Raw genomic sequence first — 55,989 nt, forward strand, 5'->3', positions numbered from 1 at the left:
TTTTATCCCAAATACCCCAATAAGCTCCTACTTCACCCTCTGCTCCTACTTTCCAGGATTCATCAAATGAAGAGAAATAGAAAATATCTATATCTTCCTGTTGAGACCAAAGTTGGGTATTTATAAAATATTTTATTGCATTTTCTTTGGAAGGATGTGAGTCTTTAAAACTTTCGCCTTTACTGGGCCATCCTGTTTCGGTTATAATTACTTTTTTACCATTTCCTGCCTCTAAGGCCTGATGGTACATTTGCTTCATATGTCCTAATGAATATTCGAGGTTGCAGCCTTCCCAAAATGGATAGCAATTGGTTAAAATAAGATCGCAAGCTTCTGTAATTCTTGGTTTAATAGTAAACTCGTAATACGCATCGACATAACTTACAGGAATAGTATCCGGAATGGCTTTTTTTACCCTGCCGATAAATTCCAGAAGTTCGTCTTCGGTTAAATCTTTTCTATACATAACCTCGTTTCCAACGGCGGCGATATCTACAAAGCCTTCGTTAGAAAGTTTTATGAGTCCTTCAATTTCTTTTTCATTGATTTCCGGATCATCACCTAACCAAGCCCCTACTAATGTTTTAATGCCATATTCTTTTGCAATAATTGGTATAAACTCATTGCCTTCAGTGCATGAAAATGACCGTACCCATTTAGTATAAGGAGCAATTATTTTCATTCTTCGTCGCACTTGTTCCTCGGTTATAATGTCGCCTGGTTTTTGTCCGTCTTCATAAAGGCTAAAACAAAGTCCATGCATTCCTTTTTTTAAAACTTCACCAAAAAGGTTTATTAATTCTTTTGGTGATTTATTTGAATAATTAATCCCATTATAATTAATCTCATTAACATTATCATACTTGATTTGATAAAGCGAATCTTCTTTTCTACTATATGACATGATTCCTAATTTTTAAAATTTCAATTTTTCGTATTTATCCCAAATACCCCATCCTGCGCCAACTTCTCCTTCTTGTTTTACTTTCCAGGATTCATCAAATGATGAAAAATAGAATAGATCAATGTTTTCATTTTTAGTCCATTCCTGAACAGAAATAAAGTATTTCATGGCATTTAATTTGGAAGGTTCTGCCGCTTCTACATTTTCTCCTAAACTTGGCCAACCCGTTTCTGTTATAATTATTTTTTTACCTTTAGCAATCTGTTGTGTTAATTCAACCATTCCATCTAAATAAGATACTGCATACTTATTATCTGCTCCTTCCCAAAAAGGATAACAGTTTACTAATATAACATCACAAGTGTCTACTAGAGCAGGTTTATCCAGGAACTGATAATAGGCATCTACATATCCCACAGAAATAGAAGCTGGCAATGCTTCCCTTACTCTTTTAATATATCCTAATAGCTCTTGCTCTGAAATTTCTTCACGATGTAACACCTCATTTCCTACGGCAGCAATATTTACTAAACCTGCTTTAGCCAATGCAATAAGCGACTGGATTTCTTTTTCATTTTTTTCTCTATCGTCACTTATCCAGGCTCCTACTAAAGTTTTCAATCCTTTTTTGTGTGCTATTTCTGGTATCAATTCATTTCCTTCTGTACATGAGAAGGATCTAATCCATTTGGCATGTGGCGTAATTATTTCTAGTCTTCTACGAATTTGATTTTCTGATAAAATATCGCCGGTTTCCTGTCCTTCAACATAAGGACTAAAGCATAAACCATGCAAACCATTATTTAAAATTTCTGAAAACTGTGTTCTAATTTGTTTTTCTGTTTTAGAACTTAAATCTACCCCTATTATGGTGTCTAAAGAGCTTCCACTTTTTTCTAAAGAAAGTAGTTTTCCAGAAAGATAGGCCGAAGATTGTTTTTTTACCGGTCTTTTTCTCGCATCTAATTCTTTTTTTATTTCTCTGGCTTTTTCTTCTGTCAAGTCATAATTCCTCATTACCCACATCGCTATCAATGTCCCTAAAATCGGGACTCCTGAGAAGAAAAGTCTTAAACCGGTAATTGCACCCTCAGTCTGAGTTGCTGAACTAGTATCAAAACCAACTGTTGACATAATAACTCCTGTTAATAATCCTGCGATGGCAAAACCAAATTTTACCATCCACCAATATATGGCACCAAAGATTCCTTCTCTTCGTTTACCTGAAGTCAACTCATCCATATCGCAAACATCTGCTGTCATTGACATCATTAAAGTAAACAAACTTCCGATACCAAAAGAAAAGAAAGGTAAAGCGAAGATAAACATATAGGGTTTACCAGGAATGAAAAGAAACCAAAGCAATATATATCCAAAAACAGATATTCCTTGAGAAGCTAAAAAAGCATTCTTTTTGCCCATTTTTCTGGACAAGCTAGCAACAATTGGAATTACAACAAAAGTAGTAGCCAAAGCACCTATACTTCCAAAAAGTGTAGGCCAAATACCCGCAGCCTCTGTATTTCCATTAAAAAGGTAATACACAACAATAAAAAAAGTAAAACCAGCAACGGTATTAAAAGCATTAAAGATTAAAAAAGTAGCGATACAAAGCTTTGTGAAGGGACCGTTTCTAAAAGCCTCTTTGAAACTTTCGAAAATTTCCTTCAAACTACCTCCAATTGTTCTAAATGTTAATGGCGAAAAATTCTCTTCATCTTTAGTAGATTTACTTTTAATAAAAATTGCAGGAATCATCGCTAATAGCATACAAGAAATTCCTACCCAAACAGCCAATGTTCTTGTTGCTGTATCGGCATTAGGAAACCATTTAGGGTCATACATAACAACCCAAAACCAAGGTGCTATTACCCAAGCCCATTGCCCAATCCATTGTGATATTGCCATGATACTTGTGCGTTCGTGAAAATCATCGCTCATTTCATAGCCCATAGCTACATAAGGAACGCTAAAAATAGAGAGCCCCAAATAAAACACGAACGACCACAAAAGAAAGTATATAAAATTATATTCTACACCACTTTCTCTATACAATTGCCACATTACAACAAATGAAACCCCCATTATAATAGCTCCTAAAAACACATAATGTCTTCGCCTTCCCCATTTAGACCTCGTATTGTCTGAAATGAAACCCATAATTGGATCAACGAAAGCATCAAAAATCCTAGGTAAGAAAAATAAAATGCCCCACATCCAAGCTGGAAATTTTAAATCTTGTACCAAAACAACCATAAAAATACCTAAAGCTGCAGGAAACATTTGGTTCGCTAACATTCCTAATCCAAAGGCTATTTTTTGACCCATTGGAACCAATCCTTTTGGGTTAGAATTCTGATTTGACATATTATAAGTGGTTTTAGTTATAAATTTTTTTCTATTATCAAGGTTTAATAATTACGGTTTGCAATGCTTTAGCACTAATGGAAATGCTTTTTTTTATGTTATTGAGATTTATTTCAATTGTGTGAGCATCTTCTGTTGGGTTAAAAACAGCTATTGCAATTGTACCGTCAGGATTTTTTACAGCTGTAGCCATCAAGTTATCATTGCTTATTTTACATCCAATTTTTATAGCTCCTGGTCGCATGAATTTGCTAAAATGCTCCATAACATAATACAAAGGTGTAAAATAGACTTCATCCTTTTCAGGATCTACAATTACAGGTGCCGTACACCAATTTTTAAACCAATTTGGTCCACCCTGCTTGTCCAGAACCATATTCCAATCTATCCAACCATCTACCCAATTATTCAAACATCCAATAATATCAGTAGCATAGCGATTCACTGGTGCATATTTTGGGTGCAAATATTTATCTTTTTCAGGTGCCCAATCCCAACCCCAATCAGTGGCCTCTTTACTCCAATACCAAGCATTGTCATTCCAATGTGGAACTTCAGAATCCACACAAGCTTCTGTTTGAATTAAATATTTATTTGGCGATTTATTGTGAGCATATTGTAAAGCGTCCGGTAAAAAATCATAAGTGCTTTCATACCAATGAATAGCTGTCCCAGAATAGTATTTTGACGTTTTTTCATCTTTATACATAGCGTCTACCCATTCTTTTAAGCCACCTCTGTTTTGATCGTACCCTAATATTTTGACATTGAATTTACCATTGGCCTCTAGGGTTGGCCCTAAATGATTTTGAACAAAATTCGTCATTTCTTCTGGAGAAAAAAGCATGCTTTCCCAGTTATTTCCGTTGCCATTAGGCTCATTTATTACAGTAAGCCCCCAAATATCAATACCTTCATTCTTGTATGCATCAATATATTTAGAATAATACAAAGCCCATGTATCGTTATATTCAGGTAATAATTTTCCGCCTATCCATTTTTTATTGTCTTTCATCCATGGCGGCGCAGTCCAAGGCGAAGCAATGATTTTAAATCCTTCTTTTGAAATCGATTTTGCTTCCAATATCATTGGGATAAGATTGTTTTTTTTATCTTCTTCAATCGAAAAATGGTCTAAATTTTTATCGCCATCTTGTATTGCATAGGCATATTGTTTCAATGAAAAATCACAAGAATTAATATGGGTACGGGTTAATGAATAGTTCGCTCCTTCTTCACTAAAATAAGCATCCATGATTTTTTTACGATTTGTAGCGCTTAATTTATTTAACAAATAAGCAGAAGATTCTGTAAAAGAACCTCCAAATCCTGTTATGGTTTGAAATTTTTCTTCTTGATTTAAAGTAATTACCACAGGGTTTTCACTTTTTGAAAATTCAGTGATTTTTTTTAATGAATTTCCTTTGGCAGAAGTTTCATAAACTTCAGTTTTCAATTCTTTTGTTGCTTTACAACTATTTAACGAAAATGCCATAATAAAAGTTATTACCAAAAATTTATAATGATTTATACGAAATTTTAATTTTTCCATTACTAATTATTAATGAATGAAGAAGTAGTTTTAATATAAGCCTAATGTTACTTTCTTTGATTTTAAGTCTTGCTTCACAACTAAACATGATCATATCACCTTATCTTAGTGGAAATAATTATTTAGTGAATAACTCAAAAAATAAAAAAAACAATACTAAATTTATCTATAAAAAGTAGAGCCTTTTTTAATTACAATTCAACTCTTTAATTTTAACTATTGATATACTTTAACATAATCAATCATCATTTTTTGTGGAAAAGGCGTTTGAGCGGTTGGAAATCCAACAAAGTTTCCACCAACAGCAATATTTAAAATTAAATAAAATGGATGGTCAAATACCCATTCTCCTTTGCTATTTACATCGCTCTTTTTAACTCTTTCATATAAATAGTTATCAACAAAAAAATCAATCTTATCGGCATCCCATTCCACGGCAAAAATGTGATAGTCGTTATCAAAACGATCGTTTAATAAGGCATAAATATCAGTTATTGCATTTCCACCCGAGTAACCAGGTCCATGGAGTGAACCATGATTAATATTAGGTTGGTGACCTTTAAGTTCCATTATGTCAATTTCGCCAATTTGAGGCCAAACAGCAGTTTGATTATTAGCTCCTAACATCCAAAAAGCTGGCCATATTCCTGGTCCATATGGTGTTTTTATTCTGGCTTCGAAACGTCCATATGCTTGTGTAAACAAACCTTCTGTTTTGATTCTGGCAGAACTAAACGATGATCCGCCAAAACTTTCACTTTTAGCAGTAATTACTAAATTTCCAGTTCCATCCAAAGAAACATTTTCAGGACGATTAGTATAATATTGTAATTCTTGATTACCCCAACCTCCATTTCCTATATCAAAGGTCCATTTAGTTGCATCCGGTAAAACCCCAGCTGCTCCTTCAAAATCATCACTCCAAGTTAATTGCCAATTGCGTTGTTCTACTTTTTGAACGGCTTCAGGATTACAGCTAACCATTGATAGCATCAGAACAAATACCAAAGTAACAAGAAGGGCATATCTTTTATTCAACAAATAATTTTTCATATTTTATATTTTATTAATTACGGAAATAAATATTATCGAGATAGATATTGCCATTTCCATCAAATTTTAATTGGATGATATTACTTAAATTAACAGGAGAAAAAGCTGTTAATGGGATATCAATACTTCTCCATCCGTTAACTGATGGAGAAGGACCAGTAGGAACTGTTAAAACATATGGTTTTTCAACCGGTCCCGGACTTATTAGATATACTTTTAAACTGGTAGAGTTTGAAGTATAATAATCTAAATGTAAATAGGTTTTAGAAGTTACATTTTGAGCACTTCCAAGTACTATTCCTTGGTAATTGAGTCCTGAATATTTTAGTGTATTATTTCCAGCAATAAGAACTTGAGAAGCAACAGTAGCTTGCCCCCAACTTGGATTCAAATCTGTTCCTGCAACATTTGTATAGGCATCGCTGAAAACTGAGAGCACATTAGCGGAAAGGGCGGTTGGTGTTGGTGCCACAGTTGTAGGAACTGAAGGAATTATGCTGCCGTCGTTATAGAAATAAATATTATCAGCATAAAAGTTTGTAATATTTGTACCTTCAAAAATTATTTGACCTATGTGAGTTTTACTTGTCAATCCTGAAAAATTAGATAATGGAATATTTAATCCTATCCAACTTTTTGTAACTAAAGTGGGACTAGCAAAAGTAACAGTAGAACTTTTATCATCACTGCCTCCGGCAACACCGTCTGCTCCGAAATCTACCAATTGAACTTTAAAGCTTGAACCCGCAGCTATTGCATTTGGCATAAAAATATCAATATGCAAATGGGAAGTGACCGAAGCATCAACTGTTGGTGCACTAAATTGAATTCCAACAAAATTGAAATTTGTATAATTTAATACATTGTCTCCATTAACTGTAAAATCAGCTGATTTTGTAGTTTGATAAGGAGCCCAATATCCGTTGTAATAATCAACCGGAACATTTGGATATTTTTCGGTATAAATAGAAATTACTTTTGAGGCATCTTGAGTTGGTGTAGGAGCGTTTACAAATGTACCCGCAGAATTAATTGTTAATGACCCTTTTGCCAAAACATCACCTAGTTTAGCGGTGATAACTGCAGTTCCAGATCCAATGGTAGTTACTTTTCCTAGCTCATCAACTGTAGCAACAGCAGGATTAGAAGAAGTGAAAACAAAATAAGCCGGTGTTACATTTACAGATTGATTAACTCCATTTGGCAAATTAAACGTAGAAATTAAACCATCAATAGTTTTAGTTACCCCAATAAAAGAAGTTTCCACTTTATCTGTACCATTTAAAATGGAACTTTGTCCATGAGAAACTGTCCCTAATTTTTCGAATTTAACCTCATCCAACCAAAAGGTATAACCTTTACCATTTTCTGGACCTTCTGATAAAAACAACATTCCTTTTTCTATTTTCAATTTTGAAGGATCTGGAATTGGAATAATGTATTTTTTCCATACAGTGCTTAAAGCTAAACCAGAAATAGAAGCTTGATACTTATTTGCTCCAAAATCATTTCCAAAACCAATAACATCAATTGTTGATGATTGGGAAGATTTTGCCCAAAATGTTAAAGCATCATAACCTGACAAATCTCTTCCAACTGAAGTGAAATACGATCCACCAACATAAGCTCCTTCAGGATCATTAACATTTGGAACATCAAAACGCATCGAAGCTGGAGATTTATTATACGAGACATTACCATCTACTTGAAAACCAGTAACAACTGTACCACCAAAAGCCGCAAAATTTAAACCTGGACTAAAGGTGTCAATAAAAACATCCGGGTTAACAGAATATTTAGCTTCTTGTAAATCAGAAAAGTCATTCTGACATCCTAAAATGAGTAGTAAACTCATAATAGCAAAGCCTATTTTTTTTGAACTATAAATTGAGTATGTTTTCATATCTATTATTTTTATTAATTACCAATGTTTATAAGTACGTAGGTTCTAATTTCCCATTCTTGTCCATTAGAAAATCCTAATGCTGTTGGATCAGGAATCAAATTTCCTGTGCTGTCTAAGGTTTGAGTTGGGTTATATCGCGGTGAATATTGATCAAGTGAACGCCAAGTTCCACGAATACCAATACTAGTATTTGGAAGTATAAACCAATCGCGTTTTCCAATTCCAAAAGAAAGATCAGCCATTAACTGTAAAGGATAAGTTAAATTAAAATCCTTATGGTAATCATATGGCCCCCAATCGTTTACTTTTACAAATGAAGTTAATTTCACTTTTTTATAAATCATTTTTAAATCGATTCCAAAGCGATTAATAGTTCTTCCATCGCTACCATTAGCCTGGGCAGGGCCACCGTAAATTGTAGTTATGAAACCAAAATCAGGCGAAATTTTCGATACAATTCTTGCATTAGTTTCCCATAAATCTTTAGCTGGAGGCGCTCCATTAAAAGCAAAAGTGGTTCTGTTAGCTAAGAAACCTATAGCTGCATCTTGTGAGGTAGGCAAATGACGAAATACGAATCCAGCACTTACAGCAAACTTAGAGTCTTCTGAACGGTCATTTTCCCAATCATACAACCAGGTACCAGGAGTGGGGTCATAAGTAAATAATATTTCACTTGCAACCTGCTCTCTATTGGCTCTAACGACAAATGGGTCATCTAATATATTTCTTGGTCTTCCTGGAGCAGGAACACTAGTTGATATTGGACCTTCTAATGGCTTTTGCCATAAAAAATTAGGTGCTATTTGTAATTTACCTAAAGTGTAAGTTAAACCAGTTAAAAAATTGTATTGATTGCCGCTTCCACTATCTTTAAGTCTCCAACCTGTAAAAGTTTGAGTAAGATCCGTACCACCACCTGCAACTAAACCTTGGGCAGCTGCTTGCGCATACCAATTAATTTTTCCCCCAGTATAGGTAATTTTGATTTTTCCACCTAAGTTATCTTTGGTTTCAATTTGATTGATATAAACTTGCTGATTTGCTCCTTCACCCCTTACAACTTGATAATCTCTTCCTTGAAGTGGTTGTCCAGCCCAAATACCTCCTATATCAAAACCTAAATTACCAAATTTTCTATTTAAATGCAATGTAAATCTTCTTGTTTTGGGTTGAGGAATTGCATAAGATGATTGGGTAGTAGTTCGTTGGGTTAAATCTTCATGAAAAATACCTGTAAAATTAAATTTTCCTATTGTATTAGAATATTTAAGTAAAACAGCTGGATTGGCACCCCACCAAAGTTCCGGCCCCATAGCCAACTTAAATCCTTTAAACAATTTCTTTCCCTCAATTTCAAATCCATAAGGAGCTTTGCCTTGATAAATATCTATGTTAGGACCATAATTGGCTTCTGGATATAAGCCAAAGAAATCACCTTCGTAACCCCAATGATAATGACCCGTACGATAAAAACCATCTAATTTAAATAATTTTTCGTCCCATTTGTAACTTGCTTTATATAATTGAACACGATTATTATCTTCTAAAGTTACATTCCCATCAGGACCACTTACAGTTACTGGACGTCCTCTGTTTTCATAAAATATTTCATCAATTGGATTAAGTGCTACATTTCCTAAAATATTGAATTCAACATTTGCAGTCATATTTGATGTTGGATTTCCTTCTACACCTACAAAAAAAGATTGCATATTATCAAAACCTAGTTTGTTTGGATAAGTCGTACCATTCGTAACAGCTTCTTTAGGGGTTGTAATTAAATTACCTCCTGTGCTGAAAGTAGTAAATTCAGCCGATAATCTCGAAAATCTTATTTTACCGCTTTTTTGACTCTCTAATGCGGCTTTATCTCCCCTAGCCTTTAGAGTTGCTCCTATGATTTGAATTTTGTCAAAATGATTTTCTATTTCATTCAATGATTTTCCATTGGTATATGGATTAAGCTGATGAACTTCCTGTAAAACGTAGTATGCTGATCGAGGATATAATTGATACATTCCATTTACATCAGTTGGCCCTTTTGCGCAAATCCCAAACCATTCTTCATTCATATTGTTTTCACCTTTTACATAGTCAAAACTATAACCGCCATTGGACCAAGAAGCATTCGTATCGTGAACGTCTAAATATTTTGTTTGCTCATATTTCCACCAGCCATCACTAAATTGAAAAGTAAATCCACCCAAACAATTCCCACTTTTACCAACACCTGCAGCATTTTCATAAATTTCTTTCCAGTTGCTTTTTAAAATAGATGCTTGATCATTTTGAGCTTCTTCACTTGTAACCGCATTAAAAGCATCTGATCCAAATTCTGAGAAGAACATAGGCTTACCATATTCTTTTTTAACTCTTTCAAAAATATCTCCAAATGAAATTCCACGATAAGCATTTACGCCTAAAATATCTACATCCGGGCAATCTACCTTAATTAAATCAAGGAAAAGTAAATCACCGTTACAAATCGCAATTGGATGTGAATTATCAATAGCCTTCATAGCCAAAGCGGCTTCATTAAATAACTTGTACAAATACTGGGCTCGTGCAGTAGATTTTCTGTCTTTTACGGGAATATCTTCCGTTTCTGCTCCATCCCAAAACAAACCATAATTGTTTTCATTACCCAGTAAAAACAAAAGTAACCCTTTAGTGTCTTTATAGGTTGAGGCCAATTCTTTTACTTCTTTTAAAAGTAATTGACGGGTGTTAGCGTCAGAATATTCAGTATTAACTACCCAAGCTCCATTTAAAGTCAAACCATAACGACCAAATGTATGATTGAGCATAGTGTAAATACCATAATTAGTATAAATATATTCAATCCATTTTTTTGGAATACCTGTATATACTCGTATTGTATTTACACCCATATTCTTTAAAAGTGGCATTTCATCATCTAAAGCACCCTTAATAATATTATCAGGCTGTTTCCATAAGCTATAGTTGAAATTTGTTCCAATTGGCGAATAATCCCAGTTCATCCCATTAATGATGAAATCTTGACCATTTACTTTAAGCTTTATCCCATCAGTATCTTTGTCAATTTGTATTTTATTAGTTTGGGAATAAATCGCCACTGAAGAACTCAAAAAGATCAGTAAAACAATAATTTTTTTCATAATGAATGCATGGTTTAAAAGTTATATAAAATTATAATGAGGGCTAAAATAGTGCTGTTTCAAAAACAACATAAAAATATTAATATCAAAAATTGTTTGTAGCGCGTATTGAAAATATTTATTTAAGTTAAATCAGAAGGTAAATATATCTGAAACAACTAATAATTTGACAAAAACAACCACAACAAAAAGCATACAATGCAAAAAAAGGAGGTTTTATCAAAGATCCTTTAAAAAACAAAGTGTTTGTTAATGATTTACTAATGATTACAGCCAAAAAAATAAAAAACAAGAAACAAAAAACGTTAATGTTGTGGTATTGTATAGTTATTAACACTTCGAAAAACATCGAAGTTATCAAGCTATACAGACAAAATATACTCTACTAAACCCTGTTCATGCAACAAATCCATTTTTTTACGCAAACGATATCTTTTTATTTCTACACTTCTTACAGAAATATTGAGCAAAGGAGCTACTTCTTTTGAAGAAAGATTGAGTCTCAAGTAAGCACATAGTCTTAAATCATTCGGTGTTAATGTTGAATGAGCTTGTTTTATTTTTTTTAAAAAATCTTTATCCGCGCTGTCAAAAGCTTCTTTAAAAACTTTCCAAGAATCTTCCTCTGAAATATTTTTATTTATTGTCTTTATAACAGATTTGATTTTTGATGTACCGTTTTCATAAGTTTTCTTCAGGTCTTCTTGTATAAAAGCCAATAACTCATTCTTACTATTTAAACTCATAGAACTAACGGCCAACTCGTGATTTTTAGCATATACATCTTGAGAAAGTTGTTCATTTTCTAACTTCATAAGTTGCTGCTCCATTTCGAGTTCTTTAATCTCAAGTAATCGATTGTTTTCTTCAATTAATTTCTCTCTCTGTTTATGATAATAGTTTTTGTATGCTTTATGTATATAATAAGACATAAACAGCAATAAAATCATATAGACAAAAACAGCAAAGTTTGTTGCATAAAAAGGCTTAAGAATTGTAAAAGAATATACGGCAGTATTTCCAATATAAGAATTAGCAAATTTTGCTCTTACCTTAAAAACATAATCTCCAGAAGAAAGATTTTTAAAATTTACTGAGGATTTTACACTCCATGGGCTCCATTCATCCTGAAATCCTTCTAACGAATACTGATATTCTGCTTTAATATATTTATTATATTCTGGTACGGTGTAACTAAAAGCTATATTGTTTTCATTATATTTAAAATTACCTTCTTTTTGAATTGAGTTATTTATAAAACTACCATTCAGTTTATTTGATGTAATTGCGGTAATGTATACTATATGATTATTGTAAATTAAATTGTTTAAATTCAATATTAAATAGCCATCTGCGATGCCAATTAAATATTCTGAAGTTCCAATTTGTGTGATATTTTCATAGCCCAACATAGCATTTAAAGATGAAGCCGGAATAGGGATAACATTCTGTTTGAGTTGATTACTCAATTTACTGGTAGAAAAATTATAAATATGGTTTTTAAAAAAGAACCAAATCCTATTGGAATTATCAACAATCATTTTCCCTGAAGAATATTCATCTTTATCAAAAACAGAACTTAATACTTTATCTTTTTCAAATTGTTTTGTCTTTATATTTAATTTAAAGACTCCATCTTTATAGGCATAATAGATGGTATTATTAAACTTAACTAAACTTGAGTTTCTTCCTTTTTTTGGAGAAGGATAAGAAGTAAATGTGCTCGTTTTAAGCAAATTATTATCTAATTGTAATCTAAAAACACCCTGACTTTCATGGCTTACATATACTTCGAACTCATCATCAATTTCAAAATATCGTGTAGAGTAATCAAAACCTTTAATTTTATTTCTAAAAACCCATTGATTATTTATTTTTGTCAAAACAGAAATTCCATAATAATTTCCTTGAAGTAAAAGTGATTTCTGATTCGGAACGGGCACAAATTTCCAAGTTCCTGACATTGAAAAAATATTTTTAGCTGAATTTTCTTCAATAATAAAAGTTCCTGAATCATGACCACAAAACAATGTTCCGTCATATTCAAATAAAGACCAAACCTGACCTTTTGTTCCGCTTATTAATTTAAATTCTCCATTGCTGTTATAATTCCTGTAAAATAATCCGTGATTTGTTCCTATGTAAAGATTTCCGTGATACAATTTAGAAGCATAAACAGTTCCTAAAACCCCTGTGTTATCTGTATAACTATGAATCGGTGCTAGAAGATTAATACAATTAATTCCATTATCAGATCCCACCCAAATATTTTTATCCAAATCTTCAAATAATGATAAAGCAGTATTATCAGTCAGCCCCTTAATTTGTGTAAGGTTATATATAACTTTACCTTCTTCTGTTAAAATAAAAATACCGTTTGAAACTGTCCCTATTGCAAAATTTCCGTTTGAAAGCCTCTGGCTGCTATAAATTCTGGTAGTGGCTAATTCTGAATCAGCTTCTGTAGTATATTTAGACAAAATATTATCTACTAATTTATAAAATCCATTAAATTCTGTCTGTATCAAAAGCCCATCATTAAGTGTAAATACGTTAACAATTCTATACTTTTTTAGAATCTCAGAATCCGAAACTAATTTACTCTTTCCGCTTTCAATTTCATAAAGTCCTTCATTTAAAGATTGAAAATAGATAGAATTATTTGTTCTATAAGATTTTGTAATACCGCTTTTTGAAGAAATAATTTTAAAACTACCAGTTTGGGAATCATATATGTAAATCCTGTTTAAGGACTGAAAAATAACCCATTGATCAAAATTTATTATATTCCAAAAATTTTCATCATTGAGAATTTTACTCTTTATAGTTTTACTTAAGGAAGTATATTTAAGCTGGCCATTATCTTGTCTTTTCCAAAAACCAAATTCCATGTAACTACCTGTATAAATCTTATCATTAATGACTTTTACGGAACGAATTACTGTTTCGTTAGGCGAAGGATATAACAACCAACTGGAACCATTGAATTCTAAAAGTCCTTCATTATTTGCAAAGTAGAGGTAATGGTTTTTATCCTGCGAAATCATCCAGTTTTGATTTCCGGCTTCATAATTTGCTGGAGTATACTTGATTATTGGCGGTAATTCCTGGGAGTAACTCAATAAAAAATTAAGCATCAGGGTATAAAAAAAATATTTTGTAAGTTTATTTATTTGCATAGGAAACCAAGGTTATTACAACGATATAAATATATAAATATATAGATAACTATTAAAAAAAAAGCACGCTTTTTTCAAAGCGTGCTTTACAAAAAATCTATTTAATCTAAAAACTATTCTTTTATAACCTTTGAAGTACTCACTTTTCCATCAATTTCTGTTGTTACCATATAAACTCCTTTTTGAAGTTCATTTGTTTGCAAAGTAACAGAGTTGCTTTTTGGACTTGCTTTCATAACTTCTTGTCCTAATATATTGTATACCGATACTTTATTAATGCTACTGTTTGCATCAATAGTCAAGGTATTTTTAACAGGATTAGGATACATTTTTACACTTGAAGTTTGAAATTTATTTGTTCCTAGTGCAGTTCCTTTGTATGCATATAAATTATCATACCAAAGTTTGTTATTAAGATTAGACGTGATCCCAAACTCTTTAAAACCAGTAAAAGCAGTTAAGTTTACTGGAACATCAATTTGCAGCCAACTTCCAGCGACTAAAGCAGGAGTTGAAGCAACATTAAGATTAATTTCTAATGCCGCCCCACCAGGTTGCTGTACAAATTTCAAATTAAAAACAGAAGAAGTTAAATCCGTTCCAGCTTCAATATAAACATCAACGTGTAGTTTAGTAAATGATGAAGCATCTATTCCAGAATCCAATACTATACCTTGACAATTATTACTTTTAAAAGCCATAGTTGGATTACTTGCAATTGTAACTTCTTGCACAGAACTACCTCCACACCAGCCAGCATCAAAATTACTAGCAACGTTAGTATAAGCACCACTATAAAGAGAAATTACATCACTAGGATTTCTATTAGGCGGGGTTGGCGCGGCAACTGATGGAGGTGTTGCAGGTGGTGGTGGACAAGGAGCACATGAACCTCCACAATCAACTCCAGTTTCATCACCGTCTTTAATACCATTATTACAGGTAGTAATAGTTGTAGATACTAACGTAACATCGTCAATATAGACAGCCGCTGTTGTATTTGTCCCCATATTAGCCATATGGAAATTAAGCTGGGCATTACTATTAGTAGATGTGGCAACAAAAGTATACGAATAATCTGTCATAGTAGTAGTAAGGGCAACAGCATTATTTCTAAACTGATCATTCCAAATACCTGTATTTTGAATGTTAACGGATATGTTTCTGTTTGCCGCTGCACGAGCTCTAAAAGTAAGAGTGTATGTATTGCCCCCTATAAATGTCTTTCCTGTCTGTTTCAGCTCTGTATCCCAAGGATTTCCTCCTGCATTTGCAGTGCTGTAATAAGCTTCTCCATCAAGGACTACACCAGGAGGGCCAAATGTCCAATCAGTGGTGCCGTTTGCAAAATCTCCATTGGTGATTAAGTTTTGCGCAAAACCTAATGAAGTAATCATTAGTGCAATAAAAATCGTAATTTTTTTCATAATTTTTTTTATTTTAAGTTAATATTCAAATATAAAAAACACTTCTTGAAAAATTAATAAAATTAACTATATATAAACTATACAAAAAAATATTACACGATATCGTTTGAAATGACAGCAATTATAGGGATTTTAGCAGTAAATTACACGTCAAATACTCAATCATAAATTATGTATTGTTGTGGTAATGTTGAGTTGAAAAAATATTTTTTTACAAATTACAGAACGCTTTAAAATAAATAATATAAAAAAAACAGGTTTAAATTAATGTTTTCATATAAAAAAACATAAAAAAACATTAATTTAAAAATTCAAAAACAACTTCCAAAATAGAAATTTGCGATTCCTTCAATACCAATTCTCATTTTAAAATTGATTACTTTTGTAAAAAATCGGTTTTCAAATGCAAATTGACCTTTCTACATTAGATCCAAAGAAGAATATTATCATCAAAGGAGCACAAGTTCACAATCTAAAGAATGTGGATGTCGCAATTCCAAGGAATAAATTAGTGGTGATTACGGGACTTTCGGGTTCCGGAAAATCAAGCTTAGCTTTCGATACTTTGTATGCCGAAGGACAACGTCGTTATGTGGAAAGCTTGTCTTCTTATGCACGGCAATTTTTAGGTAGATTAGATAAACCAAAAGTGGAATACATCAAGGGAATTGCGCCGGCAATCGCCATTGAACAAAAAGTAAACACAACGAATGCCCGTTCTACGGTGGGAACTTCGACTGAAATTTACGATTATATTAAATTATTATTCGCTCGTGTTGGAAGAACTTTTTCGCCAATTTCAGGACAACAAGTCAAAAAAAATACAGTTTCGGACGTTATCATTGACGTGAAAAATTTTGGAATCGACAGTAAATGGCTGCTCCTTGCTCCTATTCATTTAGAACACGGTAGAGCTTTGGAAGACAAATTGAAAGCTTTGCTCAATCAAGGATTTTCCAGAATATTAGTCAATAATGAAACCATCCGTTTGGATGAGATTGACGGACACACTTTGGACAATAAAGATATTCTTCTGATTATTGACCGAATCGTGGTCAAGGATGAAGAGGAATTCTATAATCGACTTTCGGATGCGGTTCAAACTGCTTTTTATGAAGGAAAAGGGATTTGCCATCTGCAGGAATTAAATACCCACAAACGCTATTCGTATAGTAATAATTTCGAACTGGACGGCATTACTTTCTTGGAACCCAATGTCCATTTGTTTAGTTTTAACAATCCTTATGGCGCTTGTCCGGTTTGCGAAGGCTACGGAAATATCATAGGAATTGACGAAGAATTAGTAATTCCCAATACTTCCTTATCCGTATATGAAAATGCTATTTTTCCTTGGCGAGGCGACAGTATGGGCTGGTTTCGGGATGAATTAGTAAACAATGCTTACAAGTTTGATTTCCCGATTCATAAACCATTTTTCGGACTTTCGGAAGCGCAAAAAGAGTTGATTTGGACAGGAAATAGCTATTTTCAGGGTTTGAATGCTTTCTTCAAAGAATTGGAAGACAAAAATTATAAAATCCAAAATCGGGTTATGCTTTCGCGTTATCGTGGCAAAACCAAATGTCATTCCTGCAAAGGAAAACGTTTAAGAATCGAAGCTTCTTACGTAAAAATCAATTCAAAAACCGTATCGGATTTGGTTGATTTGCCCATCAAACATTTGGTTACTTTTTTTAATAATATTGATTTAGATTCATACGAAAAGCAAATTGCCAAACGATTATTACTGGAAATCAACAACCGTTTGTCGTTTTTGACCGAAGTTGGTTTAGATTATTTGACGTTAAACAGAAACTCTGCTACACTTTCCGGTGGCGAATCTCAACGAATCAATTTGGCGACTTCGCTCGGAAGCAGTTTAGTGGGTTCGATGTATATTCTCGACGAACCAAGCATTGGTTTACACCCAAAAGACACTGAAAGATTAATCAAAGTTTTGCTCTCGCTTCGTGATTTAGGCAACACCGTTATCGTGGTCGAACATGATGAAGACATTATGAAAGCTGCCGATATGATTATTGATATTGGTCCAGAAGCCGGAACTTTTGGTGGCGAATTAGTCGCTCAAGGAACTTTTGACGAAATCTTGAAGTCGACTTCCTTGACAGCGAAATATTTGAATGGTGAATTAGAAATTAAAACGCCTCGAATTCGCCGGAAATGGAACAATTATATTGAAATTCTTGGCGCACGCGAAAACAATTTACAAAATATAGATGTTAAATTCCCTTTGGAATGTTTGACGGTAATTACTGGTGTATCCGGAAGCGGAAAAAGTACCTTAGTTAAGAAAATCTTATTTCCGGCGATGCAGAAAAAACTGGATGGTGTTGGCGAAAAAGCCGGGCAATTTACCGAAATGCGTGGTTATTATCACAAAATTCAACATATAGAATACGTAGACCAAAACCCGATTGGACGAAGTTCCCGTTCGAATCCTGTGACTTATATCAAGGCCTATGATGATATTCGGGAATTGTTTGCCAAAGAGAAACTGTCGAAAATTCGGGGATATCAAGCCAAACATTTTTCGTTTAATGTGGACGGCGGTCGCTGCGAGACCTGCAAAGGCGAAGGGACTATCAATGTTGAAATGGTATTTATGGCAGACGTTCAATTGCATTGCGAAACATGCAACGGTAAACGATTCAAGAAAGAAGTCCTGGAAGTGACTTTTGACGGCAAGAACATTCATGACATACTGACGATGACTGTTGATGATTCTATTTCTTTTTTTACCGCCAACAAACAAAATAAAATTATCCAAAAATTACAACCGTTACAAGATGTTGGTTTAGGCTATGTCCAATTGGGGCAATCCTCATCTACCCTTTCCGGTGGTGAAGCACAACGTATTAAACTGGCTTCGTTCTTAGTCAAAGGGGCTACCAAAGAGAAAGCACTTTTTGTATTTGATGAACCTACAACAGGATTACATTTTCACGACATCAAAAAACTCTTGGCTTCGTTTGATGCTTTAATTGATAAAGGACATTCGATATTGGTAATCGAACACAATTTAGATTTAATAAAATGCGCCGACTGGGTTATAGATTTAGGTCCAGAAGGTGGCGAAAATGGAGGACAATTGCTAGCCGAAGGAACTCCCGAAGATATTATAAAAAACAAAAAATCAATTACTGGTAAATATTTGAAGGAGAAATTATGATTTTTATAGTGTTCAATAATCCGTTTTACAGAACACTTTTTACTTCGATTTATCCCCAACAAAATAATCGTTCGAGTTTTTGAACAGCACGTTAAAAGTGGTCAAACTCCCATAAATTCTGGTGATGTATTGTTGCAAATCAATTTTCTCGGCTTCGTCAAGATTGCTCGCATTAATCTTTTGTTCCATAACTCTTATTCTATCGCGAACCATCGTAATTTTATGAAAAAAAGTATCAATTGGCACTTCTTTATTTTGAGTATTCGTTCCTGGTTCAAGAATAATTTTACCGCCTTTCCACTTATCGGCAATGGGAACTATTTGAGAAACATCGCTCCATTTTTGCAGCAAATTCTTTAAGGATTTTTCTATATCACGAAAACTAACCGAATCCACTTCGTCCTCAACCGCTTCGATAATTTCAAAATCGCTGTCCAATTCAATGGTTTCCAATCCGTTTTCTATAAAAGTAACCCAATAATGTTTCGAAGTTACATTGGTTACTACTCCAAGTCCAAATTCTGGATGTTTTATCCTTGAGCCAATTCCTAGTATATTCATCTTTTAATTTTTATCCAAATATAAAAAAATATTTTTTCCCCATAGTGAAAAGATTAAATTTCGGGCAAGGGATAATTATTAAATCGAATTCTATTGTTGTAACTTTGCGTTTTGCCAAAATTCTATGCTAGAAAACGATAACAACATTGAAGTATTGGGTGCGCGAGTGCACAATCTAAAAAATATAGACGTCCGCATTCCAAGGGAAAAATTGGTGGTGATTACGGGACTTTCGGGTTCCGGAAAATCATCTCTGGCTTTCGACACCATTTATGCCGAAGGACAACGCCGTTACGTGGAAACTTTTTCGGCTTATGCTAGACAGTTTTTGGGTGGTTTAGAACGTCCCGATGTGGACAAAATTGATGGGCTTTCCCCCGTTATTGCCATCGAACAGAAAACCACCAGTAAAAGTCCACGCTCTACCGTTGGAACCATTACAGAGATTTATGATTTCCTACGGTTGCTGTATGCCCGCGCCGCCGATGCGTATAGTTACAACACGGGCGAAAAAATGGTTTCCTATGACGATGACCAAATCAAGGAATTGATTACCCAAGATTTTGCAGGGAAACGCATCAATATTCTCGCACCAATTATTCGTGCCAGAAAAGGACATTACGCCGAATTATTCCAGCAAATTGCCAAACAAGGTTTCTTAAAAGTCCGTATTAATGGCGAAATAAAAGACATTACTACAGGAATGAAACTCGACCGTTACAAAACCCACGACATCGAAATCGTGATTGACAGAATGGTTATTGAAGATTCCGCAGATAACGAAAAACGCCTGAGCGAAAGCATCAAAACAGCGATGTATCACGGCGAAAATGTGCTGATGATTTTAGACCAAGATTCGAATGAAATTCGGTTTTTTAGTCGGAATTTAATGTGTCCCACAACCGGAATTTCCTATCAAAATCCGGAACCAAATTTATTTTCGTTCAACTCACCAAAAGGTGCTTGCGACCATTGCAAAGGATTGGGAACGGTGAATGAAATTAACATTAAAAAGATAATTCCCAATCCGAAATTATCCATAAACAAAGGTGGTTTTGCCCCCTTGGGCGAATACAAAAGCAGTTGGATGTTCAAACAATTGGAAATCATCGGCGAGAAATATGGTTTCAAATTAACTGATCCCATTTCGGCGATTTCCGAGGAAGCAATGGAAATGATTTTGAATGGTGGCAAAGAAAAATTCTCGGTCGAATCGAAAGTTTTGGGAGTGACTAAAGAATACAAAATTGAATTTGAAGGGATTTCGCATTTTATCAAAAACCAACACGACGAAAGTGGCTCTACCACCATAAAACGTTGGGCTAAAGAATTTATGGACGAGGTAAAATGCCCGGTTTGCGAAGGTTCACGATTAAAAAAAGAAGCTTTATTTTTTAAAATCAATGAGAAAAGCATAACCGAATTATGTGATATGGATATTTCGGATGTAACGGCCTGGTTTCTGGATTTGAACGCTCATTTATCCGATAAACAAAAAACAATAGCCACGGAAGTCATCAAGGAAATCAAGGATCGATTGGCTTTTTTGATGAACGTGGGCTTGGATTATCTGGCTTTAAGCCGAAGCTCGAAATCACTTTCCGGCGGCGAAGCGCAACGCATCCGATTGGCGACACAAATTGGATCGCAGCTGGTGGGCGTTTTGTATATCTTGGATGAACCGAGCATTGGTTTGCACCAAAGAGACAACGACAAATTGATTCATTCTTTGGAACAATTGCGCGATATTGGCAACTCGATCATTGTGGTCGAACATGATAAAGATATGATTCTTCGTGCCGATTACGTGATTGATATTGGTCCAAAAGCAGGAAAACACGGTGGCGAAATTATTAGTAAAGGAACGCCTGCGGAAATTTTGAAAGACCACACTTTGACGGCTTCATACTTGAATGGAGAAATGGAAATTGAGGTTCCCAAAAAACGTCGGGAAGGCAATGGAAATTTCCTAAAACTGACTGGAGCGACAGGAAACAATTTGAAAAACGTATCGATAGAATTGCCTTTGGGCAAAATGATTTGCGTGACAGGCGTTTCGGGAAGCGGGAAATCGACATTGATTAACGAAACCCTTTACCCTATTTTGAACGCCTATTATTTTAACGGTGTCAAAAAAGCGAAACCGTACAAAAAAATCGAAGGCTTGGAACATATCGACAAAGTGATTGACATTGACCAAAGTCCGATTGGGCGAACGCCTCGCTCGAATCCTGCGACGTACACCGAAGTTTTTACGGAAATTAGAAACCTGTTTACGATGACTTCGGAAAGTATGATTCGCGGTTATAAAGCGGGGCGTTTTAGTTTTAATGTCAAAGGCGGACGCTGCGAAACCTGTGAAGGCTCTGGCGTGAGAACGATTGAAATGAACTTCTTGCCCGATGTCTACGTGGAATGCGAAACCTGTCAGGGCAAACGTTTCAACAGGGAAACTTTGGAAATTCGGTACAAGGGAAAATCCATTTCGGATGTATTGAATATGACGGTGGATGAAGCCGTTCCTTTCTTTGAGATGATTCCGAAGATATACCGAAAAGTAAAAACCATCCAGGATGTTGGTTTGGGTTATATTACACTTGGTCAACAAAGTACAACACTTTCGGGTGGAGAAGCGCAACGCATTAAATTGGCTGGAGAATTATCGAAAAAAGATACCGGAAATACGTTTTACATTCTGGACGAACCCACGACCGGTTTGCATTTTGAGGACATTCGGGTGTTGATGGAAGTGATTAATAAACTGGTCGATAAAGGGAATACGATTTTGATTATCGAACACAATATGGACGTGATAAAACTGGCCGATTACATCATAGACATTGGTCCAGAAGGTGGAAAAGGTGGCGGAATGGTCGTTGCCAAAGGAACTCCGGAAGAAGTCGCTAAAAATAAGAAAAGTTATACAGCTCAGTTTTTAAAAAAAGAGTTACTTTAGCTAAAGCTTCCTGCCTTTTGAAGGCTGGAAGCTTTATTAAAAAATACAAAAAAATGAGATTACAAGATTTTGACAATGACGAAGAAAAAGTAATACAGGATAAATTTAAAAGAAAAACCTGGAACGAGATTCGGACTAATGATAGCTGGGCAATTTTCAAGATTATGGCCGAGTTTGTAAGTGGCTATGAAAATATGGCAAGAATAGGTCCTTGTGTTACCATTTTTGGTTCAGCAAGAAAAAAACCAGAGGATAAATATTATTTATTGGCCGAAAAAATAGCTTATAAAATTAGCAAAGCCGGCTACGGAATCATTACTGGCGGTGGCCCAGGAATCATGGAAGCGGGTAATAAAGGGGCTCATCTGGGCGGAGGAACTTCAGTGGGATTGAATATTGAATTGCCCTTTGAGCAACATTTTAATCCCTATATTGACCGAGACAAGAACCTAAATTTTGATTATTTCTTTGTAAGAAAAGTGATGTTCGTGAAATATTCACAGGGGTTTGTAGTTATGCCGGGAGGTTTTGGAACTATGGACGAATTGTTTGAAGCTTTAACTTTAATCCAGACGAAAAAAATTGGAAAATTCCCAATAATATTGGTTGGAACCGCATTTTGGTCAGGACTTATGGAATGGATACGAACGGTTTTGGTAGAACAGGAACAAACTGTAAATGCCGTCGATTTAAATTTATTAAAAATTGTGGATACAGAAGACGAAGTGGTTGAAGTTTTAGATAAATTTTATAAAAAATACGATTTAACACCTAATTTTTAGAAAAAATTAAATTTTCATTTTTCAATTTTAAAAAAAATTAATTGAAATCACTCCCTAAAAATATTATTTTCCTACTTGTTTTGTTAACTTCATTGAAGCAATACGCACAGCACCATTCCCAAATGGATGTTGAAGTGAATTTGGGAAAAAAAGCCTTAACTATTCAGCAGGAAATTATTTTTTATAATCAATCTGAAGACACTTTGACGACGATTGTTTTGAATGATTGGAATAATGCATATTCCTCTAAAACAACGCCCTTAGCTAAACGATTTTCTGACGAATTTTATAGAGGCTTTTATTTAGCACCCGAAAATGAAAGAGGAAGCACGAATATCATAAATATTTCAGCGACTGATAAAACGAACTTTTCTTGGGAAAGAACCGAAAATAACCCCGATTTTATAATTGTAAAATTGGGCACTAAATTAGCTCCAAATCATAAAATTACATTGCATCTTACTTATGTTGTAAAGGTTCCCACTGATAAATTTACACATTACGGTTATACCGATAATGGCGGAATGTACCTGAGAAACTGGTTCCTTACTCCCGCACGTTATGAAAATCATGCTTTTATTAAATACAACAATTATAATCTGGATGATATTGCTAATGCCGTTTCAGATTTTGATATTGTGTTCAGGATTCCTAGCCCGTCAGGCAGGCAGACAAAAAACATAGAACTGACAACAGATTTGGACAGTGAGAAAACAACTCAGGTTGAAAATTATTCAATTTACAGACTAAAGGGAAGTAACAAAACCGATTTCAGTATTTATGTAGAGCCAAAATTAAGTTTTCTCAGCTACAAAAACAGTTCAGTTGAAGTCCTAACAAATCTAAAAGGGTACAAGGCTGACGAAATCCAAAAAGCGATTGTAATAGACAGAATTGTAAACTTTACAAACCAATTAATTGGGAAATCCCCTCATGAAAAAATCACTGTATCTCAAGCTGATTATGATCGAAATCCTTTCTATGGACTGAACCAGATGCCCACTTTTTTAGTTCCGTTTCCAGATAACTTCCTTTTTGAAATTAAATTTTTAAAAACCTATTTAAACAATTATCTAAAAAACAATTTGAAGCTTGACCCGAGAAAAGACAGTTGGATTTATGACGGAATTCAAATATATACAATGGTAAGATATGTTGAAGAAAATTATCCAAATTGTAAGATGACAGGTAGCATTTCGAATCGTAAGTTATTCAAAGGAATTCACTTATTGAATTTAGATTTTAACGAGCAATACAGTTATTTTTATTTGCTGATGGCCCGAAAAAATTTAGATCAGCCTCTTTCATACCCAAAAAACAAATTAATAAAATTCAACGAACAAATAGCGAGTAAATATAGGGCAGGTTTGAGTTTAATTTATTTGGATGATTTTCTTGGACAACCTTTTATGTCCAATAGTATAACGCAATTTCATACTCTGAACCATAAAAGTCAAACTACAGGAAATGATTTTGAAAACCTGTTAAAATCGAATACAAATAAAGACATTAACTGGTTTTTTAATATCATTATAAATTCACGTGAAATCATTGATTACTCGTTTTCGAAAGTATCAAAAACCAAAGACAGTGTTTCGTTTTCTTTAAAAAATAATACTAGAGTTTTAGTTCCAATTCCAATTTATGGAATAAAAAATGACACTATCGTTTTTAAGAAATGGATAGAACCCATAAAAGAAGACAGCGTTTATACATTGGAAAGAAAAGAGGCCAAGAAAATTGTTATAAACTTTAAAAATGAAGTTCCTGAATTCAATTTAAGAAATAACTGGAAAAAAATTGAAGGTTTTTTTCCGAATAATCGCCCCATAAAATTTGCCTTTATGAAGGATTTAGAAGATCCTTTTTACAATCAGGTAATTTATGCTCCATTATTAACATTCAACGCTTATGATGGTCTTTCGCCTGGTATTAGATTCCACAACAGAGCTATTTTAAACAGACCATTTGTTTATGACATTAACCCTACTTATTCCTTAAAATCAAAGACAATAACTGGTGCTGCTGTTTTTGTTTTTAATCAGGATTTCAGAAACAGTAATTTGTACAACTTAAAATATACTGTTGGCACTTCCTATTTTCATTATGCACCAGATGCCACTTATTTTAAAATAAACCCAATGATTTTAATGCAATTTCGCCAAGATGACTATAGAGATAATCGAAAACAAATATTACTTTTTAGACAAGTAATTATTAATCGGGAAAAGAGTGCCATAGTTATTGATAGCTCACTTCAGAATTATTCAGTTTTTGATGCAAAATACATAAACTCAAGGACGGAACTTACGAATCATATTAGCTTTGTGGAAGACATTCAGTTTTCGGGTGAATTTGGTAAAATATCGACCGAAATTCAATATAGAAAACTCTTTGAAAATAATCATAAAATTGACTTACGGATGTATGCCGGAAGCTTTTTATACAATAATTCAAATTCCGACTTTTTTAGCTTTGCCTTAGACCGACCTACAGATTATCTTTTTGACTATCCCTACCTTGGAAGATCTTCCAGCGCAGGGATTGTAAGTCAGGAATTTATCATGGCTGAAGGCGGATTCAAATCTAAACTTGGCATACCTTATGCTAACCAATGGATTACCACTTTAAATGGCAGTTATTCACTTTGGAACTGGATAGAAGCTTATGGAGATGTGGGTTTTGTTAAAAATAAAATACAAAATACAAAATTTTTCTATGACAGTGGTATTCGACTCAATTTACTAACTGATTATTTTGAGTTATATTTCCCGCTATATTCCAGTAAAGGATGGGAAATAGCACAGCCTCATTATAGCGAGACTATACGATTTGTAGTGACACTCTATCCCGAAAAACTAATATCGCTATTTACACGAAAATGGTTTTAATTGAATCCTATCCTGTAATGCCACAGGTTATTTTAAATTATTATCAATAATATTTAATTTTACATAAATATTACACAACAAAAAAGTCATATATTAAAAATAAATTATTAAAAATTAAATTCTATTTCTTTCAATGAATTATGAAAATAGCTAGTTTTTAATTAAATTTGCCCTCAAAGTTATACTTTCTAATTATGATAAAAGAAGAAACCAATACTACATTGACATTTGAAGACTTCAAAACCGAAGTGTTGAAAGATTACAAAATAGCAATCACAAGTAGAGAATGTAGCCTGTTGGGACGTAAGGAAGTATTGACCGGAAAGGCTAAATTTGGAATTTTTGGCGACGGAAAAGAAGTTCCCCAGTTAGCAATGGCTAAATTTTTTAAAAACGGCGACTTCCGCTCGGGGTATTATCGCGATCAGACTTTTATGATGGCAATTGGTGAATTAACAATTCAGGAATTCTTTGCCGGATTATACGGTCACACCGATATTAATCAAGAACCTATGTCAGCCGGAAGGCAAATGGGTGGTCATTTTATGACGCATAGCTTAAATGAGGATGGCAGTTGGAAAGATTTAACCAAACAAAAAAATTCCAGTGCCGATATTTCTCCCACAGCCTCTCAAATGCCTAGAATGTTGGGATTGGCACAAGCATCAAATATATACCGAAGCATCCCTGAGCTTGCCGATAAATCGAATTTCTCGGTAAATGGAAATGAAATTTCTTGGGGGACCATTGGAAATGCAAGTACTTCTGAAGGCTTATTTTTTGAAACCATAAATGCAGCAGGAGTTCTTCAAGTTCCAATAATTTTAAGTGTTTGGGACGATGAATACGGTATCTCCGTTCACGCAAAATACCAAACCACAAAAGAAAGTATTTCCGAAATTTTAAAAGGATATCAACGTGATGAAAATAACAATGGTTTTGAAATTTTAAAAGTAAAAGGTTGGGATTATCCAAGTTTGATAGAAACTTATGAGAAAGCTGCTGATTTAGCCCGTGAACAACACGTTCCTGTGCTTATTCACGTTAATCAATTGACACAACCACAAGGACATTCCAGTTCCGGCTCGCACGAGAGATATAAAGACTCCACAAGACTGGATTGGGAAAAAGATTTTGATTGTATCAGACAAATGAAATTATGGATGATAGCTATCAATATTGCATCTCCTGAAGAAATCGAAGAAATAGATTCAAAAATAAAAAAAGAAGTCCTCGAAGGAAAAAAAGCTGCTTGGGATGCATACATAGACCCTATTATTGATAACCAAAGAGAACTAGTTGCATTGTTGGAAAAAATAGCTCCGGCAAGCCAAAATAAAGATAGCATTCTAAAACTTACCGCTAATTTAAGTAAAATAAAAATTCCTCTAAAAAAGGAGATTCTTGTAACGGCTCGCAAAGTTTTGCGAATGATCATCAATGAAAACAGCAAACCTGAATTATCAGCTTGGATTACTTCATACATCAAGAAAAGTCAGCCAAAATTCAGCAGTCATTTGTATTCAGAATCCCGTTCGAATGTGTTTTCCGTGAAAGAAGTTTTACCTGAATACGCAGATGATGCCAAAGAAGAGACAGATGGCCGAATGATTTTACGTGATAATTTTGATGTTCTTTTTACAAATTATCCAGAAGTATTAATTTTTGGCGAAGATGCCGGTAGCATTGGTGATGTGAATCAGGGTCTAGTAGGACTACAAGATAAATTTGGGGAAACCCGTGTTGCTGATGTTGGAATCAGAGAAGCCTCCATTATTGGTCAGGGAATAGGAATGGCACTGCGCGGACTACGTCCAATTGCTGAAATTCAGTATTTAGATTATTTATTATATGGTGTTCAGATTCTGAGCGATGATTTGGCCACTTTACAATATCGAACTTCCGGAAAACAAAAAGCACCTCTTATCATCAGGACTCGTGGACATCGATTAGAAGGTATCTGGCATTCTGGCTCGCCTATGGGAATGCTAGTCAATGCTTTAAGAGGAATTCATATTTTAGTTCCAAGAAATATGACTAAAGCGGCAGGTTTTTATAACACATTGTTAGAATGTGACGAACCTGCTCTTGTTGTCGAATGCCTGAATGGTTACCGTCTAAAAGAAAAAACACCACTCAATTATGGCGAATTCAGAACACCAATTGGCGTAGTTGAAACCATAAAAAAAGGAACTGATATTACTTTGGTTTCTTATGGTTCTACACTTAGATTAGTGGAAGAAGCCGCAAAAGAGCTCATCGAAGTAGGTATTGATTGTGAAATAATCGACATTCAATCTTTGCTTCCGTTTGATGTGAATCACGATATTGTAAAAAGTATTGCCAATACGAATCGACTCTTAGTAATCGACGAAGATGTTCCCGGCGGAGCTTCAGCTTACATTTTACAACAAATTATAGAAAATCAGGATGGCTATAATCAGCTGGACAGTAAACCGCAAACCTTGACGTCAAAAGCGCACAGACCTGCTTATGGCACTGATGGCGACTATTTTTCAAAACCTTCTATCGAAGACATTTTTGAAAAAGTATATGCGATGATGAATGAAGTAAACCCGGAGAAGTATCCAGTTTTATATTAGAGAATAATTCTACAAAAAATTAAAACCATTAAGAAATTAAGTTATTGCACTTAATCTTAATGGTTTTCTTTTTGGTGTAAAGTCGTCGAAATGACAATACAACTCACACTATTTTACTTTAGTATTTTCAGTTTTTTCAGGGTTTTATCAATAACCTGGTTTATTTCGATAGAAATTACAAATCTATAGTTGAGATAAACATAGGCAATCGTCAACAATATTGATTTCAAAACTATTGAAATAATTGGATTAAATGGGAACTCCCAAAAGTAAAACACAAGAAACAAAAATAATGTAAGTGCTATAGAATATAAGGTTTGATTGGTAAAAGGATATAGATCCAATTTTTTAACCACAAAAAGCAATTTGGCCAAACTGTATAAAGTAATAGACAATAAAGTGGCAAAAGCCGAACCAATAATACCAAAAATTGGAATGAAAATCATATTTAACACTACCGTTAAAATAACCAAGACCACTCCCAAAAACAACACAGTTCGATAGTATTTTGTATTGAAAATAATAGCATTATTATTCCCCAAAATCAAGTCAAAATATTTAGAGAGACCAATCATAAAAACAACCAAAATTCCTCCTGCATATTCCGGTGGAACCATTTCATAAAGCTTATTGATATTCACAAAAATGCCCAACATTACATATCCACCCACCATTTGGAGATTTATTGAGGTCTTTTTGTACAAGATATTCATTTCATCGTGTTTGTTTTCGTGCATCAGTTTGGCCGTAATTGGATATACAATTTGATGCATAGCACGACTTGGAACGGAAATAACCAAAGCAATATAAGTTGCCACCGAATAAAAGGCAATATTTTCGATATTCATATATTGATTCAATATCATTTTATCACCATCCAAAAGTAAATTAGCTACACTTCCTGACAAAATAATATAAAAAGTGTAGGTTAAGATATCTTTAGTGTTTTTTGGAATTGTGAATTGAAAATTTGGTTTTTGAATACTAAATGCATAGAACATTGTGACCAATAATGCCAAAAAGTACAGTCCTGCCGTAGCATATACAAAACCTTCGACAGAAAGCAATTTATAATAAACTCCAATTAATAAGAAAAGTGAAAACGTTCGCAAACCTACCTCTTTGATAAAATTTCCAAAAACAGAATGCATATGAACCCGCAACCAAGCATAAAAAATTTCGAAATACGCCATACACAAAGCAATGAACGGAATAAGCCAAATATACTCTTTGACCACTGCATTCTTTTTGGACAAGAAGAATAAAATCTCGTCATAAAAGACAAACCCAATCAATACTAATGGAATTATTAATAACAAGGGAAACAAAACCGTAAAGGATAAAAACCGGGATCGTTCTGCATCCGTTTCATATTGTGAATAAAATTTAACCAATGTGTTTTGCATTCCAATAGCAAACAAAGGCATAATTACATTGGCACTGGAAGTGATGTAATTCGTTAAACCATAAAAAGTTGCTCCAAGAAAAACCGGGTACAAATAAATGGTGTTGATACCTCCAATCGCAAAACCGATGTATGTTATTATGGTATTTTTAAACGACTGATTTAATACTATTCCCATTGTTTGTTATTGCGAGACTAAGTAACCTCTTTATATTATTTATTTAAGATTTCGACCAATTTTACTGTCAGACTCTTTCTGGAATATTGCTGTAAACCCACAGCGTTTGATTGTAGTTTTCCTTCCAAAAATTGATTGTAATAGCCCAAAAGTACACTTTTTAGTTTCATCTTTTCGAAATAGTCAAAAAATACGCCCGTGTTGGTATTGGTAATGATTTCGGCAAAGTCAGAACCGCGTGGGCCAATGGCAATAATCGGTCTGCCCGAAACCATATATTCGAATAATTTTCCTGGAATAATACTTTTGGTGTCTTCTGAATTGATTTCAATAAGCAACAACACCTGAGATTTCCGTTGATGGGCAATCGCTTCGGAATGCGAAACATATCCCAAGTTGTTCAAATACGGATTCAATCCAAATTGATCAATGGTTTCCAATACTTCCTGACTCACCGCTCCTATTAATTTTATTTCCAAATAGTATTTAAAATCAGGAATTTCACTAATTAATTCTACCAAACTTTCCCATAACATTTTAGGATTTCTCTCGGAAAGAAAAGAACCAATATGTGCCAAAGAAAATTTAGCATCTAATGCTTGTTTCACGACATTTTCAGTGTCATAACCATTGGTAATTACTTCGATTGGCTTAGTTGTAATGGCTTGAAATTCGGTTTTTGTGGTATTGCTGGTCACAATAATAGTGTCGGCAGCATTCAGCACTAGATGTTCCAATAATTTGTGTTTTCTGGCAGCATAATTCGACAATCGCAAGGATTTGTGATAGCCAATGGTTGTCCACGGATCACGAAAATCAGCAAACCATTTAACGCCCAATTTTTGTTTTAATTCCAGTCCAATAAGGTGCAAACTGTGAGGCGGTCCCGAAGTGACAATCGTATCAATTTCATTTTCGACAATGTATTTTTCCAAAAATGCAACCGAAGGTTTTACCCAAAATACTCGTGCATCGGGAATAAACAAATTCCCCCGAATCCAAAGAAATACTTTATCCAAAAAGGATTGTTTTTTTTGGTTTGGAATAATTCCAGAACTGATTTTTTTGGTTTTATTCTTCGAAAGAAATGAAGCCAGTTGATAAGGCTCAAAAATTTTATGTTTTAAAATAATCGCTTTATCTGAAACTTCATTTACCAAGTTCTCATCAACAATAGGATACGTTGGATTTTCAGGAATATAAACGATTGGTTGAATACCAAAATCCGGTAAATATTTCACAAACTTCAACCAACGCTGAACTCCTGGCCCGCCAGCTGGTGGCCAATAATAGGTGATGATGAGAAGTTTTTCTGGTTTCAAGTTTATGGTTTTGAGCTAGGTATTCCTATTTTTATTCTTTTTTGTCATTAAGTTTACTCAACTCTTCAATATCTAATTGATCTTTTAATCTGTTACAAGCTTTTTTTGTTTTAATCAAACTAGTATAATCTAAAAAATAAACAGGAATTTCTTGTAAAATAACAATTGTGGCATCTTGAAATAAGTTGTCGAAATTTTCATTCTCTAAACCTTTAACCGAAGTCATCACATCCAATCTCAAATCATACGAAATAGTAAAATCTGTGAATCCTGCAACAAATTGCATTGTTTCAATTTGAGGAAAATCACCTATTCCAATGGAAGCAAAAGCCAAACGCAAATTTTTTCTATTCTCTAATGTATCTTCTAATAAAATATCAATATCCCCAGTATTTCTAGTATAACCATAAATATTTACAGCTAAACCACCAATGGTCAAATAACGAACATTATTTTCGTTGAATACTTTCCAAATATTTAAAATTTCTTGAAGCATTATTTTTTCTGAATAATTCTTGGAGCAGTTTTCAGGGCATAAGAAAGTTCGACCAATGCCATAAATCTTTCAATCCTTTCAGAATACAACTTTTGCAAATCAGAAGATTTGTTAGAGGCTTGTTTCCTTTGAGTTATGCTTTTTATTTTGTTTTGAGATTTCATATTCAAATGTACAATTTTAGAAAGTCATTTAATCTATTCTCTTTACTCTTGTTTCTTTTTTCTTTGCTCAAAATAAACACCACCTATCAACAAAAACAACATTCCTATGGAACTTATTAGTGTAATCGTGCTTCCGGTTTTTATTACTTGAGGTTCAAACTTGAATTCTATGACGTGTTTTCCTGCAGGAACTTCCATTGCTCGTAAAACATAATCTACAAGAAAATGATCCGTTTTTTTGCCATCAATATAGGCATTCCAACCTTTTTCATAATAAATTTCGGAGAAAACAGCCAATCCTTTTCCAGAGTTTTCAGAAGTATATTTTAAGTAATTCGGTTTATAGATATCCAATTTTATGGTTCCGTTTGTATCCCAATTCTCATGTAAACGAACGCTCTCTAATTTTGAACCAAAATGATGAACATTGAAAACTGCAACTTTTTTGGTATCCAAATGACCCAATGCTTTCATTACATCATCTGGCTTATTTACCAATTTTAAATCCTCCACAAACCAAGCATTTCCATTGGCATTCGGATTTTGAACCGGGAACGAATTGCCAGTAGAATCGGTTTGAATAATATATTTCACATTCAACATATTGAGAATCCCGATATTATTTTTTGCAATTTGATAATCGAATAATTGTTGCATTCTTCTTGGTTTCACTGCACTGTAACCTCCAATCGATTTATGAAAATAAGAGGCTCTGGCACTTGATAAGTTACCCGAAACTTCAAATACTCTATAGTGAGTAGTATCCTGCAAAATTTGCGCGTCAGCAGGGGTTTCTTGAAAAGGAACCTCAACTTCTCTTTTACTCACAAAATCTTTGCCTGAAACATATTTTTTATCCACAAAAAACAAATCGAAAATTATCAATAATCCCACTAAAATAATTGTCGTATTTTGGGCTAATTTATTTTTGATAAACAACCAAAAAACTCCTGCCACAAGCAACATAAAGAAACCCGAGCGCAATAAATCGGCGGAGTAAAGTGTCATTCTATCCGCTTTAAGCGCATCTACAAAACCTGGCCCATAGCTTTCTCTGAAATAACTGTCGTTTGTTCCCGCAAAACTGAAACTGCCTTTGAGTAAAAACAATCCAATAATAATTCCAAAACCTACCGCAGCAGATTGCCACAATGCTTTAAACTGAGACACTTTTTCCAATTTAAAAAAGGATTGCAAGCCCATAATAGCCAAAACTGGAAAACACAATTCCAAGATAACCTGTATCGATGAAACGGCTCTGAACTTGTTGAACATTGGCACACTATCAATGAAAAAATTAGTCAAAATCGGGAAATTTTTCCCCCAAGAAAGCACTAAAGCAAAGATGGCTCCGGAGAGGAATACATATTTAATTTTTCGCTTATCTGTAAATAATGCCAAAATTCCCAAAAAGAAAACCACAATCCCAATATAAGCAGGCGCAGCAACAATGGGCTGATCTCCCCAATACGTTGGCATTCCCGAAACAAAATCATTGGCTTGTGCTTCTGGAACTCCCTGACCCATCATAAATGAATACATATTACTGTCTTTACCCAATGCTTCACTATTTGAACCTCCAAAAAGTCTTGGCGCAATCAAATTAAAACTTTCGGCAATTCCATAACTGTATTCCGTAATATAATCACGAGACAAGGCACTATTGCTAACATTTTTTGTACCATCGGCATTAAAAGTCAATTCGCTTTTTCCGCGTGTGCTGAAATTGGCATATTCGGCTGTAGCCAATAAATTCGTAGCATTGGCTCCAATGGCAAAAATTCCGGCTATTGCCAAAACTCCAAATGAAGTCAGAAGCGATTTATACTGCTTTTCTTTTACCGCCTGATACATAAAATAACCCGATAATAGCAGCAAGAAAATTAATAAATAATAGGTCATTTGAAAGTGATTGGCATTGATTTCCAATGCTACGGCAAACATGGTCAACAATCCGCCCCAAATATATTTCCTTTGAAAAACCATTATAAAACCCGCAATAACCAACGGCATATACCCAATGGCATGGGCTTTGGCATTATGCCCGACACCCAGAATAATGATCAAATAAGTTGAAAAACCAAAAGCAAGTGCCCCAAAAAAGGCTTTGAGCGGATCAACTTTTAAAACCAATAATAAACCATAAAATCCAAGAAAATACAAAAATAAATAATCCGCTGGGCGAGGCAAAAATCGAATAGCATCATCAATCATTCCAATGTAATCGTGGGGATATTTCGCCCCTAATTGATACGTTGGCATTCCGCCAAAAGCTGAATTTGTCCAATACGGTTCTTGATGTTCCGAAGCCCTGAAGTCATTTTGCTCCTTTGCCATTCCGGTATATTGCGAAATATCCGATTGTAAAATTTGTTTTCCCTGCAAAACGGGATAAAAATAAATGAGGGAAATAAATACGAATCCAAGTAGGACTAAGGCGTGCGGATATAACTTTTGAAGTTGCTTCATTAAATGGATTTTGGGTTTTGGTTTGGGTAAATTTAATCTATTTCTTCGTAATCGACATAATCACCTACTTTTTTGGTTTCGCGAGATTTTTTAGCATTAGCAGTATTGATGATGATTTCGTCGTTATTTGGCGTTTTCTGCCAAGAATTACCCTGTGCATTTTGTTGCTGTTTTTGAAAATTTTCACTCGCTTTTTCCACTACTTTTTTCACAACAATAGGAAAAAATAATTTCGCAAAAAATTTAAATACGTAATAAAAGATCATTATATAAAATATATCTCTTATTAAACCTGAAAAAGATGCTTCTTGCATAATCAAATAATTTTTGCAAAATTAACAATTCCAACGTTCAAAATTAAAATATCATTCTTAAATAAATAATAAAATATAGTACATTTGATAAGCGTTATCCTTTTTTAACCTATAAAGACACTATGTACAAAATCAAAACCTTAGTTACTACAGTTTTTTTTATGATTCCGTTGATCCATTATGGCCAACACACCGACCAAATCAACTCGAACAGACCTGGCGAAACAATGTCCGCTTATGCTGTGGGAAAATCCGTTATTCAGGTAGAATCAGGCATTTATGGCATTCAGGAAAATCATAGCATATTAAATTATGACGCCAATGGTTTTGGAATTGATATGACTTTGAGATGGGGATTATTTATGGAAAGACTGGAATTAATTGGTGATTTTCAATACCAATACGAAAAAATTAATTCACCAATTAGCAGCATTGATAAATCAGCGTTTAAACAAACCGTTTTTGGTGCGAAATATTTGATTTATGATCCTTTCAAAAATTACGAAAAACAAATCAATGTGTACAGCTGGAAGGCTAATCATTCTTTTAATTGGCATCAATTGATTCCTGCCATTTCTGTTTTTGCCGGTGCTAATTTTACTTTCTCTGGTAATCCCTATTATTTTTCTCCAGATGCAGCTATTTCTCCAAAAATTATAGCGATTTTCCAAAACCATTTGGGTGACGGAAGCTGGGTTTTTGTGACCAATATTATAGGCGATTACATTGGAACCGATTATCCAAGCTATGGTTATGGAATTACCCTGACCAAAGGTTTCAATCAACATTGGTCTGGTTTCATAGAAAACCAAGGTTATAAAAGTGATTTTTACAGTGATGCCATTGTTCGTGGCGGTGCCGCTTATTTGATTCACGATGACATGCAAATTGATGCTTCCATAAGTTCTAGTTTAAAAACAACACCTTCGATACTGTATGGAGGCATTGGATTTTCTTGGCGTTACGATGCTAATTACAAAGAAATCCGAATGAAAGTAGATACTGGAGATTCGGATAAAAAAGCCAAAAGAAGAGCTAAGAAAACTAAAAAAGGATAAACTCACAACATAAAAATAAATGACAGACATAAAAGAAGCCATCACAAAAAAGGAAATGACCGAATTTGTAAAATTTCCTTTCTCTTTATATAAAGACAACAAATATTGGGTTCCGCCAATCATTGCTGATGAATTGGAATCCTTCGATAAAACCAAGAATCCCGTTTTCGAAAATGCGGAAGCCTATTTTTATTTAGCTTACAAAAACAACGAAATTGTGGGACGAATTGCTGCCATCATCAACTGGGGCGAAGTCAATGACCAGCAAAAGAAAAAAGTTCGTTTTGGTTGGTTTGATGTCATTGATGATATTGAAGTGACAAAAGCTTTATTGGAAAAAGTATACGAGCTAGGTCGGAAAAAAAAATTGGATCACGTTGAAGGCCCAATGGGTTTTTCTAATCTGGACAAAGTGGGCGTTCTCACTGAAGGATTTGACCAAATGGGAACAATGATAACTTGGTACAATCATCCCTATTTTGCTACTCATTTAGAACAATTGGGATTTGTAAAGGAGAAAGAATACATCGAAAATATTTTCCCTTTTTCGAATGTAAAACCAGAATTCTTTGTAAAAGCACAAGCATTAATCAAAAAACGGTATGAACTGACTAGCTTAACCTTTACCAAAACAAAAGACATTATGCCTTATGTAGACAAAATGTTTGATTTGTTTAATGATTCATATGCTAGTTTATCCTCGTTTGTCGCCATTTCTGACATCCAAAAAGAATATTTCAAGAAGAAATACATCAGTTTTATCAATCCGGAATATATTAAATTTGTGATGGACAAGAACAATGATATCGTAGCTTTCAGCATCGTGATGCCGAGTTTTTCGGAAGCGTTACAGAAAGCAAAAGGTAAACTTTTTCCTTTTGGATTTTATCATTTGCTCAAAGCCAGAAAAGATAGTAAAGACGTTGTCTTTTACTTAATAGGAGTTCATCCTGAATACCAAAATAAAGGTGTAACAGCGATTATTTTTGATGAATATTTTAAAACTTTTTCCGAAAAAGGAATTATCAACTGTATCAGAACTCCTGAATTGGAAGAGAATCTGGCCATCTATAATTTATGGAAAAATTTTGATCCAAAAATACATTGCCGAAGGAAAACGTTTATCAAAAACTTATAATTTCAGATTTCACAAATGTAAGAAACAAAAAATCCATTCAAATGGTTTTTTTTTACATTATTTTTCAGTGTTTCCCTTCAATTGAACTGCTTTTGAAAATTATTTGTTTATCAAAATACAAATCCTCTTTACTTACAGGGAAAAGTGATAATTATCCTGATTGTTAACCAATTTAATAATTTTTTTATATTCCCTCACTGCATATACTTATTTTAGTATTTTAAAATTTTTTGGGCTAAACAACAACTTAGAAAAACACATACTCAATATTTGGGGTTCGATAATTTTTTTAAATAAAGAGACAATTATTGTCTCTTTATTTTTTACTTATTTTAAAAGAAAGCTTCTAAAAAAGACTTTGAATTTTCAGCCTGAACTAAATTTATAGTTAATTATTTTTGTAAAAAAATCAATTTATTTAAAACTTGTTATTTGATAATTTTGGAAAAATAGTTAACTCATCGGGAAAACTTGTCTATAATGGTCACTATTTACTGTCGCACCTTTGTACCGTCGATAATGACAAATATAAATTAATAATTATAAAATTTAAAAAATTATGGCACGTATAAATGCTTTAAGTCCGGATGCGACTACAGGAAAATCAAAAGAAATGTTTGATGCAATTCAAGGTAAATTAGGAATGGTTCCTAATATGATGAGAACAATGGGAAATTCTCCTGCCGTTCTTAATGGTTATTTGTCTTTAAGTGGAGCACTTAATGAAAGTTCTATTGGGGGTAAGTTGAATGAACTAATAGCACTTACCGTTGCAAATGCTAACGGTTGTGATTATTGTAATGCAGCCCACACCTATATTGGTGAAAAATTAGTAGGAATTGATGTTGTGTCTATCGATGCTGCCCGTTTTGGACAATCTAAAGATGCTAAAATTGAAGCCGCTTTAATCTTTGCAAAGGAAGTTGTAGCCACCAGAGGTCAAGTAGCTTCTTCTGATATTGAAGATGTAAAAGCAGCTGGTTATGATGATGCCCAGGTTGCTGAAATTGTTGCTGCGGTAGCTTTGAATATTTTTACTAACTACTTTAACAATGTTGCTGAGACAGTTGTTGATTTTCCTAAAGTAACATTGGTTAATCAAATTTAATCTTTAAGCGTGTGAAAAATATAACACCGTTCTATTCTAAAGATGTTAACAGAGTTGTTATATTTTATAGGGAGGTGGGCAAAAAAATTAACCAACTTTAGTTTTATTGCATGGTTATCCCACTTCTTCATACATGTACAGAAATTTGATTAACAACTTGTCTGATTAATATTATTTAATAGCTTCATATTAAACAGTTTATTAAAAGAGTAAGCAACTGGATATGTCTGATTTTGAATGCACTTTTGAAATTACGCCAAAATTGTTTGTCAATGATTAAGCAATTTAAACATTCAAAAGTATAGTTTAAATTTAATGGACTACCGGAAACCTGTTTGATCCAGAATCGCAAGTTCATATCCTGGAAAAGTGCAATCGCTTATTATTTAAAATGGTTGCGCATATGATTGCTTTAGAAAGTTTTGGAGACGAGATAAGTAAAATTATCTAAAAATTTCTTTCAAGAAAAGTAAGTAGATAATATAGAACGTTTTATAATTTGGTTAATTGTTAATCTACAATGTGATTCAAAAGCATTGTAGATTAAATTTTAAATTAAGGTCCAAATTTCTATAGTAATGTATTGATTGAACAAATATAAAGTAAGCAAAAAAAATGAGTATTTTAAGTGATGATATACCGGCGTTGATTTTAATTGATATTCAAAAAGGGTTTGAAGATATTTCCAGTTGGGGAACTGAAAGAAATAATCCTGAAGCTGAAGAGAACGCAAGGATTCTTTTAAATCTTTGGAGGTCAAAAGACTTTCCAATATTTCACATTCAACATTGTTCTTCGGAGCCAGAATCATTATTAAATGAGTCTAACCATGGAAATGACTTTAAAGATATAGTTAGTCCATTAGTGGGTGAAACTATTGTTAAAAAAAATGTCAATAGTGCGTTCATTGGTACGAATCTAAGGAAACTATTGGATACTGAAAATATATCGAAAGTTGTGATTGTGGGGCTAACAACTGATCATTGTGTGTCAACTACAGCCAGAATGGCCGGAAATTATGGATATGAAACCTATGTGGTTTCTGATGCTACAGCCACTTTTGATAAAGTTGGAGTTGATGGGCAATTATTTTCAGCTCAATTAATGCACGAGACAGCGCTTGCAAGCATACACGAAGAATTTGGTCTAGTCGTGAGCACAAAAGAAATTGCTCAACAAATAAATTAAAAAACACGAATAATATTTTTTAACTATATAAATAAACATAAAAAAATGGAACAAAGACACCCATTGCCTCCTTTCACACTTGAAACGGCAAAACAAAAAATTCAAATGGCAGAGGACGCTTGGAATAGTACAGACGCTGAGCGAGTATCAAAGGCCTATACAATTGACAGCGAATGGAGAAACAGAGCAGAATTCGTTAACGGTAGAGAAGAAATTGTAGCTTTCTTGACGAAAAAGTGGCAAAATGAAAGTAACTACAAACTAGTAAAAGAGTATTGGGCACATGCTGAAAATAGAATTGCCGTGCGTTTTGAATATGAATTCCAAAATACCGATGGTAAGTGGTTTAGGGCTTATGGAAATGAAAACTGGGAGTTTGATGAAAATGGCTTGATGAGAAAGCGATATGCCAGCATCAATGATTTAGAAATTGATGAAACAGAACGAAAATTTAAGTAATCAAAAGAAAAACCCGATACGAATAGTTCGTTTAACAATTAAATTTTTAACTACGGGAATAATAACTTTTATGATTACCTCGGTTAATTATGGCTGGCATCAAAGCTTTTTGGGAACCTGGCTGCAGTCATGGTCAATAGCGTTTTTAATGATGTTGTTACTATCACGATGGCTAGTTCCCTCCGTATTTTCACTTGCAAAACGTATATATAGATTTTAAATTTATAACACAATAAGACTAAAATACGTTCGGATTGTTTTTCTTAGATCAATTCCTTTTAGGTCGCAAAGGAAATAAATCAATACATTGGAACGTACAGAAATGTGATTCCGCTATTTTGTAAAGCATCTACGGCAGTTATTTTGGCACTGGATTAGGGATGGTAATTTTAAGATTGTTTACCCTTAAAAGGATGAATAAGTTAAAGGTTTAAAATTACTAATGGTTTTAGTCAATATCGGCATTGCCGCAATTGCTTTTATTATATCGGGGATTATAGTTTGGAATTTTGCCTTTGTAATGTTTTTTGGCGTCATAATTAGGAGGTTATTATTGGGCTTCTTTGACTGGAGTGGTGTCTCAATCCTTGGTTAAATGGCCATAATAATTAGAGGTATTATAAATCTAAATTTTTTAAATAAATAATTTAAAAGAAACAAAAATGAAAAAAATTGCAGTTAATGGTTTTGGTAGAATCGGCAGATCTTCTTTAAAAGTTATTTTAGAAACTCCCGATTTAGAAGTTGTGGGAATCAACGATTTAATGAGTATAGAAAATGCCGTTTATTTACTTAAATATGACAGTATTTATGGCAAATTTGATAAAAAAGTCTCTTTCGATGGTGAATACATTGTAATTGATGAAAAACGAATTCGTTTTACGTCAATAAAAGACCCTTTAGACTTGCCTTGGAAAGAATTGGCTGTCGATGTAGTTATTGAAAGTACCGGTTTTTTTACCAATAAAATTGATGCTGAAAAACACTTGACTGCAGGTTCTAAATTTGTTGTTATATCCGGCCCGACTAAAGACACACCTACGGTTGTTCATGGTGTAAATACAGAAGACGGTAAAGTAAGCGTTTTCTCTTGTGCAAGTTGTACCACTAACAATATCAGTCCAATTATTGAAATTCTAGGACGAAGAATTGGGATTAAAAAAGCAATTTTAAATACTACTCACGCATACACCGCTTCGCAAACATTAGTGGATGCACCTTCAAAAAAAGAACCTAGAATGGGGAGAACAGCTGGTAATAATTTAGCTCCTGCCGCTACTGGCGCCGCTATTGCCACCACTAAAGCTTTGCCACAATATTTAGGTAAATTTGATGGAGTTGCAGTTAGAGTTCCTGTAGCAGTTGGTTCCATTTCTGATATTACTTTTGTTACTGAAAGACCAACAAGCGTTGAAGAAATTAATGCTATTTTAATTGAGGAAGCTCAAACTCCTAGATACAACAAAGTAGTTGCGGTAACGGATGAACCATTGGTGTCAACCGATATTATTAAAAGCCCTTTTGCCTCTACAGTTGACCTTGAAATGACTAGAGTTGTTGATGGCGATTTGGTTAAAGTAATGGCTTGGTATGACAATGAATGGGGATTTACTAATCAAATGATAAGACAGATACAAGAGTTGTAAAAAAAAAAAGATTTAGATACTACAATGAGCACATTTAAAGACAATTTTTCAAAACAGGCAGAAGTTTATGTAAAATATAGACCTACTTACCCAACAGAGTTGTTTGAATTTTTGAAGAGTATAACGGCTGAACATAAATTGGCATGGGACTGCGGAACAGGCAATGGACAATCTGCAGTTCAATTGGCGCAATTTTTCGATAAAATTTATGCTACTGACCCAAGCCAAGAACAGATTAAAAATGCTATTCCTGATGTTAGAATAGAATACAAAGTTGAAAATGCGGAAACCCCCAGTTCATTAAATGACAAGTCGGTTGATTTAATTACAGTTGCACAAGCAGTTCACTGGTTTGACTTTAGTGCATTTAATAATCAAGTAAAAAGAGTTTTAAAACCTAATGGAGTGATTGCAGTTTGGGCATATGGAGTTCCTTCTATAAACGAAAAATTAGACATTATTGTTAAAGATTTTCACGACAATGTCATTGGTGAATTTTGGCTTCCAGAAAATAAATTGATAGACATAGAATATTCAACAATACCATTTCCGTTTAAAGAAATTGAAACTCCGGAATTCTTTATTACGAAGCGGGTAACTCTTTCGGAAGCTTTGGGTCATTTTAGAAGTTGGTCAGCAACTCAAAAGTATATTGACAAGTATGACGAGAATCCTATAAACAGTTTGTCACAAAAACTTCAAGAGTATTGGGTAGAAGTTGAAACACAAAAAGAAATGGTATGGAAGCTAATTTTGAAGGTTGGAAAAATTGTATAATACTGAAAACCATTTTTAGATTAATTTGCTTGACCGGTAAACTTTATGCTTAGTGGCACTTTTAAACTTTTGCTATAATCTGAAATTCTCTACTTCTATAGTCAGTTGAACATTAAGGTCAAGAATGTTGTTAATCCACATTTTTTGTTGTTAAGCAACTGAAAAACAACAACTTTTTTGTAAACTTAGTGTTAAAAATATAATCAATCTACAAAATCGAAAAAAAATAGGAATTTTAAGACACTAAAAGCTAAATTAGTTTAAAATGAAAAAAGAGAGTTATTTAAAACAAATACGTTATGAGTCTTGGGCTAATAATATGGTTATTGATGCTTTTTCAAAAGCCACCTTTCCTTTGGAACGAACACATCAGATTATTTCCCATAATCTTAATGCATTTTCGATATGGCTAAAACGTATTAAAGACGAAGAAGTTACCCTTAAATTATGGGATTTGCATACTGTTGATGAATTGAGTCTACTAAATTTAAATCTTTATTCAGATTGGAGTGCTTATATATGTACTCTTGATGATACTGATTTTGAAAGAAAGATACATTTCACTTTTATGGGAAAGAAGGCATCAATTAGCATTGAGGATTTGATCATTCACCTTGTAAATCACTCTTCCTATCATAGAGGGCAAGTAATACTGCAATTAAAAGGTAAATTGCCAGCATTGCCACTTTCGACTTATATAGCTTTTGCAACAAATATTGAAACCGATTAAAAAATTGGAATTATGAATTATGCTAAATTTGCGTTTACAGATTCGATAAAATTTTTTAAGAAAAGCTTGGAAGTAGAGCAGGTTATGAACGAATGGAACAGACGTCAGGAGTAGACTGATTGACCGGTAGTGAAATAGAATTCATTGAAGTGAAAGTCAGTTTTTATTTAGCCACCTACGGATAAAATGAGTTTCCTTATATAGAGCTAGGAATCAATTAGACCTTTGGTTTTGGAAAAGATATTGCGACTACATTATTTAAAAATTATAAATAATATTTTTATGAACGTTGATGTTTTGGCTTTTGGTGCCCACCCGGATGATGTTGAATGTGCGGCTGCAGGCGTAATTTTGAATATAACTTTGCAAGGCGGAAAAGTTGTTTTTGTTGATTTAACCCAGGGTGAGTTAGGTAGTTTTGGATCAGTGGAATCTAGGATGAAAGAAGCCGATAATGCTTCAGAAATATTAAAGCTTTTTGGTCGAGAACAATTATATCTTGAAGATGGAAACATCAAAAACAATCACGGTAATAGATTAAAGGTAATTGAACTTATCAGAAAATATAAGCCCAGAATAATTTTGGCCAATGCCATTAATGACCGCCACCCAGATCATAAAAAAGCTTCAGAACTTGTGTCTGAGGCTGCTTTTTTATCAGGCTTAAAGAAAATTGTGACTTTTGATGAGGATATTCAACAAGAAAAATGGCGTCCAGAAGCGGTGTATCATTATATTCAAGACTATTTTATCCAACCAGATGTTGTAGTAGATATTACTGATGTTTTTGAAAAAAAGATGAGTGCTATTAAGGCCTATGAATCACAGTTTGTTTCTGCAAATGATTCTTCTGCAAGTGGGATATTAGCACTGTTAAGTCAAATAGAGAGTACGAATAAAATTTTTGGAAGAGCGATTAATGTTCATTATGCTGAGGGATTTACCGTTGAACGTTATGTTGGGGCTAAAAATTTGTTGGACTTATTATAACAGTTTACAGAAGCTCTTAAAAGGCTGAAGAAGTTGAATTAATGTTTAATTTTTTTTTAAATAATTTAAAAATAACAAAGAGTATGCTGAACTAGTTGTGGTCGGAAGAAATTCCGGCCACTTATGTTTTAAATACATTTAAGGGATCTCCACCCGAAAACACAATCATAATGCCTGTAATAAGCTCTCTTAGTTCCAAAACAAATCTTCTTTTGGCGGTTTTATAACCAAGATTATTGGCTTTTTTATAGATCAGTCCAAGCATCCCATTAACTTTTGTGTACCCAGTTGAAGAAGTTTTACACTCGAATAAAGTGAACTAACAAAGCATCCCTCAAATTTTGTTGTTATTGTAACATGTTTTGCAACTTTATAAAATATTTTGCAACTTTAGTAATATAATATTACATTTGGATCAAGGTTGGCAATATCAAATGAAAAGATATCAAAATCAGCTCAAAGAAAAAGGTATCATACAAAGTATGTCTAGAAAAGGTAACTGTCTTGATAATGCAATTATTGAAAATTTCTTCGGTATATTAAAATCAGAATTGTTTTATCTGAAAAAATACACATCAATAGACCAATTAAAAAATGAAATAGATGAATATATAAAATATTATAACAATGACAGAAATAAGTCTAATTTAAACAAAATGAGCCCGATACAATATCGAGCTCATTATTATCAAAATTAATTATAAATTTGTCCAAACTTTTGGGTGCAGTCTATTAAGACACCTTATTATCGATTAATAAACAATACTTCCTTCTATGTCATAAATTTTATTAATCCTCTATATTCAGAGGGAGAAACTCCTTCTTTATTTTTAAAAAATCGACTAAAAGTTTGAATTTCATCAAACCCTAAATCATAAGCAATTTCTTTGACAGATCTTTCTGAATATTGTATTTGCCTTTTAGCATGAAGAATTAACCTTTCATGAATAACTTGAAGAGGTGTTTTGTTTGAAATTATTGAAAATAGATTTGAAAGAGTTTTAGGCGATTTATTAAGTTTTGAAGCATAAAATGCAACATCATGATGTTCGATAAAATGAGACTCTACTAAATAATAGAATTCCCTAACTACATCCGACTGATATTTTTCGATTTTTTCAAAATTTGTAAATTTTTTAAAACATCTGGTACATTCAACTAGAATCCTTATTAACATCGTTTGCAACATATCAATTTGTAGATTATCATTAGTAGCCATATCCAAGCGAAGCATTTTCCAAAGCATATCGAATTTCTCGAAATTCTCATCAACGACAATAAATTTAGGAATCGTAGAAGATCCAAAAAACAAAATTCCCTTACAACTTACAGCATCATCATAACCCACAACACAAAAAAACGACCTGTTGAATCTGATTAATCTAGCACTAACAATAGATAAAGAATCAATTTTATGTACCTGCGTTAAAAAAATAAATTCATTTTTTACCAGATGATGCAACACACCGTCAACTTTAATTGTCATTTCATCTCCTGTATTCCATAAGACTGTTAAACAACCTTCAATATTATTAAAAAGTAAATCTTGATTTTCTTCGGTGAGTTCAATTACCCTTAAAAACTCGCCTGTTTCCTTAGAGTATATCATAAAAATTAATTTTAATTAATTTTTAAATATAATAATTATTCCTAAAACACCTAATTTTTATAGTTCTTACTGAGGGGCTTAACTAATTTAAAATAATTATATTTGCAATACTAAAAAATTAATAATCAATCATTTAACCCAAAATTAATTGATTTTTTGCAAACAAAAAAAAATAACTATTTAAAAAAAAAAATAAAAAAATTAAAAAAATTCTTAAGATTTAAGATTGCATTACTGATGAAAAATCACTCCACTTCCACAACAATCTCAACCAATTGTTTAGAAATTCGATCATATAAAGGGTCATAAGCAAAATTATCAAATTTTTTTCTTTTATAATCAGGCTTTTTATAGGCAATTACATTGCCTTCTTTTATTTCAAAATAATTACCACCTACATAATCAATTCTGTGAGGGGCATCCATATACGATAAAACATCAGTTTAATAATGACTCATTTTTAAAAAATTTTGGTAATCATAAAATAAAGCCAAATTAATATCACCAATATTATAAAGCCATAAATGCCTTAAATCAAGCCCAAAATTGTCCGTAGTACTACTATTTGATTTAAAACCTTCATAATAACATTGCAAATTCGAACCATCAACACATAACGAATTATCAAGTACTTTAACTTTATTTTGAATTACCTTGTTTTTCCAGAATGAGTATAAAAGATTCCTACAGGCTTCTGAAACATCTTTATGAGAACAATCACTTTGTATTATTAACGATTTAATTTTTTCTGGATATAGATTTTCCATATATAATCCTAAAGGAATGCCCGAATCCATTAAATACAAACTGTAATTTCTTATATTAAGATCACTTAAAAGATTACTAAAAATTTTGGCGTAGTTTTCTAAAGTATATTCAAAATCAGTAAAGGATGGCTTTTCACTATCTCCAAAGCCCGGATAGTCAGGTGCAATTATATGATATTCATTTGACAATCTATTTATCAAATCATTATAAAAATAGGACGAAGTTGAAAAACCGTGCAACAAAACTAAAGATGGCTTCGTTTTTTGTCCAGCTTCTTTATAGAAAATATCTACACCTTCAACATTTTTAATTTGATAATCAATAGGATTTTTAAACTTAAAAAAAGTTGACTTAAGTTTCCCATCCTTAAATTTACCTTGAATTGAATTAAAAAATCCCCTAACTTTAGGCGTCCCCTCATATCCCCTTAAAACTTTTAAATGTGCCATAATTAATAATTTTTATTGTCCAACTGTTTTTATAAAAAATTGTCTCTAACGACTTTACAAAGATGAATTAGGAAAAAGAAATTATAATAGACACATTTTCCCGAATATTTATCATTTATTCCGCAACCACTTTCGCATAATTAATTCTACACCTATGTTTGCTAATCATTTAGAAAAAAACAACATTAGAAATTACTCAAGATAAAATCATTTTAGAAGCTAAAACACTGTTAATTTTACCTGATGACACCATAAAAGAGATGACCTTTAATTTAGAATTTAAAAAGATACCATCTTTTTCACATTTTTTTTTAAAACAAACAAGGTGTTTACCAAAACAGTTTTAGAAAAGACAACAAAATTTAAATAAAAATTCAATGGCAACAACAAATTAATACAATACGTTAATCAATCTATGTTTTAAAAAAAGTAAATAAATACCATACTTAAATAAAACATTCAAAAGACCTGACTAAATTCACAGTTAGAAAAAATTGATATTGTGGTATATTCTCCAACTACATCCAGAATAAATAACATGAAAATATTTGTTTTTTATATCTTAAACTCTAATTAAATTTCCATAAAAAACAATCTAGAAATAAAATTTAAATAAGTAAGATTAGCCAACCGATGCTTTGTTACTAATTTTAAAAAATATTTCTTTTTGGGAAAAATTGATAACTATTTAGGTAAAAATGAGGGGGAATTTATAACCTAATTACATACAAATTTGCATAACAATAATTGGTTTATATTTAATCGTAATGTAACCAGCATAAAAATAAAAAAAGACAAAAAACTGTTTACCAGACTATTAAATATTTTTGATAATTTAAGTTGGTCAGCAGAAATATATATTTTTTAGTTATTTAATTTATTAAACTCTAACACAACATCTTATGGATCACATAGTTATCATTGGAAATGGAATTTCAGGAGTAACTCTCGCGAGAAATATTCGCAAATTATCTTGGAAAAAAATCACCGTCATTTCTTCTGAAAGTGAGTACTTCTTTTCTCGGACGGCTTTAATGTATGTATTTATGGGCCATATGAAGTTCGAACATACTCAACCTTACGAGAATGAATTTTGGAAGAAAAACAACATTGATTTAATTCAAAAAACTGTTAATGAAGTAGATACTACTAATAAAGAAGTAGTCTTCTCTGATAAAACACGATTGCCTTTCGATAAGTTAGTAATAGCCTCCGGCTCAAAATCGAACAAATTTGGTTGGAAAGGCCAAGATTTAAATGGTGTGGTAAGCTTATATCACAAACAAGATATTGAACAACTTGAAACACTTGCTCCAAATTGTAAACGAGCCGTAGTAGTGGGCGGCGGATTGATAGGCATCGAATTAGTGGAAATGCTTCTCTCTAGAAATATTCCTGTAACTTTTTTGGTAAGGGAAAAAAGTTTTTGGAATGGTGTTTTGCCTCCGGGTGAAAGTGAATTAATAAACCGTCATATCCTGGAACATCATGTCGATTTACGTTTGGACACCAATTTAGATGAAATAATATCAGATGAAAATGGATTTGCTAGAGCCATAATAACAGACAAGGGCAAAATTATAGAATGTTCCATCGTTGGATTAACCGTTGGAGTTTCTCCAAATATAGATTTTCTAAAAACTTCATCAATTGAATTGGGTCGAGGGGTAAAAGTAAATCGCTTTTTAGAAACGAATATTAAAGACATTTATGCTATTGGGGATTGTGCAGAACAACACGAAGGCATAGGTCTACGCAGACCAATAGAGGCCGTATGGTACACCGGCAGGATGATGGGCGAGGCCCTGGCACAAACCATCTGTGGTAAATCAATGCAATATAATCCCGGACATTGGTTCAATTCGGCCAAATTTTTTGACATCGAATACCAAACCTACGGATGGGTTTTTGCCAATCCATTAGAAAATGAGGATCAGTTTTATTGGGAACATTCCTCAGGAAAAAAAGCAGTCCGAATCGCATTTGACACTAACACAAGATTATTTCATGGCATTAATACTTTCGGAATAAGAATGCGCCACGAATTTTTTGATAAAGTACTCTCTGAAAATCAAACGGTCGATTATGTGATGCAACATTTGAAGGAAGCAAATTTCGACCCTGAATTCTTTTCAACATTTGAAAAAGAAATCAATAAATCATTTCAAAATCAATTTACCAACATTATAAAAGTATAAATATGCAAAATTCAGACAAAAATCTTTCCATCGCTTCACACAATCCAAACGAAATAAGTAATTATCAAAAATTGGGTTTCGGAATTGGATTTCTTGGACTTTTCATTTTGGCATTGGCTTTTTTTAATGTCACATTCCCAAATAAGACGCTTTGGCTGGTGGTCTCAATTACGGCAATATTTACCGGAATTATTATCTATGCCAACAAAACCTATTTATCAAAGCCTGAAGGGATACAAAACAATGGAGTTTGGTTTAAAAGTTTATCCTCAAAAGGAATGTTGGGGTGGATTACCGGCATTTTGTTAACTTCTTTTTATGTGACTATTTATTGGTTTCCAAAGTATTTAGGCCTTGGCGAAAATGGACAGGCCAATACAGGAATTGTGGCATTTTTTGACCCTTTAAGTTTACTGTTAAATGGCAAAGCTGCAACACAGTGGTTTGTTTATGGTTCATTATATACAATCGCAATATTAGGATTGGGCTATAAATTTATTTTAAAATACCGCCATAACAAATATCAACTGGTCAGAACCACGTCTGTGATGTTTTTTCAATTGGGATTTGCCTTTCTAATTCCAGAAATTCTAGAAAAACTAAATCCTGAGAAAGCCTATTTTGCTAAAGATTTAAAAAATATGTGGCCCTTAAATTATTATTTTTTTAGCGACTGGCATTTAACAAACTTGCTTAATGGTGGCAACCTAGGACTATTTATGCTCATGTTTGGATTGGCTATGATATTTATTATTTCACCAATACTGACCTATCGTTACGGCAAACGATGGTACTGTTCTTGGGTTTGTGGATGTGGAGGTTTAGCAGAAACCGCTGGCGATAGTTTTAGGCAATTGTCAAGCAAAAAACAGTCAACCTGGAAAATAGAACGCTGGTTAATTCATTCGGTTTTGGTGTTTTCATTTGTTATGACTATTGCGGTAATTTTTACTTTTTTATCAAATAATCCTGGAATGAGCATTATTACAAAAGACCAATTCACTATTGGAATTGTTGTTTTTTTAATCATTTTTACCTCTTTTCTATTTGCGTTCAAACGAAACGATTTAGACACTGATGCAAGATATACGATGGTTTCATTGGTGGCAATTATAGTAATTTCTATATTGATGAATTATTTTTCCGGAAACAACAACATTCTGTTTATTGACAGCAATAAATTAAGGGAATGGTATGGTTTTGCCATTGGCTCGGCTTTTAGCGGTGTAATTGGAGTAGGATTTTATCCGCTTTTGGGAAATAGGGTTTGGTGCCGTTTTGGTTGTCCAATGGCGGCTATTCTGGGATTACAACAACGATTATTTTCAAAATTCAGAATAACAACGAATGGAGGCCAATGCATCTCGTGTGGCAATTGTTCCACCTATTGCGAAATGGGAATCGATGTGAGAAGCTATGCGCAAAAAGGCGAAAACATTGTACGCTCATCCTGCGTGGGCTGCGGTATTTGCTCGGCAGTATGTCCTAGAGGGGTTCTTAAATTGGAAAATGGTTCCGAGGAAGGTAGAATAAATTCTAATGACATATTATTGGGGAATGATGTAAATCTTCTCGATTTAATAAACAGAAAATAAGACTAGACGAACTTGAAATATAGGAATTCCTAAATTTAATAGCAGTTAAAGTCCACATAATAAAATAAGTAAAATCGAGGTAATTATCCTGACATTCAATGAAGAAAGCCATTACTAATATCATTCGTGAGATTCCTAAAATCGGATGTAACTGTTCTTTCAGAAAGCAAAAAAAAGGGTATGGATATGCCTGCCTGAGAAGAATGGAATATATTACATCCCCCAAAAAAAGCCTGATATTATTTTTTTTCCGGATGGGGATTATTCTGATATCCCCTAGGAATTTATAAACTTATGGCAATTTATTGAATAATGTTTCTTTAATACTAATTTTATTACTCATTCAAGCTAAAATGCATAATTAAAATTAACTTTTCTTTCCATAAAAATACCCCAAAATAGTTTCTAACTTTTTGGTGGCAGTCGAAATTAATATCATTTTTTTTTTGCATATCCTTAAAGAAATATTTTACCATTTGTAAATGAATAAAAAAATAATCTCCTAATCCTTTTCAAAAAAATGAAGATTAGTCACAGTATAATAGTAGGGAATTACAGCATGAATATTAAAAAGAGAATCAGAAAAGTGGAAAATAATTTAAAAATATTTACAAAGGGAAAAAAAGTCAAATTAAAGGGAAAAGATGCCTATTCCCTCTAAACTTTTCTATCGCAACTTTGCAGAGTCAATAATGACAAATAAAACATTTAAAAAATAAAAAAAATGAAAAACTTAAAAAATTTAGTTGTAGTTGCTGTATTAGCACTGTTTTCAAATTTTGCGTCAGCACAAAACACGGCTCCGGTTAACCAAGAAGGCATCGCTAATGGTGGTTATGATGTAGTGTCATACTTTACTGTAAATAAAGCGACTAAAGGAAGTCAAAAATTTACGGTTGAGCAAAATGGCGCAAAATACTATTTTGCATCAGCAAAAAATCAGAAAGCTTTTAAAGCTAACCCAAAAAAATACCTTCCGGTTTGTGACGGATATTGTGCTTGGGGTGTTTCGGAAAAACAATCAAAATTTCCTGTTAACCCTGAAACTTTTAAAATAGTCGACGGTAAATTGTATTTGTTTTTTAACGGTGATTTCAACGGAACTCCTTTTAACACATTAAATGAGTGGAATAAGGATGAGAAAAAACAATTAAATAACATTGATGCAGCTTGGAACAAATTGAAAAAATCATAATTAAATATGATTATTAATTTAAAACCAATAAAGAATCTATTTTCTTTATTGGTTTTTTTATTTCTAAAAAATTAAAAAATAACCGGGGTTATACCCCCCCCTTACAGATTTCTTATACAATGATTACAAGAAGTATGAGTAGAAAAGGAAATTGTTGGGATAATGCAGTAGCTGAGAGCTTTTTTAAGACTTTGAAAACAGAACAAATTTAAGGAAATAAACTTATATCAAAAGAATAGACGAAACGAGATATATTTAAATCTATAGAAATTTGGTATAATAGAAAAAGAAGGCATTCCGCTCTAGATTATAAAACAATTGAAGAATTCTGGAAACAGAAAAATAAGTTTAAAAATGTTGCTTAACTAATACTGCGGGTTTTATTTGCATATCCAAACTCTTCTTTAGCTTCATTTTGGCAATAATCAAAAAGTAAAAAAACGAGTTCTTTGGTAATTAAAAAGGATTTGGTTTACTTTGTAAAACTTTAAGAGATTTTCTAGTCATATAGTTTATTGTAATTAGAACCTATAAATACTACTTCAATTTAAAGAAATTAAGTAAAAAAGTAACTGAAAATGGAAAACATTCCAATAAGACATATTCAACAAATCCCAAAAGAACCGAACTTGTCCGGAAGCTTTAGCATCAGGGATATTCATGAGTTGCTGGAGGAAAAAGATATGGTTCAGGAGCTGCACAGACATGATTTTTATTACATACTGGTTTTAAAAAAAGGGAGCGGTTTTCATGAGATAGACTTTAAACAATTTGAAGTTCGAAACAATACTATATTCCTGATGCGTCCGGGACAGGTACATCAACTTACTTTAAAAGTGGGAAGCACAGGATATTTACTTCAATTTAAGACTGATTTTTTTAATTCTCAAAATAAGTTGGCACAAGAACTTTTACGCAAAGTAAGCCACATCAATTTTTGCAATCTTGATGGTGATGGATTTAATAAGCTAGAGACTATTTTGTCCTATATCTTAAAAGAGTATGGCGAAAAACAGGAAGGCTATCAAGAGGTCATTAAATCAAATCTAAGTATCTTCTTTATTGAATTAGTAAGGCATCGACAAAACATGAAAATTGCATCTAAAGAGAATAACCCTTACTCACAGCAACAACTGGAAAAATTTTTAGACCTTTTGGAGGCAAATATTACGAATAACAAACAAGTATCACAATATGCCGATATGTTGAATATATCAACCTATCAATTAAATGCCATTACTAAAACATCTCTTAATAAAACGCCTTCTGAACTGATTAATGAGCATATTGTTTTAGAATCAAAAAGACAACTTCTGGCAACCTCCAATCAGGTAAACCAGATAGCGGATTACCTTGGCTACGATGATATTTCCTATTTTATACGCTTTTTTAAAAAACATACAGAATTTTCTCCCGAGGCATTCCGAAACAACTTTAAATAAGTCCTATTCAACTTCATTTTTGTCCTATCCTTCAACGCAAAACTGCCAATATCTTTGCTGAATAAATAATTTAACTATTCAAAAAAAGTAATCGGTATGAAAACAAAAATGAAATTAATGACGGCCTTAAAGATATGGGTTGCAATTTATCCTTCTATCACATTATGTCTTTATCTATTAAGTAAATCAACATTGGTTTTGCCTTTGTATATAAAAACCTTATTTCTTACCCTTATATTAGTTCCTTGGGTAGTGTTTGTTGGTGTCCCTTTTATAGATTTTATTATGCGTCAATTTTCAACTGCAATTGACAAAAAATAATCTAAAAATGAAGATTGTAAAAACCATTCTAATCGGTATTGGTGCTACTTTTGCAATAGATATCTTTACATTTACAGTAAGTCTTTTTGGAAGCAATCCTCGTGGAATCCTTTTTGTGGGTAGATGGTTGGCATACCTGCCTAAAGGGATTTTTTTTCATAAAACCATTATTGAAACACCTAGTATTGCAAACGAACTAATTATTGGGCGAATCGCCCACTATAGTATTGGAATCATATTTGCCTTTTTGTTGTTGGCAATGTTTGGAAAAAAATGGCTTACTAAACCAACATTGGTACCCGCTTTGTTTATTGCATTCATCACTTTGGTCTTTCCGATTTTCATTTTGCAACCAGCACTTGGTTTTGGAATAGCTTTTTCCAATAGACCTGAACAAGGTCAACTTATGATAAAGTCGTTATTTATTCATTTGGTATATGGATTTGGGTTGTATTTATCGACAAAAGCAATCAATATCATAAGCAATACATCACTTGAAAACATAAAAAATTAGTCGTGTTCGAAGCTTCAAAAATAGTACCGAGACGAAAATTCATTAAGCAAAGTGGACTTGCAGTAGTGGCGCTTTCATTACCATTTCCTTTAACAAAAATTTCAAAAAACAATAGTATGAAAGACAATAAAAAATTTGATGTAATAATAGTAGGTGGAAGTTATTCAGGACTAGCCGCAGGAATGGCATTAGGCAGAGCTTTAAAAGAAGTTTTAATTATTGATAGCGGAAAGCCATGTAATGCACAAACACCTCATTCGCATAATTTCCTTACCCAAGATGGTAAAACTCCGGCAGCAATTGCAACACTTGCAAAACAACAAGTTGAGGATTATGATACTGTTACCTTTTTTAACGGTTTGGCAACCAATGGAAAAAAAACAGATAATGGATTCGAAATTCAGGTAACCTCAGGAGAAACATTCGAAGCAAATAAGTTGATTTTTGCAACAGGGATTAAAGATGAAATGCCCGACATTGAAGGGTTTTCGGATTGTTGGGGTATTTCAATGTTGCATTGTCCTTATTGTCATGGATATGAAGTTCGAGATGAAAAAACAGGTATATTCGGCAATGGTGAGCATGGCAATGAATTAGCAAAGCTGATTTCCAATTGGACAAATGATTTAACGTTGTATACCAACGGAAAATCAACACTGACTAATGTACAATCAGAAAAACTGGAAAAACATCAAATAAATATTGTAGAAAACGAAATTGAAAGACTGGAACATAGTAATGGATATCTGCAAAATATTATTTTCAAAGACGGTTCAAAAGCCGAAGTGAAAGCTATGTACTCTCGTAACTCGTTTGCACAACACTGCTCCATTCCGGAAGCTTTGGGTTGCGAATTAAATGAAGAAGGCTATATCAAGGTGAATCCTTTTCAAGAAACTACTGTTGAAGGCATATTTGCCTGCGGGGATAGTACAACACGTATTCGTACAGTTGCAAATTCCGTAGCAATGGGAACGACGGCCGGAATGACTGCAAGCAAAAAAATGATTTTAGAACAATTTTAACAAAGACAATCGTGAATAAATCTTGGGATAAAGAATATAAAAATATGTGGAATGAGCGATATATGGACAATGACTTTGTTTACGGCAAAGAACCCAATCTATTTTTCAAAGAATGGCTTCAAAAATTTGAGCCTGGTTATCTCTTAATGCCTGCCGATGGCGAAGCACGTAATGGCGTTTTTGCTGCACAATTAGGTTGGGAAGTAACTTCATTTGATCTAAGTGAAGAAGGTAAACTAAAGGCACTAGAATTGGCAAAAGAAAATAAGGTGACTATAGATTATATTGTTGGTGATCTTGAAGAGCTTCAGTTTAATAAGGAATCATTTGATGCAATTGGATTAATCTATGCCCATTTTGCTGCCGAAAAAAAATCAATATTGCATAAAAAATTAAATGACTATTTGAAACCAGGTGGTTTAATTATTTTCGAAGCTTTCAGTAAAGCACACTTAACTTATAACGAGTTTGACCCTAAAGTGGGAGGCCCAAAAGATATTAATATGTTGTTTTCTACTGCTGAAATAGCTGCTGACTTTGAAAATTATGAAATATTACTACTAGAGGAAAAAGAAATTCTTTTAGAAGAAGGCAAATATCATATTGGTAAAGGTTCTGTAATTCGGTTTGTCGGAAGGAAAAAATAAACCAATTACATATCATATTCGTTGAAGGAAGTCCAGAATTTAATAAATTTCCGGGCTTTTTTTATGGCATATGTCGGATTCAATACAATTTCAAAATAACTCCTATTCTCTGTATTATATTCTGGCTCAAATAAGATAAATTATACTATTAAGAACCCGTTGGGTGTAATTAAACTATTTGTGTTTTAATATTGTTTATTGGTCTTTCAAAAATAAATCTATTGATGAATTGAACCAAAGTTAAAGCTGTTATTTTAGCTAAAATTCTTG

At 33.2% G+C, this 55,989-nt stretch carries 43 protein-coding genes and 2 pseudogenes (1 of these 45 cut by a window edge); 25 read left to right on the top strand and 20 right to left on the bottom strand.

Going from position 1 to position 55,989, the window contains the following annotated elements; genetic code table 11:
• The 8 genes from IR213_RS05445 to IR213_RS05480 all read right to left on the bottom strand — a co-directional run.
• Nucleotides 1-904 carry the 5' portion of a glycoside hydrolase family 17 protein gene (locus IR213_RS05445; RefSeq protein ID WP_194311300.1) on the bottom strand. It extends 20 nt beyond the left edge of the window, so only the first 904 of its 924 coding nucleotides appear in the window; it begins with the start codon at nucleotides 902-904; the stop codon falls past the left edge of the window.
• Nucleotides 905-916: 12 nt separating this feature from the next.
• Nucleotides 917-3,271 carry an MFS transporter gene (locus tag IR213_RS05450; RefSeq protein WP_228479099.1) on the bottom strand — a complete coding sequence of 785 codons (2,355 nt, stop codon included), beginning with the start codon at nucleotides 3,269-3,271 and terminating at the stop codon, nucleotides 917-919.
• 37 nt (nucleotides 3,272-3,308) lie between these two features.
• The gene (locus tag IR213_RS05455) at nucleotides 3,309-4,766 is read right to left on the bottom strand and encodes a glycoside hydrolase family 30 protein (protein WP_194311301.1); all 1,458 of its coding nucleotides are present in this window, start codon (nucleotides 4,764-4,766) and stop codon (nucleotides 3,309-3,311) included.
• 273 nt (nucleotides 4,767-5,039) lie between these two features.
• The gene (locus IR213_RS05460; protein ID WP_194311302.1) at nucleotides 5,040-5,876 is read right to left on the bottom strand and encodes a glycoside hydrolase family 16 protein; all 837 of its coding nucleotides are present in this window, start codon (nucleotides 5,874-5,876) and stop codon (nucleotides 5,040-5,042) included.
• A 13-nt stretch (nucleotides 5,877-5,889) separates the two neighbouring features.
• The gene (locus IR213_RS05465; protein ID WP_194311303.1) at nucleotides 5,890-7,779 is read right to left on the bottom strand and encodes an Ig-like domain-containing protein; all 1,890 of its coding nucleotides are present in this window, start codon (nucleotides 7,777-7,779) and stop codon (nucleotides 5,890-5,892) included.
• Between the two features lie 14 nt (nucleotides 7,780-7,793).
• The gene (locus IR213_RS05470) at nucleotides 7,794-10,925 is read right to left on the bottom strand and encodes a glycoside hydrolase 5 family protein (protein ID WP_194311304.1); all 3,132 of its coding nucleotides are present in this window, start codon (nucleotides 10,923-10,925) and stop codon (nucleotides 7,794-7,796) included.
• A 362-nt stretch (nucleotides 10,926-11,287) separates the two neighbouring features.
• Complete coding sequence (locus IR213_RS05475; protein WP_194311305.1) at nucleotides 11,288-14,104, bottom strand: helix-turn-helix and ligand-binding sensor domain-containing protein; 2,817 nt, start codon at nucleotides 14,102-14,104, stop codon at nucleotides 11,288-11,290.
• A 113-nt stretch (nucleotides 14,105-14,217) separates the two neighbouring features.
• Nucleotides 14,218-15,531 (bottom strand): carbohydrate binding domain-containing protein, encoded by a 1,314-nt coding sequence (locus tag IR213_RS05480; protein WP_194311306.1) that lies wholly within the window; start codon nucleotides 15,529-15,531, stop codon nucleotides 14,218-14,220.
• 403 nt (nucleotides 15,532-15,934) lie between these two features.
• Here IR213_RS05480 and uvrA (IR213_RS05485) point away from each other — a divergent pair, with 403 nt between their 5' ends.
• Nucleotides 15,935-18,721, top strand: coding sequence for an excinuclease ABC subunit UvrA (gene uvrA / locus IR213_RS05485; protein ID WP_194311307.1), 2,787 nt, complete (start codon nucleotides 15,935-15,937; stop codon nucleotides 18,719-18,721).
• A 39-nt stretch (nucleotides 18,722-18,760) separates the two neighbouring features.
• Here uvrA (IR213_RS05485) and IR213_RS05490 read toward each other — a convergent pair whose 3' ends face one another.
• Nucleotides 18,761-19,282: a hypothetical protein gene (locus IR213_RS05490; protein WP_194311308.1), complete on the bottom strand. Its 522-nt coding sequence runs from the start codon at nucleotides 19,280-19,282 to the stop codon at nucleotides 18,761-18,763.
• Nucleotides 19,283-19,406: 124 nt separating this feature from the next.
• On the opposite strand from IR213_RS05490, the gene uvrA (IR213_RS05495) reads away from it, so the two are divergent.
• The 4 genes from uvrA (IR213_RS05495) to IR213_RS05510 all read left to right on the top strand — a co-directional run bounded on the left by uvrA (IR213_RS05495) (nucleotide 19,407) and on the right by IR213_RS05510 (nucleotide 28,514).
• The gene (gene uvrA / locus IR213_RS05495) at nucleotides 19,407-22,238 is read left to right on the top strand and encodes an excinuclease ABC subunit UvrA (protein WP_194311309.1); all 2,832 of its coding nucleotides are present in this window, start codon (nucleotides 19,407-19,409) and stop codon (nucleotides 22,236-22,238) included.
• A 53-nt stretch (nucleotides 22,239-22,291) separates the two neighbouring features.
• Nucleotides 22,292-23,020, top strand: a complete 729-nt coding sequence (locus IR213_RS05500) for an LOG family protein (RefSeq protein WP_194311310.1) — start codon at nucleotides 22,292-22,294, stop codon at nucleotides 23,018-23,020.
• A gap of 41 nt (nucleotides 23,021-23,061) precedes the next feature.
• Complete coding sequence (locus IR213_RS05505) at nucleotides 23,062-25,911, top strand: gluzincin family metallopeptidase (RefSeq protein WP_317173119.1); 2,850 nt, start codon at nucleotides 23,062-23,064, stop codon at nucleotides 25,909-25,911.
• A gap of 194 nt (nucleotides 25,912-26,105) precedes the next feature.
• A complete protein-coding gene (locus IR213_RS05510; RefSeq protein WP_194311311.1) occupies nucleotides 26,106-28,514 on the top strand; it encodes an alpha-ketoacid dehydrogenase subunit alpha/beta in 2,409 nt (802 codons plus the stop codon).
• A gap of 113 nt (nucleotides 28,515-28,627) precedes the next feature.
• On the opposite strand, the gene IR213_RS05515 is transcribed toward IR213_RS05510, so the two are convergent.
• Genes IR213_RS05515 through IR213_RS05540 form a run of 6 tightly spaced genes read right to left on the bottom strand, consistent with a single transcriptional unit; the run spans nucleotide 28,628 to nucleotide 34,862 of the window.
• Nucleotides 28,628-30,097: a lipopolysaccharide biosynthesis protein gene (locus tag IR213_RS05515; protein WP_194311312.1), complete on the bottom strand. Its 1,470-nt coding sequence runs from the start codon at nucleotides 30,095-30,097 to the stop codon at nucleotides 28,628-28,630.
• Nucleotides 30,098-30,132: 35 nt separating this feature from the next.
• Nucleotides 30,133-31,419: a glycosyltransferase family 4 protein gene (locus tag IR213_RS05520; protein WP_194311313.1), complete on the bottom strand. Its 1,287-nt coding sequence runs from the start codon at nucleotides 31,417-31,419 to the stop codon at nucleotides 30,133-30,135.
• Between the two features lie 31 nt (nucleotides 31,420-31,450).
• Entirely contained in the window at nucleotides 31,451-31,915 is a 465-nt protein-coding gene (locus IR213_RS05525) for a hypothetical protein (RefSeq protein ID WP_194311314.1), read from the bottom strand.
• Nucleotides 31,915-32,079, bottom strand: coding sequence for a hypothetical protein (locus IR213_RS05530; RefSeq protein ID WP_194311315.1), 165 nt, complete (start codon nucleotides 32,077-32,079; stop codon nucleotides 31,915-31,917). Before IR213_RS05530 ends, IR213_RS05525 begins: the two co-directional genes overlap by 1 nt.
• Before the next feature lie 42 nt (nucleotides 32,080-32,121).
• The gene (locus tag IR213_RS05535; RefSeq protein WP_194311316.1) at nucleotides 32,122-34,548 is read right to left on the bottom strand and encodes a YfhO family protein; all 2,427 of its coding nucleotides are present in this window, start codon (nucleotides 34,546-34,548) and stop codon (nucleotides 32,122-32,124) included.
• A 32-nt stretch (nucleotides 34,549-34,580) separates the two neighbouring features.
• Nucleotides 34,581-34,862, bottom strand: coding sequence for a DUF4834 family protein (locus tag IR213_RS05540; RefSeq protein ID WP_194311317.1), 282 nt, complete (start codon nucleotides 34,860-34,862; stop codon nucleotides 34,581-34,583).
• A gap of 122 nt (nucleotides 34,863-34,984) precedes the next feature.
• Here IR213_RS05540 and IR213_RS05545 point away from each other — a divergent pair, with 122 nt between their 5' ends.
• The 10 genes from IR213_RS05545 (at nucleotide 34,985) to bshB1 (ending at nucleotide 43,956) form a co-directional block, all read left to right on the top strand.
• Nucleotides 34,985-35,920, top strand: a complete 936-nt coding sequence (locus IR213_RS05545) for a transporter (protein WP_194311318.1) — start codon at nucleotides 34,985-34,987, stop codon at nucleotides 35,918-35,920.
• 19 nt (nucleotides 35,921-35,939) lie between these two features.
• Nucleotides 35,940-37,058, top strand: coding sequence for a GTP cyclohydrolase (locus tag IR213_RS05550; RefSeq protein ID WP_194311319.1), 1,119 nt, complete (start codon nucleotides 35,940-35,942; stop codon nucleotides 37,056-37,058).
• 559 nt (nucleotides 37,059-37,617) lie between these two features.
• On the top strand, nucleotides 37,618-38,166 hold the full coding sequence (locus IR213_RS05555; RefSeq protein ID WP_194311320.1) for a carboxymuconolactone decarboxylase family protein: 549 nt from the start codon (nucleotides 37,618-37,620) through the stop codon (nucleotides 38,164-38,166).
• A gap of 615 nt (nucleotides 38,167-38,781) precedes the next feature.
• Complete coding sequence (locus tag IR213_RS05560; RefSeq protein ID WP_194311321.1) at nucleotides 38,782-39,354, top strand: cysteine hydrolase family protein; 573 nt, start codon at nucleotides 38,782-38,784, stop codon at nucleotides 39,352-39,354.
• A 45-nt stretch (nucleotides 39,355-39,399) separates the two neighbouring features.
• Complete coding sequence (locus IR213_RS05565) at nucleotides 39,400-39,813, top strand: nuclear transport factor 2 family protein (protein ID WP_194311322.1); 414 nt, start codon at nucleotides 39,400-39,402, stop codon at nucleotides 39,811-39,813.
• Nucleotides 39,788-40,033, top strand: a complete 246-nt coding sequence (locus IR213_RS16620; RefSeq protein ID WP_194311323.1) for a DUF2798 domain-containing protein — start codon at nucleotides 39,788-39,790, stop codon at nucleotides 40,031-40,033. The genes IR213_RS05565 and IR213_RS16620 overlap by 26 nt, the downstream gene beginning before the upstream one ends.
• Before the next feature lie 442 nt (nucleotides 40,034-40,475).
• A complete protein-coding gene (locus IR213_RS05575; protein WP_194311324.1) occupies nucleotides 40,476-41,459 on the top strand; it encodes a type I glyceraldehyde-3-phosphate dehydrogenase in 984 nt (327 codons plus the stop codon).
• A 24-nt stretch (nucleotides 41,460-41,483) separates the two neighbouring features.
• Complete coding sequence (locus tag IR213_RS05580) at nucleotides 41,484-42,236, top strand: class I SAM-dependent methyltransferase (protein ID WP_194311325.1); 753 nt, start codon at nucleotides 41,484-41,486, stop codon at nucleotides 42,234-42,236.
• Nucleotides 42,237-42,501: 265 nt separating this feature from the next.
• Nucleotides 42,502-42,966, top strand: a complete 465-nt coding sequence (locus IR213_RS05585) for a DinB family protein (RefSeq protein ID WP_194311326.1) — start codon at nucleotides 42,502-42,504, stop codon at nucleotides 42,964-42,966.
• Between the two features lie 282 nt (nucleotides 42,967-43,248).
• A complete protein-coding gene (bshB1, locus tag IR213_RS05590) occupies nucleotides 43,249-43,956 on the top strand; it encodes a bacillithiol biosynthesis deacetylase BshB1 (RefSeq protein ID WP_194311327.1) in 708 nt (235 codons plus the stop codon).
• A 121-nt stretch (nucleotides 43,957-44,077) separates the two neighbouring features.
• Here bshB1 and IR213_RS05595 read toward each other — a convergent pair whose 3' ends face one another.
• Nucleotides 44,078-44,221, bottom strand: a complete 144-nt coding sequence (locus IR213_RS05595; RefSeq protein WP_194311328.1) for a hypothetical protein — start codon at nucleotides 44,219-44,221, stop codon at nucleotides 44,078-44,080.
• A 97-nt stretch (nucleotides 44,222-44,318) separates the two neighbouring features.
• Between IR213_RS05595 and IR213_RS05600 the strand changes: the two genes are divergently transcribed.
• A complete protein-coding gene (locus tag IR213_RS05600; RefSeq protein WP_394354903.1) occupies nucleotides 44,319-44,654 on the top strand; it encodes a transposase in 336 nt (111 codons plus the stop codon).
• 74 nt (nucleotides 44,655-44,728) lie between these two features.
• Here IR213_RS05600 and IR213_RS05605 read toward each other — a convergent pair whose 3' ends face one another.
• The 3 genes from IR213_RS05605 to IR213_RS05615 form a co-directional block, all read right to left on the bottom strand.
• On the bottom strand, nucleotides 44,729-45,565 hold the full coding sequence (locus IR213_RS05605; protein WP_194311330.1) for a helix-turn-helix domain-containing protein: 837 nt from the start codon (nucleotides 45,563-45,565) through the stop codon (nucleotides 44,729-44,731).
• 245 nt (nucleotides 45,566-45,810) lie between these two features.
• Entirely contained in the window at nucleotides 45,811-45,990 is a 180-nt protein-coding gene (locus IR213_RS05610; protein WP_194311331.1) for a hypothetical protein, read from the bottom strand.
• A gap of 18 nt (nucleotides 45,991-46,008) precedes the next feature.
• A complete protein-coding gene (locus tag IR213_RS05615; RefSeq protein ID WP_194311332.1) occupies nucleotides 46,009-46,782 on the bottom strand; it encodes an alpha/beta fold hydrolase in 774 nt (257 codons plus the stop codon).
• A 902-nt stretch (nucleotides 46,783-47,684) separates the two neighbouring features.
• Here IR213_RS05615 and IR213_RS05620 point away from each other — a divergent pair.
• The 9 genes and pseudogenes from IR213_RS05620 (at nucleotide 47,685) to IR213_RS05655 (ending at nucleotide 55,719) form a co-directional block, all read left to right on the top strand.
• Nucleotides 47,685-48,980 carry an NAD(P)/FAD-dependent oxidoreductase gene (locus IR213_RS05620; RefSeq protein WP_194311333.1) on the top strand — a complete coding sequence of 432 codons (1,296 nt, stop codon included), beginning with the start codon at nucleotides 47,685-47,687 and terminating at the stop codon, nucleotides 48,978-48,980.
• Between the two features lie 2 nt (nucleotides 48,981-48,982).
• Nucleotides 48,983-50,575, top strand: coding sequence for a 4Fe-4S binding protein (locus IR213_RS05625; protein ID WP_194311334.1), 1,593 nt, complete (start codon nucleotides 48,983-48,985; stop codon nucleotides 50,573-50,575).
• A 724-nt stretch (nucleotides 50,576-51,299) separates the two neighbouring features.
• Nucleotides 51,300-51,770 (top strand): YHS domain-containing (seleno)protein, encoded by a 471-nt coding sequence (locus IR213_RS05630; RefSeq protein WP_194311335.1) that lies wholly within the window; start codon nucleotides 51,300-51,302, stop codon nucleotides 51,768-51,770.
• Between the two features lie 128 nt (nucleotides 51,771-51,898).
• Nucleotides 51,899-52,135: pseudogene (locus tag IR213_RS16255) on the top strand (integrase core domain-containing protein); the annotation flags it as partial.
• A 213-nt stretch (nucleotides 52,136-52,348) separates the two neighbouring features.
• Complete coding sequence (locus tag IR213_RS05635) at nucleotides 52,349-53,212, top strand: AraC family transcriptional regulator (protein ID WP_194311336.1); 864 nt, start codon at nucleotides 52,349-52,351, stop codon at nucleotides 53,210-53,212.
• 96 nt (nucleotides 53,213-53,308) lie between these two features.
• Nucleotides 53,309-53,533, top strand: coding sequence for a hypothetical protein (locus IR213_RS05640; RefSeq protein ID WP_194311337.1), 225 nt, complete (start codon nucleotides 53,309-53,311; stop codon nucleotides 53,531-53,533).
• A gap of 7 nt (nucleotides 53,534-53,540) precedes the next feature.
• On the top strand, nucleotides 53,541-54,047 hold the full coding sequence (locus tag IR213_RS05645) for a DUF2938 family protein (RefSeq protein ID WP_194311338.1): 507 nt from the start codon (nucleotides 53,541-53,543) through the stop codon (nucleotides 54,045-54,047).
• 116 nt (nucleotides 54,048-54,163) lie between these two features.
• Complete coding sequence (locus IR213_RS05650) at nucleotides 54,164-55,072, top strand: NAD(P)/FAD-dependent oxidoreductase (RefSeq protein WP_194311339.1); 909 nt, start codon at nucleotides 54,164-54,166, stop codon at nucleotides 55,070-55,072.
• A gap of 11 nt (nucleotides 55,073-55,083) precedes the next feature.
• Nucleotides 55,084-55,719 (top strand): class I SAM-dependent methyltransferase, encoded by a 636-nt coding sequence (locus IR213_RS05655; RefSeq protein WP_317173120.1) that lies wholly within the window; start codon nucleotides 55,084-55,086, stop codon nucleotides 55,717-55,719.
• A gap of 169 nt (nucleotides 55,720-55,888) precedes the next feature.
• Here the strand turns inward: IR213_RS05655 and IR213_RS05660 are convergent.
• Nucleotides 55,889-55,989: pseudogene (locus IR213_RS05660) on the bottom strand (IS982 family transposase); the annotation flags it as partial.

The organism is Flavobacterium soyangense, from assembly GCF_015277675.1.
GTDB lineage: Bacteria > Bacteroidota > Bacteroidia > Flavobacteriales > Flavobacteriaceae > Flavobacterium > Flavobacterium soyangense.

Bases quoted from the DNA above. Each gene is read 5' to 3' on its own strand.
- IR213_RS05620 (WP_194311333.1), top strand. From the start codon at position 47,685: ATGGATCACATAGTTATCATTGGAAATGGAATTTCAGGAGTAACTCTC.
- IR213_RS05460 (WP_194311302.1), bottom strand. From the start codon at position 5,876: ATGAAAAATTATTTGTTGAATAAAAGATATGCCCTTCTTGTTACTTTG.
- IR213_RS05565 (WP_194311322.1), top strand. From the start codon at position 39,400: ATGGAACAAAGACACCCATTGCCTCCTTTCACACTTGAAACGGCAAAA.
- IR213_RS05560 (WP_194311321.1), top strand. From the start codon at position 38,782: ATGAGTATTTTAAGTGATGATATACCGGCGTTGATTTTAATTGATATT.
- IR213_RS05500 (WP_194311310.1), top strand. From the start codon at position 22,292: ATGAGATTACAAGATTTTGACAATGACGAAGAAAAAGTAATACAGGAT.
- IR213_RS05595 (WP_194311328.1), bottom strand. From the start codon at position 44,221: ATGCTTGGACTGATCTATAAAAAAGCCAATAATCTTGGTTATAAAACC.
- IR213_RS05650 (WP_194311339.1), top strand. From the start codon at position 54,164: ATGAAAGACAATAAAAAATTTGATGTAATAATAGTAGGTGGAAGTTAT.
- IR213_RS05580 (WP_194311325.1), top strand. From the start codon at position 41,484: ATGAGCACATTTAAAGACAATTTTTCAAAACAGGCAGAAGTTTATGTA.
- IR213_RS05610 (WP_194311331.1), bottom strand. From the start codon at position 45,990: ATGGATGCCCCTCACAGAATTGATTATGTAGGTGGTAATTATTTTGAA.
- IR213_RS05625 (WP_194311334.1), top strand. From the start codon at position 48,983: ATGCAAAATTCAGACAAAAATCTTTCCATCGCTTCACACAATCCAAAC.
- IR213_RS05640 (WP_194311337.1), top strand. From the start codon at position 53,309: ATGAAAACAAAAATGAAATTAATGACGGCCTTAAAGATATGGGTTGCA.
- uvrA (WP_194311307.1), top strand. From the start codon at position 15,935: ATGCAAATTGACCTTTCTACATTAGATCCAAAGAAGAATATTATCATC.
- IR213_RS05550 (WP_194311319.1), top strand. From the start codon at position 35,940: ATGACAGACATAAAAGAAGCCATCACAAAAAAGGAAATGACCGAATTT.
- IR213_RS05630 (WP_194311335.1), top strand. From the start codon at position 51,300: ATGAAAAACTTAAAAAATTTAGTTGTAGTTGCTGTATTAGCACTGTTT.
- IR213_RS05480 (WP_194311306.1), bottom strand. From the start codon at position 15,531: ATGAAAAAAATTACGATTTTTATTGCACTAATGATTACTTCATTAGGT.
- IR213_RS05525 (WP_194311314.1), bottom strand. From the start codon at position 31,915: ATGCTTCAAGAAATTTTAAATATTTGGAAAGTATTCAACGAAAATAAT.
- IR213_RS05530 (WP_194311315.1), bottom strand. From the start codon at position 32,079: ATGAAATCTCAAAACAAAATAAAAAGCATAACTCAAAGGAAACAAGCC.
- IR213_RS05615 (WP_194311332.1), bottom strand. From the start codon at position 46,782: ATGGCACATTTAAAAGTTTTAAGGGGATATGAGGGGACGCCTAAAGTT.
- IR213_RS05450 (WP_228479099.1), bottom strand. From the start codon at position 3,271: ATGTCAAATCAGAATTCTAACCCAAAAGGATTGGTTCCAATGGGTCAA.
- IR213_RS05535 (WP_194311316.1), bottom strand. From the start codon at position 34,548: ATGAAGCAACTTCAAAAGTTATATCCGCACGCCTTAGTCCTACTTGGA.
- IR213_RS05545 (WP_194311318.1), top strand. From the start codon at position 34,985: ATGTACAAAATCAAAACCTTAGTTACTACAGTTTTTTTTATGATTCCG.
- IR213_RS05585 (WP_194311326.1), top strand. From the start codon at position 42,502: ATGAAAAAAGAGAGTTATTTAAAACAAATACGTTATGAGTCTTGGGCT.
- IR213_RS05470 (WP_194311304.1), bottom strand. From the start codon at position 10,925: ATGAAAAAAATTATTGTTTTACTGATCTTTTTGAGTTCTTCAGTGGCG.
- IR213_RS05475 (WP_194311305.1), bottom strand. From the start codon at position 14,104: ATGCAAATAAATAAACTTACAAAATATTTTTTTTATACCCTGATGCTT.
- bshB1 (WP_194311327.1), top strand. From the start codon at position 43,249: ATGAACGTTGATGTTTTGGCTTTTGGTGCCCACCCGGATGATGTTGAA.
- IR213_RS05635 (WP_194311336.1), top strand. From the start codon at position 52,349: ATGGAAAACATTCCAATAAGACATATTCAACAAATCCCAAAAGAACCG.
- IR213_RS16620 (WP_194311323.1), top strand. From the start codon at position 39,788: ATGAAACAGAACGAAAATTTAAGTAATCAAAAGAAAAACCCGATACGA.
- IR213_RS05645 (WP_194311338.1), top strand. From the start codon at position 53,541: ATGAAGATTGTAAAAACCATTCTAATCGGTATTGGTGCTACTTTTGCA.
- uvrA (WP_194311309.1), top strand. From the start codon at position 19,407: ATGCTAGAAAACGATAACAACATTGAAGTATTGGGTGCGCGAGTGCAC.
- IR213_RS05605 (WP_194311330.1), bottom strand. From the start codon at position 45,565: ATGATATACTCTAAGGAAACAGGCGAGTTTTTAAGGGTAATTGAACTC.
- IR213_RS05490 (WP_194311308.1), bottom strand. From the start codon at position 19,282: ATGAATATACTAGGAATTGGCTCAAGGATAAAACATCCAGAATTTGGA.
- IR213_RS05540 (WP_194311317.1), bottom strand. From the start codon at position 34,862: ATGCAAGAAGCATCTTTTTCAGGTTTAATAAGAGATATATTTTATATA.
- IR213_RS05465 (WP_194311303.1), bottom strand. From the start codon at position 7,779: ATGAAAACATACTCAATTTATAGTTCAAAAAAAATAGGCTTTGCTATT.
- IR213_RS05555 (WP_194311320.1), top strand. From the start codon at position 37,618: ATGGCACGTATAAATGCTTTAAGTCCGGATGCGACTACAGGAAAATCA.
- IR213_RS05455 (WP_194311301.1), bottom strand. From the start codon at position 4,766: ATGGCATTTTCGTTAAATAGTTGTAAAGCAACAAAAGAATTGAAAACT.
- IR213_RS05515 (WP_194311312.1), bottom strand. From the start codon at position 30,097: ATGGGAATAGTATTAAATCAGTCGTTTAAAAATACCATAATAACATAC.
- IR213_RS05575 (WP_194311324.1), top strand. From the start codon at position 40,476: ATGAAAAAAATTGCAGTTAATGGTTTTGGTAGAATCGGCAGATCTTCT.
- IR213_RS05510 (WP_194311311.1), top strand. From the start codon at position 26,106: ATGATAAAAGAAGAAACCAATACTACATTGACATTTGAAGACTTCAAA.